This is a genomic window from Thiomonas sp. 13-64-67 (genome assembly GCF_002282795.1).
Taxonomy (GTDB): Bacteria; Pseudomonadota; Gammaproteobacteria; order Burkholderiales; family Burkholderiaceae_C; genus Thiomonas; species Thiomonas arsenitoxydans.
Window position 1 is genome coordinate 1 of the sequence record NZ_NCKP01000007.1, and the last position, 52,745, is coordinate 52,745.

At 64.0% G+C, this 52,745-nt stretch carries 60 protein-coding genes; 32 read left to right on the forward strand and 28 right to left on the reverse strand.

Annotated elements, in window-relative coordinates; translation table 11 throughout:
- The coding region (locus tag B7X30_RS02995) for a CDP-6-deoxy-delta-3,4-glucoseen reductase (protein ID WP_286728927.1) at window positions 1-815 on the reverse strand (815 nt) is incomplete at its 3' end.
- Window positions 816-839: 24 nt separating this feature from the next.
- Between B7X30_RS02995 and B7X30_RS03000 the strand changes: the two genes are divergently transcribed.
- Window positions 840-1,766 (forward strand): NAD-dependent epimerase/dehydratase family protein, encoded by a 927-nt coding sequence (locus B7X30_RS03000; RefSeq protein ID WP_286728929.1) that lies wholly within the window; start codon window positions 840-842, stop codon window positions 1,764-1,766.
- A 31-nt stretch (window positions 1,767-1,797) separates the two neighbouring features.
- On the opposite strand, the gene B7X30_RS03005 is transcribed toward B7X30_RS03000, so the two are convergent.
- Both B7X30_RS03005 and B7X30_RS03010 read right to left on the reverse strand, forming a co-directional pair.
- Window positions 1,798-2,010, reverse strand: a complete 213-nt coding sequence (locus tag B7X30_RS03005; protein WP_286728930.1) for a hypothetical protein — start codon at window positions 2,008-2,010, stop codon at window positions 1,798-1,800.
- Window positions 2,011-2,084: 74 nt separating this feature from the next.
- Window positions 2,085-4,769: an Rne/Rng family ribonuclease gene (locus B7X30_RS03010; protein ID WP_286728931.1), complete on the reverse strand. Its 2,685-nt coding sequence runs from the start codon at window positions 4,767-4,769 to the stop codon at window positions 2,085-2,087.
- Between the two features lie 753 nt (window positions 4,770-5,522).
- On the opposite strand from B7X30_RS03010, the gene B7X30_RS03015 reads away from it, so the two are divergent.
- Together B7X30_RS03015 and B7X30_RS03020 are read left to right on the forward strand one after the other, a co-directional pair.
- On the forward strand, window positions 5,523-6,512 hold the full coding sequence (locus tag B7X30_RS03015) for an RluA family pseudouridine synthase (RefSeq protein ID WP_286728932.1): 990 nt from the start codon (window positions 5,523-5,525) through the stop codon (window positions 6,510-6,512).
- A 23-nt stretch (window positions 6,513-6,535) separates the two neighbouring features.
- Window positions 6,536-7,195, forward strand: coding sequence for an HAD-IA family hydrolase (locus tag B7X30_RS03020; RefSeq protein WP_013106690.1), 660 nt, complete (start codon window positions 6,536-6,538; stop codon window positions 7,193-7,195).
- 37 nt (window positions 7,196-7,232) lie between these two features.
- Here B7X30_RS03020 and B7X30_RS03025 read toward each other — a convergent pair whose 3' ends face one another.
- On the reverse strand, window positions 7,233-7,985 hold the full coding sequence (locus B7X30_RS03025) for a hypothetical protein (RefSeq protein WP_286728933.1): 753 nt from the start codon (window positions 7,983-7,985) through the stop codon (window positions 7,233-7,235).
- A gap of 127 nt (window positions 7,986-8,112) precedes the next feature.
- Between B7X30_RS03025 and B7X30_RS03030 the strand changes: the two genes are divergently transcribed.
- Both B7X30_RS03030 and B7X30_RS03035 read left to right on the forward strand, forming a co-directional pair.
- Complete coding sequence (locus B7X30_RS03030; protein WP_286728934.1) at window positions 8,113-8,967, forward strand: DUF6502 family protein; 855 nt, start codon at window positions 8,113-8,115, stop codon at window positions 8,965-8,967.
- Window positions 8,964-10,400 carry a DUF5666 domain-containing protein gene (locus B7X30_RS03035; RefSeq protein WP_286728935.1) on the forward strand — a complete coding sequence of 479 codons (1,437 nt, stop codon included), beginning with the start codon at window positions 8,964-8,966 and terminating at the stop codon, window positions 10,398-10,400. The genes B7X30_RS03030 and B7X30_RS03035 overlap by 4 nt, the downstream gene beginning before the upstream one ends.
- Before the next feature lie 54 nt (window positions 10,401-10,454).
- Here B7X30_RS03035 and B7X30_RS03040 read toward each other — a convergent pair whose 3' ends face one another.
- Complete coding sequence (locus B7X30_RS03040; RefSeq protein WP_286728937.1) at window positions 10,455-11,234, reverse strand: hypothetical protein; 780 nt, start codon at window positions 11,232-11,234, stop codon at window positions 10,455-10,457.
- A 236-nt stretch (window positions 11,235-11,470) separates the two neighbouring features.
- On the opposite strand from B7X30_RS03040, the gene B7X30_RS03045 reads away from it, so the two are divergent.
- The gene (locus B7X30_RS03045) at window positions 11,471-12,454 is read left to right on the forward strand and encodes a S49 family peptidase (RefSeq protein WP_286728939.1); all 984 of its coding nucleotides are present in this window, start codon (window positions 11,471-11,473) and stop codon (window positions 12,452-12,454) included.
- Here B7X30_RS03045 and B7X30_RS03050 read toward each other — a convergent pair.
- The 3 genes from B7X30_RS03050 to B7X30_RS03060 are packed head-to-tail and all read right to left on the reverse strand — an operon-like array spanning window position 12,428 to window position 13,966.
- Complete coding sequence (locus B7X30_RS03050; protein WP_286728941.1) at window positions 12,428-13,063, reverse strand: Maf family protein; 636 nt, start codon at window positions 13,061-13,063, stop codon at window positions 12,428-12,430. The two genes, B7X30_RS03045 and B7X30_RS03050, sit on opposite strands and share 27 nt — an antisense overlap.
- The gene (locus B7X30_RS03055) at window positions 13,063-13,488 is read right to left on the reverse strand and encodes a DUF6691 family protein (RefSeq protein WP_041609016.1); all 426 of its coding nucleotides are present in this window, start codon (window positions 13,486-13,488) and stop codon (window positions 13,063-13,065) included. The genes B7X30_RS03050 and B7X30_RS03055 overlap by 1 nt, the downstream gene beginning before the upstream one ends.
- Before the next feature lies 1 nt (window position 13,489).
- Entirely contained in the window at window positions 13,490-13,966 is a 477-nt protein-coding gene (locus tag B7X30_RS03060) for a YeeE/YedE family protein (protein WP_286728944.1), read from the reverse strand.
- Window positions 13,967-14,129: 163 nt separating this feature from the next.
- Here B7X30_RS03060 and B7X30_RS03065 point away from each other — a divergent pair, with 163 nt between their 5' ends.
- From B7X30_RS03065 to nagZ, 22 genes are all read left to right on the forward strand, one after another.
- Entirely contained in the window at window positions 14,130-14,672 is a 543-nt protein-coding gene (locus B7X30_RS03065; protein WP_286728946.1) for a YceD family protein, read from the forward strand.
- 62 nt (window positions 14,673-14,734) lie between these two features.
- Window positions 14,735-14,917, forward strand: a complete 183-nt coding sequence (gene rpmF / locus B7X30_RS03070; RefSeq protein WP_013106680.1) for a 50S ribosomal protein L32 — start codon at window positions 14,735-14,737, stop codon at window positions 14,915-14,917.
- 99 nt (window positions 14,918-15,016) lie between these two features.
- Window positions 15,017-16,072 (forward strand): phosphate acyltransferase PlsX, encoded by a 1,056-nt coding sequence (plsX, locus tag B7X30_RS03075; protein ID WP_286728948.1) that lies wholly within the window; start codon window positions 15,017-15,019, stop codon window positions 16,070-16,072.
- Window positions 16,073-16,107: 35 nt separating this feature from the next.
- The gene (locus B7X30_RS03080) at window positions 16,108-17,085 is read left to right on the forward strand and encodes a beta-ketoacyl-ACP synthase III (RefSeq protein WP_286728950.1); all 978 of its coding nucleotides are present in this window, start codon (window positions 16,108-16,110) and stop codon (window positions 17,083-17,085) included.
- Window positions 17,086-17,115: 30 nt separating this feature from the next.
- Window positions 17,116-18,051 (forward strand): ACP S-malonyltransferase, encoded by a 936-nt coding sequence (gene fabD / locus B7X30_RS03085; RefSeq protein ID WP_286728952.1) that lies wholly within the window; start codon window positions 17,116-17,118, stop codon window positions 18,049-18,051.
- On the forward strand, window positions 18,048-18,818 hold the full coding sequence (fabG, locus tag B7X30_RS03090; RefSeq protein WP_286728954.1) for a 3-oxoacyl-ACP reductase FabG: 771 nt from the start codon (window positions 18,048-18,050) through the stop codon (window positions 18,816-18,818). Before fabD ends, fabG begins: the two co-directional genes overlap by 4 nt.
- Before the next feature lie 110 nt (window positions 18,819-18,928).
- On the forward strand, window positions 18,929-19,168 hold the full coding sequence (gene acpP, locus B7X30_RS03095; protein WP_013106675.1) for an acyl carrier protein: 240 nt from the start codon (window positions 18,929-18,931) through the stop codon (window positions 19,166-19,168).
- Between the two features lie 135 nt (window positions 19,169-19,303).
- A complete protein-coding gene (fabF, locus tag B7X30_RS03100) occupies window positions 19,304-20,539 on the forward strand; it encodes a beta-ketoacyl-ACP synthase II (protein WP_286728956.1) in 1,236 nt (411 codons plus the stop codon).
- A gap of 73 nt (window positions 20,540-20,612) precedes the next feature.
- Window positions 20,613-21,035 (forward strand): hypothetical protein, encoded by a 423-nt coding sequence (locus tag B7X30_RS03105; protein ID WP_013106673.1) that lies wholly within the window; start codon window positions 20,613-20,615, stop codon window positions 21,033-21,035.
- A gap of 6 nt (window positions 21,036-21,041) precedes the next feature.
- Window positions 21,042-21,647, forward strand: a complete 606-nt coding sequence (gene rpoE, locus B7X30_RS03110) for an RNA polymerase sigma factor RpoE (RefSeq protein ID WP_013106672.1) — start codon at window positions 21,042-21,044, stop codon at window positions 21,645-21,647.
- A gap of 31 nt (window positions 21,648-21,678) precedes the next feature.
- Complete coding sequence (locus B7X30_RS03115; protein WP_286728958.1) at window positions 21,679-22,488, forward strand: sigma-E factor negative regulatory protein; 810 nt, start codon at window positions 21,679-21,681, stop codon at window positions 22,486-22,488.
- Between the two features lie 68 nt (window positions 22,489-22,556).
- A complete protein-coding gene (locus B7X30_RS03120) occupies window positions 22,557-23,588 on the forward strand; it encodes a MucB/RseB C-terminal domain-containing protein (protein WP_286728960.1) in 1,032 nt (343 codons plus the stop codon).
- A gap of 133 nt (window positions 23,589-23,721) precedes the next feature.
- Window positions 23,722-25,188 (forward strand): DegQ family serine endoprotease, encoded by a 1,467-nt coding sequence (locus tag B7X30_RS03125; RefSeq protein ID WP_286728961.1) that lies wholly within the window; start codon window positions 23,722-23,724, stop codon window positions 25,186-25,188.
- A 195-nt stretch (window positions 25,189-25,383) separates the two neighbouring features.
- Window positions 25,384-27,192: a translation elongation factor 4 gene (lepA, locus tag B7X30_RS03130; RefSeq protein ID WP_013123912.1), complete on the forward strand. Its 1,809-nt coding sequence runs from the start codon at window positions 25,384-25,386 to the stop codon at window positions 27,190-27,192.
- Window positions 27,193-27,215: 23 nt separating this feature from the next.
- Complete coding sequence (gene lepB / locus B7X30_RS03135) at window positions 27,216-28,142, forward strand: signal peptidase I (RefSeq protein WP_286728963.1); 927 nt, start codon at window positions 27,216-27,218, stop codon at window positions 28,140-28,142.
- 33 nt (window positions 28,143-28,175) lie between these two features.
- Window positions 28,176-28,526: a DUF4845 domain-containing protein gene (locus tag B7X30_RS03140; protein ID WP_013106666.1), complete on the forward strand. Its 351-nt coding sequence runs from the start codon at window positions 28,176-28,178 to the stop codon at window positions 28,524-28,526.
- 7 nt (window positions 28,527-28,533) lie between these two features.
- Entirely contained in the window at window positions 28,534-29,364 is an 831-nt protein-coding gene (rnc, locus tag B7X30_RS03145) for a ribonuclease III (RefSeq protein WP_286728965.1), read from the forward strand.
- Window positions 29,361-30,266 carry a GTPase Era gene (gene era / locus B7X30_RS03150; RefSeq protein WP_286728966.1) on the forward strand — a complete coding sequence of 302 codons (906 nt, stop codon included), beginning with the start codon at window positions 29,361-29,363 and terminating at the stop codon, window positions 30,264-30,266. The genes rnc and era overlap by 4 nt, the downstream gene beginning before the upstream one ends.
- The gene (gene recO, locus B7X30_RS03155) at window positions 30,256-31,056 is read left to right on the forward strand and encodes a DNA repair protein RecO (protein ID WP_286728967.1); all 801 of its coding nucleotides are present in this window, start codon (window positions 30,256-30,258) and stop codon (window positions 31,054-31,056) included. The genes era and recO overlap by 11 nt, the downstream gene beginning before the upstream one ends.
- A 5-nt stretch (window positions 31,057-31,061) precedes the next feature.
- On the forward strand, window positions 31,062-31,826 hold the full coding sequence (locus B7X30_RS03160) for a pyridoxine 5'-phosphate synthase (RefSeq protein WP_286728969.1): 765 nt from the start codon (window positions 31,062-31,064) through the stop codon (window positions 31,824-31,826).
- The gene (gene acpS, locus B7X30_RS03165; RefSeq protein WP_286728971.1) at window positions 31,823-32,224 is read left to right on the forward strand and encodes a holo-ACP synthase; all 402 of its coding nucleotides are present in this window, start codon (window positions 31,823-31,825) and stop codon (window positions 32,222-32,224) included. The genes B7X30_RS03160 and acpS overlap by 4 nt, the downstream gene beginning before the upstream one ends.
- A 10-nt stretch (window positions 32,225-32,234) precedes the next feature.
- On the forward strand, window positions 32,235-33,320 hold the full coding sequence (gene nagZ / locus B7X30_RS03170) for a beta-N-acetylhexosaminidase (protein ID WP_286728972.1): 1,086 nt from the start codon (window positions 32,235-32,237) through the stop codon (window positions 33,318-33,320).
- Between the two features lie 3 nt (window positions 33,321-33,323).
- Here nagZ and B7X30_RS03175 read toward each other — a convergent pair whose 3' ends face one another.
- The 7 genes from B7X30_RS03175 to B7X30_RS03205 form a co-directional block, all read right to left on the reverse strand.
- Complete coding sequence (locus B7X30_RS03175) at window positions 33,324-34,445, reverse strand: zinc-ribbon and DUF3426 domain-containing protein (RefSeq protein ID WP_286728973.1); 1,122 nt, start codon at window positions 34,443-34,445, stop codon at window positions 33,324-33,326.
- 7 nt (window positions 34,446-34,452) lie between these two features.
- Window positions 34,453-35,349, reverse strand: coding sequence for a 50S ribosomal protein L11 methyltransferase (gene prmA, locus B7X30_RS03180; RefSeq protein WP_286729000.1), 897 nt, complete (start codon window positions 35,347-35,349; stop codon window positions 34,453-34,455).
- Between the two features lie 21 nt (window positions 35,350-35,370).
- Window positions 35,371-36,723 (reverse strand): acetyl-CoA carboxylase biotin carboxylase subunit, encoded by a 1,353-nt coding sequence (accC, locus tag B7X30_RS03185; protein ID WP_013106657.1) that lies wholly within the window; start codon window positions 36,721-36,723, stop codon window positions 35,371-35,373.
- Window positions 36,724-36,884: 161 nt separating this feature from the next.
- Entirely contained in the window at window positions 36,885-37,376 is a 492-nt protein-coding gene (accB, locus tag B7X30_RS03190; RefSeq protein WP_156054616.1) for an acetyl-CoA carboxylase biotin carboxyl carrier protein, read from the reverse strand.
- Window positions 37,377-37,416: 40 nt separating this feature from the next.
- Entirely contained in the window at window positions 37,417-37,866 is a 450-nt protein-coding gene (gene aroQ, locus B7X30_RS03195) for a type II 3-dehydroquinate dehydratase (protein ID WP_276707224.1), read from the reverse strand.
- Between the two features lie 57 nt (window positions 37,867-37,923).
- Entirely contained in the window at window positions 37,924-38,457 is a 534-nt protein-coding gene (locus B7X30_RS03200; protein ID WP_013123901.1) for a TlpA disulfide reductase family protein, read from the reverse strand.
- Window positions 38,458-38,512: 55 nt separating this feature from the next.
- Window positions 38,513-39,133: a hypothetical protein gene (locus B7X30_RS03205; RefSeq protein ID WP_286728977.1), complete on the reverse strand. Its 621-nt coding sequence runs from the start codon at window positions 39,131-39,133 to the stop codon at window positions 38,513-38,515.
- A 130-nt stretch (window positions 39,134-39,263) separates the two neighbouring features.
- On the opposite strand from B7X30_RS03205, the gene B7X30_RS03210 reads away from it, so the two are divergent.
- Both B7X30_RS03210 and B7X30_RS03215 read left to right on the forward strand, forming a co-directional pair.
- Window positions 39,264-41,108, forward strand: a complete 1,845-nt coding sequence (locus B7X30_RS03210; protein WP_407830059.1) for an ATP-binding cassette domain-containing protein — start codon at window positions 39,264-39,266, stop codon at window positions 41,106-41,108.
- 21 nt (window positions 41,109-41,129) lie between these two features.
- Entirely contained in the window at window positions 41,130-41,588 is a 459-nt protein-coding gene (locus tag B7X30_RS03215) for a PGDYG domain-containing protein (RefSeq protein WP_286728978.1), read from the forward strand.
- 100 nt (window positions 41,589-41,688) lie between these two features.
- On the opposite strand, the gene B7X30_RS03220 is transcribed toward B7X30_RS03215, so the two are convergent.
- Window positions 41,689-42,069, reverse strand: a complete 381-nt coding sequence (locus B7X30_RS03220) for a hypothetical protein (RefSeq protein ID WP_276726884.1) — start codon at window positions 42,067-42,069, stop codon at window positions 41,689-41,691.
- Window positions 42,070-42,247: 178 nt separating this feature from the next.
- A complete protein-coding gene (locus B7X30_RS03225) occupies window positions 42,248-42,688 on the reverse strand; it encodes a signal peptide prediction (protein ID WP_286728980.1) in 441 nt (146 codons plus the stop codon).
- 268 nt (window positions 42,689-42,956) lie between these two features.
- Here B7X30_RS03225 and B7X30_RS03230 point away from each other — a divergent pair, with 268 nt between their 5' ends.
- Window positions 42,957-44,243, forward strand: coding sequence for a purine-cytosine permease family protein (locus tag B7X30_RS03230; protein ID WP_286728981.1), 1,287 nt, complete (start codon window positions 42,957-42,959; stop codon window positions 44,241-44,243).
- On the opposite strand, the gene thiD is transcribed toward B7X30_RS03230, so the two are convergent.
- The 11 genes from thiD to B7X30_RS03285 form a co-directional block, all read right to left on the reverse strand.
- Complete coding sequence (gene thiD, locus B7X30_RS03235) at window positions 44,240-45,100, reverse strand: bifunctional hydroxymethylpyrimidine kinase/phosphomethylpyrimidine kinase (protein WP_286728982.1); 861 nt, start codon at window positions 45,098-45,100, stop codon at window positions 44,240-44,242. The genes B7X30_RS03230 and thiD overlap by 4 nt on opposite strands.
- Window positions 45,097-45,759, reverse strand: coding sequence for a thiamine phosphate synthase (gene thiE / locus B7X30_RS03240; RefSeq protein WP_286728983.1), 663 nt, complete (start codon window positions 45,757-45,759; stop codon window positions 45,097-45,099). The genes thiD and thiE overlap by 4 nt, the downstream gene beginning before the upstream one ends.
- Entirely contained in the window at window positions 45,752-46,579 is an 828-nt protein-coding gene (thiM, locus tag B7X30_RS03245) for a hydroxyethylthiazole kinase (protein WP_286728984.1), read from the reverse strand. The genes thiE and thiM overlap by 8 nt, the downstream gene beginning before the upstream one ends.
- Before the next feature lie 59 nt (window positions 46,580-46,638).
- Window positions 46,639-47,109 (reverse strand): 23S rRNA (pseudouridine(1915)-N(3))-methyltransferase RlmH, encoded by a 471-nt coding sequence (rlmH, locus tag B7X30_RS03250; protein ID WP_286728986.1) that lies wholly within the window; start codon window positions 47,107-47,109, stop codon window positions 46,639-46,641.
- A gap of 59 nt (window positions 47,110-47,168) precedes the next feature.
- On the reverse strand, window positions 47,169-47,942 hold the full coding sequence (rsfS, locus tag B7X30_RS03255; protein ID WP_286728988.1) for a ribosome silencing factor: 774 nt from the start codon (window positions 47,940-47,942) through the stop codon (window positions 47,169-47,171).
- A 13-nt stretch (window positions 47,943-47,955) separates the two neighbouring features.
- Window positions 47,956-48,582 (reverse strand): nicotinate-nucleotide adenylyltransferase, encoded by a 627-nt coding sequence (gene nadD / locus B7X30_RS03260; RefSeq protein ID WP_156054628.1) that lies wholly within the window; start codon window positions 48,580-48,582, stop codon window positions 47,956-47,958.
- Window positions 48,579-49,508, reverse strand: coding sequence for an oxygen-dependent coproporphyrinogen oxidase (hemF, locus tag B7X30_RS03265; protein WP_286728991.1), 930 nt, complete (start codon window positions 49,506-49,508; stop codon window positions 48,579-48,581). The genes nadD and hemF overlap by 4 nt, the downstream gene beginning before the upstream one ends.
- 388 nt (window positions 49,509-49,896) lie before the next feature.
- Complete coding sequence (locus B7X30_RS03270; RefSeq protein WP_286728993.1) at window positions 49,897-50,415, reverse strand: hypothetical protein; 519 nt, start codon at window positions 50,413-50,415, stop codon at window positions 49,897-49,899.
- Window positions 50,412-50,651, reverse strand: a complete 240-nt coding sequence (locus tag B7X30_RS03275) for a hypothetical protein (protein WP_286728994.1) — start codon at window positions 50,649-50,651, stop codon at window positions 50,412-50,414. The genes B7X30_RS03270 and B7X30_RS03275 overlap by 4 nt, the downstream gene beginning before the upstream one ends.
- A 32-nt stretch (window positions 50,652-50,683) precedes the next feature.
- Window positions 50,684-51,091 carry a hypothetical protein gene (locus B7X30_RS03280; RefSeq protein ID WP_286728996.1) on the reverse strand — a complete coding sequence of 136 codons (408 nt, stop codon included), beginning with the start codon at window positions 51,089-51,091 and terminating at the stop codon, window positions 50,684-50,686.
- Window positions 51,092-51,296: 205 nt separating this feature from the next.
- Window positions 51,297-52,502, reverse strand: a complete 1,206-nt coding sequence (locus tag B7X30_RS03285) for a DUF3987 domain-containing protein (protein WP_353681909.1) — start codon at window positions 52,500-52,502, stop codon at window positions 51,297-51,299.
- 23 nt (window positions 52,503-52,525) lie between these two features.
- Here B7X30_RS03285 and B7X30_RS03290 point away from each other — a divergent pair.
- A partial coding sequence (locus B7X30_RS03290) for a hypothetical protein (RefSeq protein ID WP_286728998.1) occupies window positions 52,526-52,745 on the forward strand: 220 nt, incomplete at its 3' end.

The following is a 52,745-nucleotide window of genomic DNA, read 5'->3' on the forward strand; positions in this document are numbered from 1 at the left end:
TCGGAGAGCACAGGAATGAAGCGCAGATGCGGCATGGCGGCGCATTGCTGTACCGCCCAGTCGTGCAGGTAGAGGTCTTGCTGCTTGCGCCCGCCCCAATACAGCGTGACTTCGCGCGGGTCAGCGTTGGTGCGCATCTGTTCCAGTATGGCCTTGATCGGTGCGAAACCTGTGCCGGAAGCCAAGAAGATCAAGGGTTTGTTTTCGGGATCGTCGCGCAGGAAAAAACTGCCGAACGGGCCTTCGATGCGCTGGATCTCTTTCTCCTTCATCGCGGTGAACACATGATCGGTGAACTTGCCGCCCGGCATGTGCCGCAGATGCAGTTCGACCTGCGGGGATTCGCTGGGCGCGCTGGCCATGGAATAGCTGCGCCGTGCGCCATCACGCAGCAGAAACTGGATGTACTGTCCGGCGCGATAGCGGAGCGGATCCGCCGCAGGCAGTTGCAACATGACCCGAACTACATCGGGGGCGAGATGCTCGATGCTGCTGACTCGCGCGGGCATTTTTTTCACCGGAAATTCGCCCACGCCAACCACTTCGTGGCTTTCGATCACCACATCGGTGAGCGCCTTGGCGCGGCAGGCGAGAATGAAGCCCTGCGCCCGTTCGGCCTCGCTCAGCGCCTTGAGCTGGTGAACGCCCAGCTCGATCTCGCCCTGGAGCAGCTTGCATTTGCAAGAGCCGCAGGCGCCGTCCTGGCAGCCGTAGGGCAGGCCGACCGATTGACGGATGGCGGCTGCGAGCAGGGTTTCTTCGGCCTCGGCGGCGTATTGGTGGCCGCTGGGCTGAACGGTGACTTGATGACTCATGTGAACAATGATTAGGTGTGAACTGTGAACGATCAATCTGGACGCGGCCGACCCCGGCTGCTCATCGTGGGCTGTGGCGACATCGGCATGCGGGTGGCGGCCTTGGCGCGCGGGCGCTACCGGCTGCTGGCGCTGACTTCCTCGCCCCAGCGGCTGGAGAGCTTGCGCTCCGCAGGCATCGTGCCCCTCGTCGGCAATCTCGATCAGCCGCAAACCCTGTGGCGGCTGGCCCAGCTTGCGCCCCAACGGGTGCTGATGCTGGCCCCGCCGGGCGATACGTCCGGCCCGCGCGATCAGCGCAGTCGCCACCTGATTTCCAGACTGAAACAGTCGGGCATGTTATCTGGCCCCGGGAAAGATACCTTGCGCGTGGTCTATGCCAGCACCTCGGGGGTGTACGGCGATTGCCAGGGCGAACTCGCGCCCGAGACGCGCCCGTGCCTACCGCAAACCGAACGCGCGCAACGCCGCTGCGATGCCGAGCGCCTCTGGCGCCGTGCCGGTGTGCAGCATCGCTGGCGCGTGGGCTTGCTGCGCATTCCCGGCATTTACGACGGTGGGTCACGTTCGCCCAAGGGCCGACTGGAGCGCGGATTGCCGGTGCTGACGCCCGCTGATGATGTTTACACCAACCACATTCACGCCGACGATCTGGCGCGGCTGTGTTTGCTGGCGCTCGAGCGCGCCGCGCCGGGGCGGGTCTATAACGTCTGCGACGACAGCGCGCTGCGCATGGGAGACTACTTCGATCTCGCCGCCGATCTCTATGGTCTGCCTCGGCCGCAGCGCGTGGCCCGTGACCAAGCACAGGCATCGGGCCTGAGCCCGATGATGCTCAGTTTCATGCGCGAGTCGAGAAGACTGGACAACACGCGCATGAAAGCCGAACTCCGCGCCCGCCTGCGCTACCCCGAGGTGTTGCTGGGGTTGCGTTCAGGCAAGGTTCGATAAGCCGACCAATTTCGCCGACCGATCCCGCCGATCAATGCGCCGGCGGATTGTTTTCCGGCAATTGCAGCGTAGGCAGCGGGCGAGCGGTTTCCACCAGAATCAGCGGGCCATCGTCGAGCTGCTTGGGCGCGGGCTTGCGTTCGCGCGGCACATGAATGGGCGCGGGTTGCGCGGCCAGTTCTTCCTGCACGCGGCGGATGGCGTCGGCATTGGACTGCACCCATTGCAGTTGCCTGCAGAGCATCGACCGGCAGGGCATAGGCGGCGGCCTGAGCGGGTGCGGGCTCGGCTGCGGGCGTCGTTGCCACAGTGGCTTTTTCAACCGCTTTGACGATCAGGGAGGACGACTCTGCTGCGGCGGGCGCAGCTTCGGTCGTGGCGAGCGGCGCTTCTTCGGAAGGCCGGGCAACGGGCTGAGGGGCAGGCCGAGCAGCCTCCACGGCAAGGTCGGCCGGGGCGTCGATCCTGAGGATCAGCGGCGTCTGATCTTCCAGCGCGGGCGCGGCGGGGGCTTCGACGGCGCCCAAAGCCAGCTGTTTCGTCCGCATCGGCATCGGCAACGGCAACGGCTTCGTTCGCTTCGGCGCTCAGATTGCCGTTTTCGTCAGCGGCGGCGCCTTCGCGGCGTCCACCACGGCGGCCACGACCGCGGCGATTGCGCGATTTGCGCTCGGTCTGCGCTTCGTCGCCCGCTCCGACGGTCAGAGCTGGGGTGGCCTCGGTATCGTCCTCGGCTTGGGTTTCAAGCGCCTGAGCATCGATCAGTTCGGCTTCGGGCGCTGCTTCAACGGGCTCACGACGCGGGCGGCGATTGCCGCCACGCCCGCTTCCGGATGAACGTTCGGCCGTGTCCGTGGCCGATTCTTCGCCGGGTGCGCGGGTTTGCTCAGGTGCGGCTTGCGCGCGCTCCTTGCGGGCCGCGGCCTCTTCTGGGTTGCGCTCGCGCTTGGGGCGCTCGCTGCGTTCGGCCTGGCCCTGTTGACCACGGGGCGGCCGGTTGCGGGGGTTGGTGGTTTCTCCTGCTGCGGCTTCGGCGGCATCGGCGGGTTGGGCGCCAGCGGCCGGATTGCCGCGCTGCCGGTTTTCGCCCTGGCCTTCGCGCTGGCGGTCACGGCCGCCGCGACGGCGGTTGCCGTTTTGGCCGGAAGCCGTGCGTGCGCCGCGGCCGCCTTGCCCATCCGCCTTGGTCAAGGCCGGGGTGGCAGGCTGCGCGGCAACCGGCGGCTCTTGCACGGCAGCGGAGGGTTGTGGTTCGGCGGAGAACAGACGCTTGACCCAGCCAAACAAACCGCCGCCAGCCGTTGCGGCAGCAGCAGGCGCGGCGGCGGGGGTTGCAACCGCCGGGGCCGGTGCGGGGGCGGGAGCCTTGTCGGCAGCCGGGGCGGGCATGACCGGGGCCGGGCCTTCCGGGGTGATGCCGCGCACCAGCGCTTCCTGACGCGGGCGCTGTTCTTTTTCGCGGCGGGTGATGGCGGTGTCTTCTTCGGCCTCGTCAGCCATTTTGTAGCTGGTGGGCAGGTTGTCCAGGCGCGGATCGTCGTGCTTGAGGCGTTCGAGCTTGTAGTTGGGCGTGTCGAGGTGCTTGTTGGGGATCAGCAGCACCGACAGACGCTGGCGCAACTCAATTTTGGTGATCTCGGCGCGCTTTTCGTTGAGCAGGAAGGAGGCGACTTCCACCGGCACTTGCACGTGCACGGCGGCCGTGCCTTCCTTCATGGCCTCTTCCTGGATGATGCGCAGGATTTGCAGGGCGCTCGATTCGGTGTCGCGGATATGCCCCGTGCCATTGCAGCGCGGGCAGGTCACGTAAGCGCCTTCCGACAGGGCCGGGCGCAGGCGTTGGCGCGAGAGTTCGAGCAGGCCGAACTTGGAAATCTTGCTCACCTGCACGCGGGCGCGGTCTTGGCGCATGGCGTCGCGCAGGCGGTCTTCGACGGCGCGCTGGTTGCGCGGCTCTTCCATGTCGATGAAGTCGACCACGATCAGGCCGCCAAGGTCGCGCAGCCGCATCTGGCGGGCGACTTCGTCGGCGGCTTCAAGGTTCGTGCGCAGAGCGGTGTCTTCGATGGCATTGCCGCGCGTAGAGCGTGCGGAGTTGACGTCCACCGCGACCAGCGCTTCGGTGTGGTCGATGACGATGGCGCCGCCGGCCGGCAGGTTGACCGTGCGCGAATAGGCGGTTTCGATCTGCTGCTCGATCTGAAAGCGCGAGAACAGCGGCAGGTCGTCGCGGTAGCGTTTGACGCGCTCGACCGTGTCGGGCATGACGTGCAGCATGAACTGCCGTGCCTGCTCGAACACGTCTTCGGTGTCGATCAGAATTTCGCCGATGTCACTGGTGAAGTAGTCGCGGATGGCGCGGATGACCAGCGAAGATTCCTGATAGATCAGGAAGGCGCCCTTTTGGGTCTCAGAAGCGTCGCGCACGGCGCTCCAGAGCTTGAGCAGGTAATTCAAGTCCCATTGCAACTCTTCCGCGCTGCGGCCGATGCCCGCGGTGCGGGCGATCAGGCTCATGCCTTCGGGATGCTGGAGCTGGTCCATCGTCTCGCGCAGTTCCTGGCGGTCTTCACCCTCGATGCGACGGCTCACGCCGCCGCCGCGCGGATTGTTGGGCATGAGTACCAGATAGCGCCCGGCCAGCGAGATGATGGTGGTCAGCGCCGCGCCCTTGTTGCCGCGCTCTTCTTTTTCCACCTGCACCAGCAGTTGCTGGCCTTCGGTGATCACGTCCTGAATGCGCGCCTGCGACGGAGACACGCCTTCCTTGAAGTACTGGCGCGAAATTTCCTTGAACGGCAAAAAACCGTGGCGCTCTTCGCCGTAATCGACGAAACAGGCTTCGAGCGAGGGCTCGACGCGGGTGACGACGGCCTTGTAGATATTGCCCTTGCGCTGCTCGCGCCCGGCCTGTTCGATATCGATGTCGAGAAGTTTCTGTCCATCGACGATGGCCACGCGCAATTCTTCCGACTGCGTGGCATTGAACAACATGCGTTTCATTTCAAGCTCCTGGCCGCTTCATGCGGCCGATACAAAGCGGGCGCCAGGGCGCCCCCATGCGTTGATCTCCGGAGCTAAAACCAGGCCGGGTTCGCCGCTGATGTGCGGCACGCCCGGCGGGCAGAATCAGACAGGACTCATGCAAAAACCTCCACCAATCGGTCTGCCTCGGAGCGCGTGGTCTTCGCGATGCCGGGCGTTTGGCCCAGGCGTGGCGATGCGCAGGCTGTTGCAGCGATCAGGCGCAACAGCGGGGGAGCAGAGGGTTCGCGGCAGGTGAGCACAAGCAGATTTCGCCAACAACAAAAGCACGCAGCGCAGAATCAGCGCTGAGGGGCGGTCGAGGGCGAAGAGTCGATTCAAGGTTTCAGATCCAGGATGGCAAAGCCGGGCGGTCGTCGCTGGCGTCAAACGCATTTGCGCGACGGCATCACTCGGGCTTTGGGTCAACGCTCATTTCGGTGAAGTCTGTCCGATCTGCCCCGACCGGAAACGGTGGTGTGGCAAAACGAGCAGTGTGAAGCTGAACCTAGAATGCCTTTCCTGTCACGGCAGATTCGCCGGTTTCGCATGCACTCGTATCGGGTGATATCAGCAACCCGGTCGCATGCAGTACCCGCACGAAAACCTGTCAGGAGGCAGTCTCTCCGCTTTTGGCACGTCGCGCAGCGGCATCATGTAAAACTGCACGCAACTTCGCGGAAATATTGCCAAAATTCGGTCTTCCAACTTCACAACTTCACGCTCGATTATATGCACACCGCGCCATCTCCCCAGGTTCGGCTCCTTCAGGTCGGCGATGCGGGCGAGGGGCAGCGGCTGGATAACTTTCTGGCGCGCCACCTCAAGGGCGTGCCGCGCAGCCATATTCATCGCATCGTGCGATCGGGCGAAGTGCGGGTCAATGGCGGTCGGGCCAGCGCAGATCAGAAACTGCAGTCGAGCGATCAGGTGCGGATTCCGCCGGTGCGGGTGGCGCAGCCCGACGCGCCGCGCGCGGCGCCTGCGCTGCAATTTCCCGTGGTGTTTGAAGATGATTTTCTGCTGGCGATCAACAAACCCGAAGGCGTGGCGGTGCATGGCGGATCGGGGGTGAGTTTCGGCGTGATCGAGGCTTTGCGCGCGGCGCGGCCCACGGCGAAGTTTCTCGAACTGGTGCACCGGCTCGACCGCGACACCTCGGGTCTGCTGCTTATCGCCAAGAAGCGCAGCGCGTTGACCACGCTGCACGCGGCACTGCGCGAACGTCACGCCGACAAACGCTATCTCGCGCTGGTTGCCGGACTCTGGACGCGTGGGGCGGTGATGATCGAGGCACCGCTGCATAAATACCTGCTCGCCAACGGTGAACGGCGCGTGCGGGTGGACGCGCAGCAGGGGCAAGAGTCGCGTACTCAGTTTCGTTCCCAAGAGCAATTTGCGCTGCCGGGCCTGGGGCCTTGGGGCGGCTTGAGCCTGATGCAGGCGCGGTTGCTGACGGGACGCACCCATCAGATCCGGGTGCATCTGGCGCACTGCGGCCATCCCATCGTCGGCGACGATAAATATGGGGATGACAGCCTCAACGCCCTGCTGGCGCGGGGGCAGGCGGGCGTGCCGCCCTTCCGGCGCATGTTTTTGCACGCCGAGTCGCTGGCGATTGCGCACCCGGCGAGCGGCGAGCGGCTGGAACTGCGCGCGCCCTTGCCCGAAAACTGCGCGCAGTGGCTTCATCATTTGCGGGCACAATTCGCGCAGTCCTGACTTCCTGAACCCTTGCCCGCACCATGCACCGACAGAACTATGACCTGATTGTGTTCGACTGGGACGGCACACTGATGGATTCCACCGCGGCCATCACCGGGGCGATCCAGCAGGCTTGCAAGGATCTGGGGCTGACGGTTCCCAGTCGCGAGGCGGCGTCGTATGTCATCGGCCTCGGGCTGGAGGATGCCCTGCGGCACGCCGCACCCGAGTTGCCGCATGCCGACTATCCCAAACTGGCTGCGGCCTACCGCAAACATTACTTCGCGCTCGATGGCGAACTGGTGCTGTTCGACGGGGTGCTGGATTTGCTGCATGAACTCAAATCGGCCGGCTACAACCTTGCGGTGGCGACCGGAAAGTCTCGCATCGGTCTGACGCGGGCGATGGACCGGCCCGAACTGCGCGGCTTGTTCGACGCCACCCGCACCGCTGATGAAACCTTTTCCAAGCCGCACCCGGCGATGCTGCACGAAATCATGGCCGAACTTGCCAGCCCGCCGCAGCGCACCGTGATGGTGGGCGACACCACGCACGATCTGCAAATGGCGCTCAACGCCGAATGCGATGCCATCGGCGTGAGCTACGGCGCGCACGATGTGGCGCGTCTGGAGTCGCTGTCCCCCGCTGGGCTGGTGCATTCCGTCGCGGAACTGCAGGAATTTCTCGCCCAGCACGGGTAAGCGCGGCAGTCAGCCACTCGCTGACTGCCGCCGCGTCTTACATCTGCGGACGCATCAAGTTCGGGATGTTGATGGCCGGGGAATTCACTACCGGCACATTGACCGTGGGAGTCTGCACCACCGGAACATTCACACTCGGAGTTGTCACTACCGGCACGTTGACCGAGGGCGTTGCCACCGCGGGGATGTTGATTTGCGGCGTTGTCACCGCGGGCACGTTGATCGACGGCGTGTTGACCGAAGGCACATTGACCGCTGGGCTATTGATCACGGGAATGGTGACCGCAGGCGAGGCAACGGCAGGCGTATTGGGGGTTTGCACTGAAGGAGTTTGCACCGAGGGTACCTGCGTGGTGACTTGCGCCCCTGCGCGCGCGCCTAGCCCTTGGCCAACGCCCGCGTCCCCTGTGCGCAGCGTGGGGGCGGCTGCTCCGGCGGCGCCCGGCTGACCTTGCGTGGCGGAACGTGTTTGCACCGTAGTGCGATGCTGCGCTTCGGTGCGAGTTTGCGCCCCGGTTTGGCCGGATGTATGACGCACCGATTCGCCGCTTGATGTGCGGGTGTGGCTCTGGGTCGTGGTGCGGGTTTCAGCACGGGTGTTTGCCGAAGTGGCGGTCTCGGTGCGAGTGGCGGGCTTGGCCTGTTGATCGGCCGTGCGCGTCGAGGTCGTCGCCGAGAGTTGACCGTCCTGAACGGCATTCACGGCGGTTTGGGCATAAGCGAGACCGATGGAGAGCGAAGTGGCTGCAACAGCGGCGGACAGAACGGCGAGGGTACGGGTCTTGGACATGATGTTCTCCTGAAAGAAGGAAGGATGATTCACGCCGTGTGGTAAATATTCCCACTGAAGCGCTTGTGTTTATAATAGTGGCAAAATTTCCCACGTCAAGCCGAATCGCTCCGTTTATCCTTTCACCATGTCCGCCGCTCTCAAATCTGCCGCCCTGTCCATCTTGCGGCCCTTCGTGCGCTATCTCATTACGCAGGGCTGGACCTATGGCGCTCTGGCCGAGTTGCTCAAATTTGTCTATGTGGGCGAAGTCATCGCGCTCGATCAGCGCGACGGCAAACCCGTACCGACCGATAGCCGTGTGAGTCTGCTCAGCGGCATCCACCGCAAGGAAGTCCGGCGTCTGCGAGAAGAATTGCAGAGCGGATCGGGTGAGATTGCCCTGCGGCATGGCGCCAATATGTCGGCGCAGGTGGTGGCGGCCTGGGTGGCTTGCGAGGCGTATCGCGACCCGCAAGGTGAACCGCTTGCCCTGCCGCTGCGCGCTGCGGGCGCCGCGGCCAGTTTTGAAAATCTGGTGCGGCTGGTGAAGGCCGACATGCGGCCGCGTACCGTGCTGGATGAACTGCTGCGCGCTGGCGTGGTGGAGCAGCAGGATGACATGGTGAGGCTGGCGCGCGGCGGCTACGTCTCCGATCTGCCCGAGGACAGGCTGGCTTTCATGGGGGCGCATATCGGCGACCATCTGCGGGCCACGGTTCACAACCTGGAAGGTCGCACGCCGACTTATCTGGAGCAATCGGTCTATTTCGACGATCTGCCGCCCATCGTGCCGGGCGAGGTGCGCGACGATCTGCGTCAGCTCGGTGAACAGGTTTTGCAGGAGGCCTACCAGCGCATCGTGCGTGCGGAAAAGACGGCTCAATCCGCGCAAGCTGACGATCTCGGTGCGCCGCAAACCAGCAAGAAGCGCCTGCGCCTCGGTGTCTATTACTACGAAGACGATATGCCCGCTTCGAACTCAGCCGGGGAGCAGCCGTGAAAGCCACGTTGAAAGCCGTCGTTCGTGCCTGGCTCCCGGGGCTGCGCTTCGTGGGCGTGGCCTGCTTAGGGTTGATGCTGGGTCTGGTGGGCTCGATTGCGGCCACGCCAGGCGGGATCGGCGGTACGGGTATCGACCCCGGCGGCATCGGCGGCACCGGCATCAGCCCTGGTGGAATCGGCGGGACGGGAATCGTGGCCATCGGCCCGGTTCAGCGTTTCGGCAGCATTTTCGTCAACGGCGGCGAATATGAACTGCCCGCGCAGACACGCTATCGCGCGGATGGTCAGCCCGCGTCCGAGAAAAGCCTGCATTTGGGCGATCTGGTGCGCGTCCATGCTGTAGAGCAGGGCGGGCGGCTGGATGCGCTGGCGGTGGACATCAGCCATGCGGTGATCGGTCGCGTGTCGCAGATCGATCAATCTCAGGGGCAACTGGTGGTGCTGGGCCAGACCGTGCAAATCCTGCCCGGCACTTTGTTGCGCACCGCTGAAGATCAGCCTTTGCCGCTATCACGCCTGAAGGTGGGCGACGAGGTGCGCATTAGCGCGCTCGATCAAGGCGCGGGGCATTGGCAGGCGATGCGGCTGACTCAGCTCTCGGTTCCGCCCGCGGGACACGGTTCGCCGTTCTTGCTGCGCGGCAAAATCGAGGCGACCAGCGCTCAACTGCAGCGGGTCAAGATCAATGGCGTCTGGCTGTCTGTGCGCAGCGGGGCGGCGCAAACCGGGCTGGCGGTCGGCGCCGAGGTCGTGGCGCGCGGCAGTCAGCAGAGCCAGGGAAATGTGATTGATTCTCTTCAGGCGATAGCGCCCTTGGCAGCACCCATCGGCACGCGTGTGGCGATGGTGGGCTTTTTGCAGGCCGGGTCGCAGGGCAGGCCAGACTGGGAATTGCAAGGCTTACAGGTCAGGGGCGCCGACGCGCTGCTGCAGGCGCAACTGCAGTCCGCCGCCCGGTCGCAGGCCGCGCCGGTGTTCATCGCCGGCACCTTGACAGCAGCGCAGACGGTGGCGGTCGAGCGCGTGATCCCGAACGTGAACGCGCTGCAATTTGCGCTGCCGCCCCTGGCGGGTGGGCAGACGCCTCCTGCAAAAGCGGGTGATAAGGGCTCGGTGACCGGCGCGACACCCCAGTTCATATCGAACGGTGCGGGGCTGAACCTGTCGAGCCCGGCCTTCGTTGCGCCGACGGTGCCTACGGTGATCCAGCCGGGGTTGACCGCACCCTCGATTCCCGCGGCGCCCGCCGTGCCGCAGGTGCCGCAAATGCCCGCCGTCAACATGCCCTCCGTGGCGCCCCCCGTGGTCGCACCGCCGCAAGTGCCCGTCGTCGTGCCGCCGACAGTGGCCCCGCCGGTTGTGAACCCACCCAGCGTGACGACGCCCGCCTTGCCCAGCGGACTGCAGATTCCCGCTGTGCCGCGTCCATGAAAAAGGCCAGCTTGCGCTGGCCTTTTTTATCAGAGGGCGAGGTGAGAACGGAGGTCAGAACACGATCTGGCCGCCTATGCCGACGCCAAAATTGGCGCTTCCGTTGCTCAGGCCCTTGTCCAGATAAACCTGGAACCCGCTGCCATTTGGGGTGAGGTTGTAATTCCACGCCGCAATCAGATCTGAGGGGGCGGACGCCCCGGCCACCATCGACTGCTGACCGGCATACATCAAGGTGAAAATATGCTGCTGGCTGGCCGCATAGCTGGCGCCAAACTGATAGATGGCGATGTTGCGCAGATTCTGTCCGGCCGGATTGCCCACGAAACGGTAGCCCAGATTGGCAAACGGAAACCAGCTTTTGCCCACGATCTGCTGCAGGCCCACCCCAAGCTCGTAGTCGTTCTTGCCCGTGCCCAGACCGTTGTCGGACGAAGCGGTGCCGAATTTGACTTTGGCGTAGGGCGTGATGGAGGGCGTGAGACCGCCGCCCTGGAAAATCTTGTAATGCCCAGCCAGCCACACGTCGCCCAGACCGCTGGCGGAACGGGTTTGCGTGGAACCGGAGCCGCCCACAACCGTGTTGCCGACGATGGTGGAACCGACGGGCAGGCCGCTTTCAGAGACGTAGGGCACCGTGAGTTTGACGCGCCAGTTGCTGTCGCCGTATTGAATGTCGGTGGCGTCGTAGCGGATGTTGATGTTGTTGTTGGTGCCGAATTTGCCCTGGAAAAAGGACAGCGTGTTGCCGACCGTGAGTGCGGGTTCGGCTTGTGCGGTGCAAACACCCCCCAGAGCAAGCAGGGTGGCGATGAGGGTGGGACGAAGGGCCATAGGGGATCTCGCGCGAGGAGGACTGAGGGAAATGGAACGGCCAGGAAAGGCCGATATGTTGAGACGTGGGAAAGTGTCACACAAAACTCAAACTTGATCCTTGTCGAATCGCAAACCGGCGTGCCGAGACCCGTCCGGCATGTTGGCGCAAGACGTGCGTGCAAGTGCGCCTGCGCCTCAATGAAGCGCTGGTATTCTGGCGACCCGTCCCGTTTTTCATTCTCCGAGCCCGAAACATGAGCGCACCCCCTCCAGATCTTCCCCCGCAACGTTCTGAGTCGTCCGCTCAACCCGGTGCGTGGGAGCGGCAGGTGTTGGAAAAACTGGTGCTCGAGGTCGTGAACGAAAAACGACGGGCGCGGCGCTGGTCGATTTTTTTCCGCTTCGTCCTGCTCGGCATCGTGGCGCTGATCTTTTTCGGCGGCATGATCGCCGAGTTCGGTAGCAGTACCGCCACCGGGCCGCATACGGCGCTGATCGAGCTCAACGGCGAGATCTCCATCGGTTCGCAGGCCAGTGCCGACAATATCAATGCGGCCTTGCAGGATGCGTTTTCCAGCCCCGACACGCGCGGCGTCATCCTGCGCATCAACAGCCCGGGCGGCAGCCCGGTGCAGGCGAGCCAGATTTTTGCCGAGATCGAGCGGCTTCGCGCCAAATACAACAAGCCGGTGTACGCCGTCTGCGAAGAGGTGTGCGCCTCCGGCGCGTACTACGTGGCGGCGGCGGCGAATGACATCTATGTGAATCCGGCCAGTCTGGTGGGCTCCATCGGCGTGTTGATGGACGGCTTCGGCTTTTCCGGCCTGATGGACAAGCTCGGCGTAACCCGTCGCTTGCTCACCGCGGGCGCCAACAAGGGGTTCATGGATCCCTTCACGCCCATGCCCGAGGACCAGAAAACCTACGCCCTGGGCATGCTGGAACAGATTCACAAACAGTTCATCGCGGCGGTGGAAAAAGGTCGCGGCGCCCGATTGAAAGTGAATGACGAGACCTTCTCCGGCCTGGTGTGGACGGGCGAGTCGGCCGTGAAACAAGGACTGGCCGACGGCTACGGCGATGTCGACCAGATCGCGCGCGACAAGATCAAAGCGCCGAATATCGTCGATTACACCGTGCAGGAAAACGTGGCCGAGCGTCTGGCCAAGCGTTTTGGCGCCTCGCTGGGCATGGGCGCGGTGCGCGAACTCTCAAACCTGGGCTGGTCGCTGCGCTGATCTGGAATTCAGCGCTCGCGCCAGCACGTCGAAACCGCTCAGGCGCAGCATGTCGCACAGGTCGATCAGGGGCAGTCCGATCAAGGCGGTCGGATCGTCGCTGCGCATGTGCTTGAGCAGCGCAGGGCCGAGCGATTCCGAGCGGGCGCTGCCCGCGCAGTCGTAGGGCGCGTCCAGCGTCAGATAGGTTTCGATTTCCGCCGGACTCAGCATGCGGAATCGCACTTCGGTGGGGCAGTTGCGCACTTGTACGCCGCCCTCTGGGTCGATGACGCAAACCGCGGTGTGGAACACGGCGTCACGCCCGCTGAGTCGCTGCAACTGAGCGACCGCAGCCGCATGGGAGCCGGGTTTGCCGAGCGCTTCGTCACCCAGCATGCACACCTGATCGGAGCCGATCACCCAGCAGCCTGGCGCAGTGCGCGCCACCGCGGCGGCCTTTTCAGCCGCCAGCCGCAGCGCCAGATCGAGCGCAGACTCATGGACTCTGCGGGTTTCGTCCACCTCGGGTGCGCGGCTAGAAAAAGGCACGCGCAGGCGTTGAAGCAACTCAGCGCGATAGCGCGAGGTCGACGCGAGAACCAGAACGGGATCAGCCGGCCCCGTCATCAATGCTTGCCAAAAAACCGGCCATGCAGCCATGCGCCAATGAGTATGCCCGCGATGCTCAGCAGCAGCGGCCAGTTGCCCACCCCCAGACCAGCAATGGCCGGGCCCGGACACACGCCGCTCAGCCCCCAGCCCACGCCAAATATCGCGGCGCCGATGAGGGTGCGCGCGTCCAGATGCGAGGGGTGTTTGCCGAACACCACGCCAAAGACCGGCCGCTTCATCAGTCGGGGCAGCAGGTGGTAGGCGATGAAGGTCACGCCGGCAGCGCCTCCCATCACCAGCAGCAGACCGAGATTCTTGAGCAGCAGAAACTGCAGAATGGCCTCGGGCTTGACCATGGTGGACAGAGCCAGACCGAAGCCGAACAAGGCCCCGGCGAACAAGGCCGAAAGCATCACTGCGAAAGGAGGAACACGTTGCATTTCAGAACCCTCCCAAGGCGCGAACCACATGGGCCGTGATGACGGCGGTACACAGGAAAATGATCACCGCGAGAATGGATGGCAACTGCCCAGACCCGACGCCGCAGATGCCGTGCCCCGAGGTGCAGCCCCCCCCCATGCGGGCGCCAAACCCGCCGACGATGCCGCCGAGGAACAACTGCCACAGCGGCACTCGCGTCACGAAGCCTTCGCCATGCCCGAGGGTGTAGGTGAACACCACTGCACCGACGATCAGACCCAGGCCGTACATCAAGCGCCAGTTACGGGTCGAAATGAATTTTTCGTGTTGAAAAAACGGATGACGCGACACCAGCGACCAAACTGCGGTGTAAGCGGTACTGACGCCGCCGATCAGGCCAGTCAGCCAGAACAGCACGCTGACGCCCAGTCCGATGAAAATGCCGCCATAAAGAAAAGGCTCCCAACCCAGGGGGAACCACTGCGCAATAGTGTTCATCAATCTCATCCTATTTTTGGTGGGTCGAAGTGATATGGATCACTTTTTTTGCATACTCCGTAGTGTAGGAGAGGGACTGCGCCCTGTCTCGGCGAGATGTTGCAGCCGGTAAACTCAGGTGATGTCCCAACACCACTCCACAACCCCTCCTGACTCCGGGTCGATGCCGCCCCGTGCGCTGACTTTGTTCGACTTCGCCCGTTCCGGCGGAGAACTGCACGGCCGGGTGTCGTTGCCTGAACTGCCCCGCCTGAGCGAATTGTTGTCGAGCACGCAAGGGCCTCCCGTGCAATGGGCGCTACAGGGTTTTCAGCGCGAACGGATCGGCATGCGCCCGCAGGCCATGGTGACTTTGCAAGTGCGTGGGGCGCTTCCTCTGATCTGCCAGCGCTGTCTGCAGGCCATGCAATATGCGGTTGACGAAACTGTCGATTTTCGGTTGGTGGCCGAAGAGCCGGAACTGACTCAGGCCGAAATCGAGGCCGAAGACGAGGCGCTGCCCGCGGTCCATCCCGTGGACGTTCTGACCCTCATCGAGGACCAACTCATCCTCGCCCTGCCCATCGTGCCCATGCACGAGGTCTGCCCGCAGCGTGATGCGCCCGAGCCGACGTCTTCACGCACCGATGAGGCGCCTGCCGAGGACCGCCAGCACCCCTTCGCTAATCTGCGCGATCTGCTGGGCGACGCAAGAAAGAAACGCTAGTGCGCTATGTCACGGGGCAACGCTATCGCATATAATGATCAGCTTTTTCACAGGGGATTGCCATGGCCGTCCAGCAAAACAAGAAATCACCTTCGAAGCGTGGCATGCACCGTGCCCACCAGTTTTTGAGCGCGCCGCCGCTGGCGGTTGAGCCGACCACGGGCGAAACGCATCTGCGCCACCACATCAGCCCGAACGGTTTTTACCGTGGGCGCAAAGTGGTCAAGACCAAATCTGACGAGTAAACGCTTGCCTTTGCGCACCCTGCGTCGCCTGCAAATGTGGGGCGATAGTTTGTCATGCGTGCCTGCGAAGGGGCCTTCGATGTTGGCGCCCGCTGTGTCATGAGTTCCACTCTGGCCGTCGATTTGATGGGCGGAGACCATGGTCCGAAAGTGACCCTGCCAGCCTGTGTGCAATTTTTGCAGGCGCATCCGGACAGCCGGCTGATTCTGGTCGGTCAGGCTGAGGCTGTCATGCCGCTGCTGGAGTCGTTGCGCCTGAAAAACGATGCGCGGATCGAATTCGTCGCGGCGAGTGAGGTGGTGACTTCCGACGACCCGGTCGAGGTTGCGCTGCGCCGCAAACGCGATTCATCCATGCGCCGTGCCATCGAGCAGGTTCGAGACGGTCGTGCGCAGGCCTGCGTATCAGCAGGCAATACCGGCGCCTTGATGGCGCTTGCGCGCTATTTGCTCAAGACCCTGCTCGACATTGAACGACCCGCCATCGCCACCTATTTGCCCAACCAGAAGGGCGAGGGAACGCTGATGCTCGATCTGGGCGCCAACGTCGATTGCGAGCCCTTGCACCTGCTGCAGTTCGCCGTTATGGGTACGGCGTATGCGGCGGCCGGTGGGCATGCGCAGCCGACGGTTGGGCTGCTCAATATCGGCGAAGAGGTGATCAAAGGCAACGACACCATCAAGCGGGCGGCCGAATTGCTGCGCGAAGCCGACGCGCTCGGGCGTCTGCGGTTTTACGGCAACGTCGAGGGCAACGATATCTTCAAGGGCACGACTGATATCGTCGTGTGCGACGGTTTTGTCGGCAATGTCGCGCTCAAGACCTCCGAAGGTCTGGCGCAAATGCTCTCTGGCATGATCCGCGAAGAGTTCACCCGCACGCCGCTGAGCAAGTTGATGGCGCTGTTCGCCATGCCAGTGCTCAAACGCTTCCGCAAGCGCGTCGATCACCGCCGTTACAACGGTGCGGCCCTGCTGGGTTTGCGCGGCCTGGTCGTCAAAAGCCACGGTTCGGCGGATGCCTTTGGCTTCGAGCAGGCGCTGCTGCGCGCGCATGAAGCGGTGCAGGGCGACGTGGTGCGCCATACCGAACGAATTCTCGAAGTGATGCACGAGTCATCACCCACCGGGGCCGCGCTTGCTCCGGCGAGTTGAATCGCCCCGCTGCACCTCTCTGAACGATCTGTTCCATGTCCTCCTATTCCCGTATTTCCGGCACCGGCAGCGCACTGCCCCCCCGCAAAATCAGCAACGACGAACTGGCGGCCGATCTGGCCCAGCGCGGCGTCGAAACCAGTGATGAATGGATCGTGGCGCGCACCGGCATCCGTTTTCGTCACTTCGCTGAAGAAGGCACGACCAGTGTCGATCTGGGCGAACAAGCGGCCCGTCGCGCCCTCGAATCGGCCGGACTGCAGGCCCATGACATTGGCCTGATCATCGTGGCCACGTCCACGCCGGACATGATTTTTCCTTCCAATGCGGCGCTCATCCAGGGCCGTCTTGGCGCCGCTGGAGGCGCGGCCTTCGACGTGCAGGCGGTATGCGCTGGGTTCGTCTACGCCCTGGCCGTGGCCGATCAGTTCGTGCGCAGTGGCATGACGCGGCATGCCCTGGTCATTGGCGCCGAGGTGTTTTCGCAGATTCTCGACTTCAATGACCGTACCACCTGCGTGCTGTTTGGCGATGGCGCTGGCGCCGTGGTGCTCAGTGCCAGCGAAGCGCCGGGGGTGCTGGCCAGCGCGCTGCATGCGGACGGCCGTCAATCGTCCATCCTGTGCACTCCGGGGCGCGTGTCGAGCGGCCAGGTTGCGGGCAGTCCTTTCCTGAAAATGGACGGACAGGCGGTATTCAAGCAAGCCGTCCACGTGCTCGAAGACGTGGCCCGCGAGGCGCTGGCCAAGGCCGAGCGCTTGCCCGCCGATGTGGATTGGATGGTGCCGCATCAGGCCAATATCCGCATCATGACGCATACCGCCAAGAAACTCGGCATTCCGCTCGACAAAATCGTCGTGACGGTCGATCAGCACGGCAACACCTCGGCCGCTTCGATTCCGCTGGCGCTCGATGTCGCCGTGCGCAGCGGGCAGATTCAGCGCGGCGACACCTTGCTGTTCGAAGCCGTCGGCGGCGGCTTGACCTGGGGCGCTGCGGTCGTCGATTACTGAGTTTTGCAGACGTTCAACTCCTGTACCACCATGACATTTGCGTTCGTTTTCCCCGGACAAGGTTCACAGTCCGTCGGCATGCTCGATAAAGTGGCCGATCATCCTGCCGTGCGCGCCACCCTGCAGGAGGCCAGCGCGGCCCTGTCGCAGGATGTGGGCGCTCTGATCGCGCAGGGCCCGGCCGAGCAACTCAATCTGACAACCAACACCCAGCCCGTCATGCTCACTGCGGGCGTGGCGCTTTATCGCCTTTGGCTGGCCGAGGGCGGGCGCAAACCCGACTTTGTCGCCGGACACAGTCTGGGCGAATACACCGCGCTGGTCGCGGCCGAAAGCCTCACGCTGACCGATGCCTTGCCCTTGGTGCGATTTCGCGCCCAGGCCATGCAGGACGCGGTTCCCGTCGGCGCCGGCGGTATGGCGGCCGTGCTGGGTCTGGACGATGCCGCCGTGCGTGTCGGCTGCGCCCAGGCGGCGCAGGAGACCGGCGAAGCGGTGGAAGCGGTCAACTTCAATTCGCCGGGCCAGGTGGTGATCGCCGGGACGCAGGCCGCCGTGGCGCGCGCCTGCGAAGTGTTGAAAGCGGCGGGGGCCAAGCGCGCTTTGCCGCTGGCGGTTTCGGCGCCGTTTCACAGCAGTCTGCTGCGGGGCGCGGCCGACCAGTTGCGCGCCTATCTGCAAGGGGTGCCGATCAAGCCGCCGCAGATCACGCTGATCAATAATGTGGACGTGGCGCATCCAACCGATCCCGATCAAATCCGCGACGCGCTGGCGCGTCAGGCGTGTCATGCCGTGCGCTGGGTCGAGTGCGTGCAGGCCATCGCGAAGGCGGGCTGCACGACGCTGGTCGAATGTGGCCCGGGTAAAGTGCTGCATGGCCTGACCCGCCGGATCGATCCCGCCCTGCAGTCTTTTGCCCTGGACGATCTGTCCGCGATTCCTTCCCTTCAAACCGCCCTGGCATGAGCAATTCCTCCCCTGACACTTCCACCGCCCATCCGATCTATGGTCAGATCGCCCTGGTCACGGGCGCATCGCGCGGCATCGGCGCGGCCATAGCGGCAGATCTGGCTGCTGCGGGCGCTCGCGTCATCGGCACGGCGACCTCGGAGTCCGGCGCAAACGCCATTACCGAGGCCCTGCGGGCCTTCGGCGGGCGAGGGGCTGTACTTGATGTGAACGACGCCGAGACAGGCGCTCGTCTGGTCGACGAGATCGTCAAAGCCGAAGGCGGGCTGCAGATTCTGGTGAACAATGCCGGCATCACTCGCGACATGCTGGCCATGCGCATGAGCGACGCCGACTGGGATGCCGTGATTTCGACCAATCTGAGCAGTGTGTTCCGTATGTCGCGCGCCGTGATGCGGCCCATGATGAAGCAGCGTTACGGCCGCATCGTCAACATCACCTCGGTCGTGGGCGCGTCGGGCAATCCGGGTCAGGCCAATTACGCCGCGGCCAAGGCCGGCGTGGCGGGCATGACCCGAGCGCTGGCGCAAGAGCTAGGCAGCCGCAACATCACGGTCAATTGCGTGGCGCCGGGGTTCATCGATACCGATATGACCCGGGCGCTGACCGAGGCGCAGACCCAGCCGATGCTGGCGCGCATTCCCCTGGGTCGTCTGGGCAAGCCTGAAGAGATCGCGCATGCGGTGTCTTTTCTGGCCTCGCCCTTGGCGGCCTACATCACCGGCGCCGTTCTGCATGTGAACGGCGGCATGTACATGCAATAACACCTGCCGAAACGCGCGACGTTGTCGCCGGGCGGGGTTATGCTCTCGGCCTGTCGCCAAGTCAGCTTCGGCGCTTGCTAAAATTTTTCATATTTCCACTGGAGGTTTCAATGAGTGACATCGAACAGCGCGTCAAGAAGATCATCGCCGAGCAACTGGGCGTTGCCGAAGACCAGGTGACCAACGAAAAATCCTTCGTGGATGATCTGGGCGCCGATTCTCTGGACACGGTCGAACTGGTCATGGCGCTGGAAGACGAATTCCACATCGAGATTCCCGACGAAGACGCCGAGAAGATCACCACCGTGCAATTGGCGGTTGACTACGCCAAGGCGCACTACAAGGCCTGATGACGGGTTCAATTGCAGCGCCGATTTGTTTGATCGGCCATGCAACTTGAGCGATCTTGTTTTGAATCCTTTTTGTTCTGACTCACATTTGCTCGCGTCCATGCTTCTGCGCTGGCGCGGCTTACCTGATTTCACATGACTCTTCGTCGACGAATTGCGATTACTGGCCTGGGCGCGGTTTCCCCGCTGGGCAACACGCTGGATGACAACTGGGCAAACCTGCTCGCTGGCAAATCCGGCATCGGACGCATCACCAAGTTCGATGCCTCGGCCTATTCCGTGCAAATCGCAGGCGAAGTCCGTGATTTCGATGTGACGCAGTACATCGCCGCCAAGGAAGCGCGGCACATGGATACCTTCATCCACTACGGCATCGCCGCGTCGATGCAGGCTGTGCGTGACAGCGGCATCGACCAAGCCGGGCTCGACCCTGAGCGGGTCGGCGTGTTAGTGGGGTCAGGCATCGGCGGTCTGCCGCTGATCGAAAACACCTACAAGGAACTGCTCGAGCGCGGCCCGCGCCGCGTCACACCGTTTTTTGTGCCGGCATCGATCATCAATATGGTGTCCGGGCATGTGTCTATCGAATACGGTTTTCAGGGCCCCAACCTGTCTGTCGTTACGGCCTGCACCACCGGTCTGCACGCCATCGGCTTGGCTGCGCGCCTCATCGAAGCCGGAGATGCTGACGTCATGGTTGCAGGCGGCGCCGAGGCCACGGTATCGCCCTTGGGCATCGGTGGTTTTGCATCTGCGCGCGCCCTGTCCACCCGCAATGACGACCCGGCCAGCGCGAGTCGTCCGTGGGACAAAGACCGCGATGGTTTTGTTCTGGGTGAAGGCGCTGGCGTCATGGTGCTGGAAGACTACGACCTCGCAGTCAAACGCGGGGCGAAGATTTACGCCGAGCTCGTCGGCTTCGGCATGAGCGGTGACGCCGGTCATATCACAGCGCCCAACACCGACGGCCCCCGCCGCAGCATGTTGCTGGCGCTGAAAAACGCCGGCGTGGCCGCCGACCAGGTTCAAATGATCAACGCCCACGGCACCTCTACCCCGCTGGGCGACAAGAACGAGTCCGACGCCATCAAGCTCGCTTTTGGCGACCATGCCTACAAGCTGGTGGTTAATTCCACCAAGTCGATGACCGGCCACCTGCTCGGTGGCGCCGGAGGAGTCGAGTCGGTCTATACCGTGCTGTCATTGCATCATCAGGTGTGCCCGCCGACTATCAATCTGCAGACACCCGATCCGGAATGCGATCTGGACTACTGCGCCAACACCGCGCGCGACATGCGCATCGACTACGCGCTGAAAAACAATTTCGGTTTTGGTGGCACCAACGGGTCGCTGCTGTTCAAGCGTGTCTGAGGGACAATTTAGCTGTCTTTTGCATCCTTCCTTTGCATTCCCCCTTTGCATTCCCCATCCTCAATAGAGCAGCATGAAGACCCTTGCACCCCTGCAGATCCGGGTCGAACATTTCGGCCGCTGGCATCTGCTGCTCGGGCTGTTCAGTGCGGCCTCCCTGCTCGCCGCCGGGTGGACGGTCTGGGTCTGGCGCGATACTGATTCGCTCAGCCTGATGGCGGCATTTGCGGCCGCCATATTCCTGGCCATTCTGTCGGCGCAGTACCCGTACTGGACCATCCGCCCATTCACGCTGTTTCACGGCGAGCGCGGGTGGAAGCTGCAGCGCGGCGACGGTCTGGAAGATGTGCTTCAGGTGCGAGGCATGGTGCTGCCAGGGCTGCTGCTGGTACTGGGCCTGACGGCTAAAGGGCGCGTGGTTCTGCCCGTGCCCAGCGATATCCAACCCGGCATTTTTCGCGAACTGCGACTGCGCTTGGGTGCACTGCCGCACTGAGTTCTGGTGGAGCAAGACACCCAGAGTGATGCCGTGCTGGTCCAGCAGGTCCAGGCGGGGCAGCAGAAGGCCTTCGATCTGCTCGTGGCCAAATACCAGCGCCGCATTTATCGCTTGGTGCTGCGCTTCATTCGCGATCCGGCCCTGGCGGAAGACGTGGCGCAAGAGACTTTTTTGCGCGCTTACCGGGCCATCGGGCAGTTTCGCGGTGAAAGTCAGTTCTATACCTGGCTCTATCGCATCGCGGTCAATACGGCCAAAAAAGCCATTTCCGACGATATTCGCGATCCGACGGTGTCCGAAGGCGATGCGTTGGGCCATGATGAAGAAACTTTTAGCCCGACCGAGCTACTAACCAACCACGAAACGCCAGAATCCATTCTGGTTTCGAAAGAAATCGTGCAAACGGTGAATGCCGCGATGGAGTCTTTGCCAGAAGATTTGCGCATGGCGATCACTCTGCGCGAGATTGAAGGTTTGAGTTACGAAGATATTGCCGAAGCCATGCAATGCCCGATAGGCACGGTGCGTTCGCGAATTTTTCGTGCCCGCGAGGCGATCGCAGAGCGTCTGCGGCCGGTGATCGAGCACAAGGGTGGCAAGCGTTGGTGAGCCTACGGTTGAGCTTTGTTGGAGACAGGAAATGAGTCAAGACATGTCGCGCGAGCAACTCTCCGCCTTGATGGATGCGGAAGGCGAGTACCGTGGGCAATCCGCGCGGACGGAGGCTACGGCAGCTTTTATCCGCCATGTGGCTTCGGACGAGGCCGCGCGACGAGACTGGCTGATTTACGCGCAGATCGGCGATGTGCTGCGTTCTGCCGATCTCACGCCCATGCCCGGCGAGGCTGACTTTTTGCGGCGCGTCAGCGCGGCCATTGCGCGCGAACCCATCGTGCTGCAGCCGCAGGCCGTGACGCAAACGGCTGCGGCGGTTGATCGATCTTCGGCATCGGCACATCGCTCTGCCGCGCATCGCCGCCCGCACTGGAGCACGCGCATGGCCGCTGGCATGGCGGCTGTGGCCGGGGTGGCGGTGATGGCCTGGGTGGCGCTGCCAGGATTGCAGAACGCCGATTCGTCAGGTGCGGCGCCGACGGTGGCGTCAGCCGGAGTTCTGGGTTCGAAGCGGCAGATACCTGTAGCCGATACCCAGATTGCTGCGCCTCTCAACCCAGTGGCCCGGGCGGGTTTGATCCAGGCCGATCTGTCGGCGCAGAGTCCACAGCGGGGCGAGGGCGGTCAAGGGGCCACCCAGCTCGTTCCCGTGTCGGAGCAAATGCCCATGGTCGAATACCTCCTGGCGCATCAGCAGATGGCTGGGGGCATGATGCCCGCCGTGCCGGCCACGCTGCAATGGGTTCGAAATCGGCCTGTCGAGCCCAGCGTCCCTGAGCCTGGTCTCCCTGAGCGGGGTCTCCATCAGACCGCGCCCGCAGCGCAATCGCACTGATGGCGGGCTTGCAGGTATTCAGCGCGCGTCGCTGGCGTCGGGCAATCTGGCTGGGGAGCCTTGTCGGATTGTCGGGTGTACTTTGGGCCTCGCCCGCCCTCGCTTGGGCCGCGCCCGCCCTCGCCGCGCAGGAGGGCCAAGCGCCAGCCGCGGCGGACCCCTTGGCCGCGGCGCAATCAGCGGATGCGCCTGCGCAGCGCAAGGGTCTGGAGCAATGGTTGCAGACCGTCAGCGCGGCCGCCCGGTCGCTGAATTACAGCGGCGTGTTCATCACCCAGCGTGGCGATGAGATCAGCACCTCCAGCCTGGTGCACTATGTTTTGCCGCAGGGGCATTTCGAGCGCATCGAGACGCTCGATGGGCAGCGCCGCATCATGGTTTCGCTCAATGATGAGGTTCGCACGAGTTGGCCCGACTATCGCCTCACGCTGATCGACAATCAGGCTGGGCAGGCCAGCTTTCCCCGTTTGCTCAAAACCACCGATGGCGAGGTCGACCGCAATTACCGCCTGGAGCGGGGCGGGCTGCAGCGTTGCGCGGGTTTCGAGTGCCGCGTCTCCACCCTGTTGCCGCGCGACGATTTGCGCTGGGGATACCGCCTGTGGTCGCTGCGCGATTCGCAGCTGCTGGTTAAGGCGCAAACGCTGGACGCGGCGGGTCATGTGATCAATCAGGTGGCGTTTACCGAACTCAAGATCAATGTGGCGCCGCGCCAGTCTTTGGTGCGCGACAGTCTGCATCAACCCCCAGGGTATGCGGTGGAGCAGATGAAGGTCGTGCCGGTGAGTCTGCAGTCGCAGGGATGGGCGCTGTCTTCCCAGGTGCCAGGTTTCAAGACGGTCGGGGTATTTCGCCGCAGTATGTCGGTGGGCAGCAAACCCTCTGAGGTATTGCAGTGGCTGCTCAGTGATGGCCTGGCTTCGGTATCCATTTTTGTGCAGTCCGCTGCCGATCTGAGCGAGCCGGTCGCGCCTGAACAGCGCGTCGGCGGCACGCTGGCGCTGTCTCGGCGCATCGGCGACTCCTGGCTGACGGTGATGGGCGCCGTGCCCGAGCGCACACTGCGTCGCATCAGCGAGGCCATCGTTCGCGTGCAATAAGCGGCTTGAGGGTTCTGCGCCGCCCGCAGCGCGGTTGCGACGTTTTCCGTATGCTGCCCGCGAGCGGATGAAATGATGGAATCAATTGCAGTGCCATGCCTGATCTCAGGCGCAATGTATCAGGGAGAAATCGGTGAAAAAAGTTTTGTTGAGCTGTTGGAGTGCGGGCCTATTGGCCTTTTCGGGTATCGCGGTTCCTGCGCAGGCGGCCGGTTCGGCGCCGCAGCAGTCTTGCGTGGCCTGCGGCCTGCCGGATTTCACCGGGCTGGTGGAGAAGGCCGGTCCGTCCGTGGTGAATATCCGAACCTACAAGAAGGTGCCCGTGGGCAGCGGCGATCAGATGGACGAGCAGACCCGCGAGCTGCTTCGGCGGTTTTTTGGGGTGCCCATTCCCGCGCCCGATAGCCCGAAGGGGGGCAAGAACGGCCCGCAGAATGAAGAGGAAGAGCGTCCCACGGGTGTGGGCTCGGGCTTCATCGTCAGCCCGGACGGCTACATCATGACCAATGCCCATGTCGTGGACGGGGCGGACGAGATCATGGTCACGTTGACCGACAAACGCGAGTTCAAGGCCAAGCTCATCGGCGCTGACAAACGCACCGACGTGGCGCTGGTGAAGATCGATGCCAAGCAAGCGCTGCCCGCTGTGCACATCGGCGATTCCTCCAAAGTCAAGGTGGGTGAGTGGGTGGTGGCCATCGGCTCGCCGTTCGGGCTCGAGAACACGGTGACGGCGGGCATCGTCAGCGCCAAGGGGCGCGATACCGGCGACTACACCCCGTTCATTCAGACTGACGTAGCGGTCAATCCGGGCAACTCCGGCGGCCCGCTGATCGATATGCGCGGCAACGTCATCGGCATCAATTCGCAGATCTACAGCCGGACCGGCGGCTTCATGGGCATCTCCTTTGCCATCCCCATCGATGAAGCCATGCGCGTGGTCGAGCAGCTCAAGAAGCAGGGCTATGTGGTGCGCGGCAAGATCGGGGTGCAGATCGACAGCGTGAGCCGCGATCTGGCCGAGTCGCTCGGACTCGGGCAGGCGCGGGGTGCTTTGGTGCGCGTGGTCGAGAAGGACGGCGCGGCGGACAAGGCTGGTGTGCAGGTGGGCGACATTGTCACCAGCTTCAACGGCAAGCCGGTGGAGCGGGCCAACGATCTGCCGCGTCTGGTGGGCGAAACCAAGCCTGACTCCACCGTACCCATGCAGGTGCTGCGTATGGGCAAGACTCTGACGCTCAACGTCAAGGTGGGCGAATGGGTGATGGACAAGAAGCCCGGCGCCAAACCGGCCGAGGAGCAAAAGCCCGAAGCCGTGAGCAAGGCCAATGCGTTGGGGGTGAAAGTCATCGACCTCAATGATGCCCAAAAGCGTCAGCTCGGCGTGAGCAGCGGTGTGCTGGTCGAGGCTGTGCGTGAGGGCGCGGCACGCGACGGTCTGCGCGTGGGGGATGTGGTGCTGGCGGTGGGCAACACCGCGGTCAGCAGTGCCACCCAGTTCAATGCCATCAGCGCGCAACTGCCCGTTGGCAAGCAGGTGGCGGTGCTGGTGCGGCGCGGCGAATCGGGTCTTTATGTCCTGATCCGGCCGCAGAACTGAGGCGATCAACAGGGCGGAACGCGGCATCAGGCCGGGTTTCGCCCCCGGGTTAGAATGACCGCCCAACAAGCATCAGCAGTTGCCAAATCGATTTGTTGGAAGGCGCGTCACGCTTGTCGCGCCTTTTTTCTTGTTCATCCCCGTGTTTCCGTCTGATCCGCAGGGCGCGAAGCGGTCGCCCCAGTGGACTATTGCATGAATCATATTCGTAATTTTTCAATTATTGCCCATATTGATCACGGCAAATCTACGCTTGCTGACCGTATTATTCAGCGGTGTGGGGGCTTGTCCGACCGGGAAATGGAAGCGCAGGTGCTCGATTCGATGGACATCGAGCGCGAGCGCGGCATCACCATCAAGGCGCAGACCGCGGCGCTGCAATACGTCGCGCGGGACGGGAAAACCTACAACCTCAATTTGATCGATACGCCGGGGCATGTCGACTTCAGTTATGAAGTCAGCCGTTCGCTCTCGGCCTGCGAAGGCGCGCTCTTAGTGGTCGATGCCAGTCAGGGGGTCGAAGCGCAGACCGTGGCGAATTGTTATACCGCGCTCGACCTGGGCGTGGAAGTGGTGCCGGTGCTCAACAAAATGGATCTGCCGCAGGCCGACCCCGAGCAGGCCAAGGCAGAAATCGAGGAAGTCATCGGCATCGACGCGGCCGATGCCATTGCCTGCAGCGCCAAGACCGGCATGGGCATCGACGACGTTCTCGAGGCCGTGATTACGCGCATGCCGCCGCCCAAGGGCGTGGTGGACGCGCCGCTGCGCGCCATGATCATCGACTCGTGGTTCGATACCTACGTCGGTGTGGTCATGCTGGTGCGGGTGGTCGATGGCAGCCTGAAAAAGGGCGAGCGTTTCAAGATGATGGCCACGCACGCGGTTTACAACGCCGAACAACTCGGGGTGTTCACGCCGAAATCGGTGTCGCGCGAGGCCTTGAACACGGGCGAGGTCGGCTTCATCATCGCGGGCATCAAGGAGTTGCAGGCCGCCAAGGTCGGCGACACCATCACCCTCGAGAAAAAGCTGCCCAACAATCTCGGTCCGGCAACCGAGGCGCTGCCCGGCTTCAAGGAAATCCAGCCGCAGGTGTTCGCCGGTCTCTACCCCACCGAGGCGAGCGAATACGACCAACTGCGCGACGCGCTGGAAAAGCTCAAGCTCAACGATGCCGCCCTGCGTTACGAGCCCGAAGTGAGCCAGGCGCTGGGTTTCGGCTTTCGCTGCGGCTTTCTGGGCCTGCTGCACATGGAGATCGTGCAGGAGCGACTGGAGCGCGAGTTCGACCAAGACCTCATCACCACCGCACCCTCGGTGGTCTATCAGGTCATGCTGGCCAATGGCGAGGTGATCGAGGTCGAAAATCCGTCCAAAATGCCCGATCAGGGGCGAATTGCCGAAATCCGCGAGCCCATCGTCACGGTGCATCTGTACATGCCGCAAGATTATGTGGGCCCGGTGATGACCCTGGCCAACCAGAAGCGGGGCATGCAGCTCAATATGGCCTATCACGGTCGCCAGGTGATGCTGACCTACGACATGCCGCTGGCCGAGATCGTGCTCGACTTTTTCGACAAGCTCAAAAGCGTGTCGCGGGGCTATGCCTCGATGGACTATGAGTTCAAGGAGTACCGCGCCGCCGATGTGGTGAAGGTCGATATGCTGATCAACGGCGACCGGGTGGACGCGCTGTCCATCATCGTGCACCGCGCTCAGAGCCAGTACCGCGGCCGTCAGGTGGCGGCCAAGATGCGCGAGATCATTCCGCGCCAGATGTACGACGTCGCCATCCAGGCGGCCATCGGAGCCAACATCATCGCGCGTGAGACAATCAAGGCCCTGCGCAAGAACGTGCTGGCCAAGTGCTACGGGGGGGACATTTCCCGCAAACGCAAACTGCTGGAAAAGCAGAAGGCGGGTAAAAAACGCATGAAGCAGATCGGCTCGGTCGAAGTGCCACAAGAAGCCTTTCTCGCAATTCTGCAAGTCGAAGACTGATCCACTCCCCAAGAATATCCCGTATGGAAACTGCGCCCAGCGTTAACTTCACCCTATTGCTGTTCATTCTTCTGGTCATCACCGGCGTGTTCTGGTTTGCCGAGCGCTGGTATTTCGCGCCGCAACGCAGGCGCGCGGCGAAGTCGGCCGTGGCGCAGTTGGAAGAGCGTCGCAGTGCTCTGCAAAAACAGGGACTGGCCGCAGACGGCGCCGTGGCCAGCGATGCCGACATCGAAGCGGCGCGCGAACGGGTGCAGCGTCAGCCCTGGTGGCTGGAGTGGACCGCCGGGCTGTTCCCGGTCATTCTGGTGGTGTTTTTGCTGCGCTCTTTTGTGGCCGAACCCTTCAAGATTCCTTCGGGCTCCATGGAGCCGACGCTGGTGCCGGGCGACCTGATTCTGGTGAACAAATTCGAGTACGGTCTGCGCCTGCCGCTGCTCGATACCCGCCTCACTCCGGGCGCGCTGCCCCAGCGCGGCGATGTGATCGTGTTCCGTTTGCCCAAAGATCCGAAAATCGATTACATCAAGCGCATCGTCGGGCTGCCGGGCGATACGGTGTCGTACGAAAACAAGCAGCTGGTGATCAACGGCAAGCCGGTACAGGAAACGCCCTTGCCCGATTATTTCGATCCCAACACCATGACGTATTACAAGCAGTACATGGAAAAGCTGGGCACGCACGATCACCGCATCATGATCAATCCGATGGCGCCGCCCTATGTCATCGGCGGGCCTGAAAGTTTTCCGCACCGCGATATGTGTCACTACAACGCCGAAGGCTTTGTCTGCAAGGTGCCGGCCGGCAACTATTTCGTCATGGGCGACAACCGCGACAACTCGCTGGATTCACGTTATTGGGGTTTTGTGCCCGAGCGCAATATCATCGGCAAAGCCTTTGTGGTGTGGATGAATTTCAGCGCACCGAAAAACATTGGGCTGATTCATTGATCGTCATTGCCAGATGGAGAAATCGGGGCCAATATGAAGCAGCATGACAAGCAGCGTGGCATCACCCTGATCGGGTTGATTTTCTGGGGCGCCATCCTCGCGTTCATCGTGGTCATTGGCGCGCAGGCGGTACCCACCGCCACGGAATATTTCGCCATTCAGAAGGCGGTCGATCAGGCGGCCAAGGCCGGGCCGACCGTGGCCGATATTCGTTCGGCCTATTCCAAAATGGCCGATGTCGATTACATCTCCTCCGTCACGGCGCAGGATCTCGACATCACCAAGGTGAATGACAAAGTGGTGATCTCCTTTGCCTACAACAAGGAAATTCACATTGCCGGGCCGGTGTACTTGCTGATCAAGTACGCCGGCCATTCCCACTGATTCCCGGGTGAGCACGGCACTAGAAACGCGGCTGGGCTACGTCTTCCGCGATCGCAAACTGTTCGAGCGGGCGCTCACGCATCGCAGCTTTGGCGCGGATCACAACGAGCGCCTGGAATTCCTGGGCGATTCGGTGCTCAACCTCTCGGCCGCCGCTTGGCTGTACCACCAGGCAGCGCGGCAAGACGAGGGGCAACTCTCCCGTCTGCGCGCGGCGCTGGTGCGGGCCGAAGCGCTGGCGGAAGTGGCCCGCGCGATCGACCTAGGGCGGTTTCTCAGGCTGGGTGAGGGCGAACTGCAGAGCGGGGGCGCCCAGCGCGAATCCATTTTGGCGGATACGGTAGAGGCGCTACTTGGCGCGATCTACCTCGAAGCCGGTTTCGACACGGCGCAAGAGGTGATGCGCCGCTTGTTCGCTCCGCTCATGGATACGCTGGACGCCGACGTCGTCCGCAAGGATGCGAAAACGCAATTGCAGGAGTTTCTGCAAGGCCAGCGTCTGCCTTTGCCCAGCTATGCCGTGCTCGACGTGCGCGGCGCGGCGCACCAGCAGCAATTCAAGGTGGAGTGCGCCGTCGAGGCACTCGGACTGAAAGTGGAGGGCGAGGGCGACAGCCGCCGCCGCGCCGAACAAGACGCTGCCACGCGCATGATCGAGCGCATTGGCCGAGGCGGCACAAAACCCGTGCGCCGCGGTAACCGGCCTGTGTTGGTGGATGAGCGCGGGCAAGTCGTTCAGCCCAGCCACGCGCCCGATGCGGCGCAGCCTGCGCTGGCGCACAATCAGCAGCGTCGCTCGCCGGTGCGACGACCGCCTAAAACTCTCAAATCGCCATGACCTCATCGCCCCCGGATTCGCCGCGTCGCTTCGGCACTGTGGCCATTGTCGGCCGTCCCAATGTGGGCAAATCCACCCTGCTCAATGCGCTGGTGCGCGCCAAGGTGAGCATCACCTCGCACAAGGCGCAGACCACGCGGCACCGCATCCTCGGGGTGACCACGCACGGAGCTTCGCAATTCGCGTTTGTCGATACGCCAGGCTTCCAGACCCAGCATATGCACGCCCTCAACCGGGCGATGAACCGCACCGTCACCGGCGCTTTGAGCGAGGTCGATCTGGTGCTCTGGGTACTTGAGGCGGGCAAGATTCTGCCGCAAGATCGCACGGTGCTTGAAGTTTTGCCCGACGACCGGCCGGTGATCGCCGTGGTCAACAAACTTGACCGCATCACCCCGCGCGAAAAGCTGCTGCCCTGGCTGGCTGAACTGGGGCAACTGCGCAAGTTTGCCGAGATTGTGCCGATGTCGGCACAAAAAAAAGCCGATGCGCCCCGGCTGCTGTCCATCATGGAGCCCTACCTGCATGAAGGTGAGTGGGGCTATGAAGAAGACGCCCTCACCGACCGCAGCGAACGCTTCCTGGCGGCGGAGATTCTGCGGGAGAAGTTGTTCCGCCTGACCGGCGACGAATTGCCCTACACCAGCACCGTGGTCATCGAGCAGTTCGCTCAGGAAGGCGATCTGCGCCGCATTTCCGCGGCCATCATCGTCGATCGGGACGGACACAAGGCCATGGTGATCGGCGCTGGGGGCGAGCGCCTCAAGCGCATCTCCACCGAAGCCCGGCAGGACATGCAGGTCTTGTTCGACGGACCGGTTTTTCTGGAGGTCTGGGTCAAGACCCGTTCGGGCTGGGCCGACGACCAGGCCGCCGTGCGGGCCTTCGGCTATGAGGACTGAGCTGAGCGTCGAACCGGCTGCCGTGCGCCCCGTGCCGCGTGCTCCCAGGCGCGGCGTCTCGGGGGAGCGCGTGCAGGAAGAGCCCATCTACGTCCTGCACAGTTACCCGTGGAAGGAAACCAGCCTGCTGCTCGACGTGTTCAGCCGCCGCCATGGCCGCTTGGCGCTGGTGGCCAAGGGCGCCAAGCGGCCGACTTCCGCGCTGCGCGCCGTGCTGCTGGGTTTTCAGCCCTGCCACGCCAGTTGGAGCGGCCGCGGCGAGGTGCGCACCCTGACCCGGGCCGAGTGGGCGGGAGGGTTGGCGCCGCTGTCGGGCCTGCCCCTGCTTTGCGGTTTTTATTTCAACGAACTGCTCGTGCGTCTGCTGGCTCGCGAAGATGCTCACGAAGGTCTGTTCGACGCCTACCACGCCGGCATTGCCGCGCTGGCGCAACGCCCCCATGCGACGGCGGGCGAATTGGAGCCGGTGCTGCGCAGCTTTGAGTTTTCGCTGTTGCGCGAGCTGGGTTTTTTGCCCGACCTGCACCTCGAAGGGGCGACCTCCGAGCCGGTGCTGCCCGATGCGTTTTACCGGGTCGACCCGGATCATGGCGTGTCGGCCTGCTCCGCTTCCGATGCCCTGGCGGTGCGCGGCGAGGTGTTGCTGGCGCTGCGCGAAGGCCCGCCGGCAGAAGGCGATGTTGTACTGGCGCGTGCCGCAAAGACGTTGATGCGCAGCCTGCTTCACTATCATCTTTCGGGACAGATGCTGCGCACCCGCCAGCTGCTTATTGATCTCCACAAGTTATGAATCCAATGGCTTGCCCCTCCGATGCTGCGCCGCTGCTCGGGGTGAATATCGACCATGTCGCCACGCTGCGCAACGCGCGCGGAGGCAGTTTTCCCGATCCCGTGCTGGCGGCGCAGCAGGCGGTCGAAGCCGGGGCGGACATCATCACCTTCCACCTGCGCGAAGACCGTCGCCACATCCGCGATGCCGATGTCGAGCGGCTCAAAGCCACCCTTTCGGCGCCGCTGAATTTCGAGTCTGCGCTCGCCCCGGAGATGCTCGACATCATCTGCCGAGTACGTCCGCAGATGGTCTGCCTGGTGCCCGAGCGTCGGCAGGAAGTGACTACCGAGGGCGGGCTGGATGTGGCGGGGCAGTTCGACCGCGTGCGCGAGGCCTGCGCTCGTCTGGCCGATTTCGGCTGCCGCGTTTCCCTGTTCATCGAGCCCAGCATCCGGCAAATCGAGACCAGCGCCCAGGCCGGTGCGCCCTGCATCGAGCTGCACACCGGCGCTTACGCCAACGCATTCGATGCCGCAGACGAAGCCGCGCGGCAACGCGAATTCGATCGCATCGTCGCGGGCCTGAAGCTGGGGCGCAGCCTGGGCCTGCAGACCAACGCGGGCCACGGCCTGAGTCTGCAGAGCACGCCCGCCATTGCCGCACTGCCCGAAGTGAGCGAGCTCCACATCGGCCATGCGCTCATCGGTCATGCGGTGTTCGTCGGGCTGAAGCAATCGGTGCGTGACTTTCAGGCGGTGATCGCGCGCGCGGTGGCAACGCATTCATGATCTACGGCATCGGCACCGATGTCTGCTCCATTGCGCGCATGGGCGCCGCGGTGCAGCGCAACGGCGACCGTTTCGCGCAACGGGTGCTCGGCGACGGCGAGCTGGCCGAGTATGAGCGCCGTATGTCCAAGGTGCGCCAGCGCGGCATTAACTACCTGGCCACGCGGTTTGCCGCCAAGGAAGCGTTCTCCAAATCCATCGGCCTGGGCATTCATAGCCCCATGCGCTGGCGCGATTGCGAGATTCTCAAACTCCCCAGCGGACAGCCGGTCATCGTGCTGCATGACGCACTCAAAGATTGGTGCGAGGCCCGTTCGCTGCGGTTTCTGGTCTCGGTGTCCGATGAGGCCGATACCGCGCTGGCCATGGTAGTAGCCGAAGTGACTCGGCCTGACTGAGGCGAAAGACATGCAACTGCTGATGCACTCCCCGTTGATTCTCGATGTGGCCGGGCTGCAACTCGGTGCCGCCGATCGCAAGCGCCTACGGAATCCTCTGGTGGGCGGGGTGGTGCTGTTTGCGCGCAACTGGGAGAGCCGCGGGCAGCTCTTGTCGCTGTGCGCGCAGATCAAGGCGGTACGCCCTGATCTGCTGATCGCGGTCGATCACGAGGGCGGGCGGGTACAGCGCTTTCGCACCGATGGCTTCACGGCACTTCCGGCGATGCGCGAGCTTGGGGCGCATTGGATGGCTGATGCCCCAGGCGCCATGCGGCGCGCGGCGGCGTGCGGTTTCGTGTTGGCCTCGGAGCTGCGGGCTTGCGGGGTGGATTTCAGCTTCACGCCCGTGCTCGATCTCGATTGGGGCGGCTCCAGCGTAATCGGTGATCGCGCGTTTCACACCGACGCTCGGGTGGTGACGGTGCTGGCGCAAAGCCTGATGCTGGGTTTGGCGCGTGCTGGGATGGCGCATTGCGCCAAGCACTTCCCCGGCCACGGCTATGTGCGTGCCGACACGCATCTGGCCGTGGCGCACGACGCGCGTACCCTCGACGCCATTCTGAGCGCCGATGCCGCGCCTTATCAATGGTTGGCGCCCGGGCTGCGCGCGGTCATGCCGGCGCATGTGATCTACCCCGAGGTGGATGCGCTGCCCGCAGGGTTCAGCTCAGTCTGGCTGCGGGACGTGCTGCGCGAGCGCATCGGTTTTACCGGCGCGATACTCAGCGACGACCTCGGCATGGCCGCGGCGCGGGCCGGGGGCCAAAGTCTCAGCCAGGCTGCGCTGCAGGGTTTGCAGGCCGGATGCGACGCCATGCTGGTGTGCAACCAGAGCGTGGTCGATAACGGGCGACCGCTCGACGTGCTGCTGCGCGAGCTTGATCAGGCGCTGGAGCGCGGGCAGTGGACGCCCGATGTCCACAGCGCCCAGCGCCGCCTCGACCTGCTGCCCACCCAGCCGCCTTTGGAATGGGACGAGCTCATGGTGAGCGACAGCTACCGGGCCGCGCTCGACGACGTTTTCAACCTGCCCAGCTCGGCGGGCCAGAAATAGCCGTCAGGGGTAGAACAACACCAGCTTGTAACCGGCCGGGGCGGCGCCTTTGACCTCGAGGTGCAGCAGCAATTGCACCTGCTGACCGGCGGCCAGGCCCTCTGTCAGGGTGCGATGAGTGGCCTGCGCTTCGGGGAGGTATTGCGCGGCCTGCACCACTTTGCGTTGCAAAGTCATGTCCTGCGCATTGGTCAGGGTCAGCTCCAGCGCAGGCCAGGCCACGGCGCGGTCGGATCGGTTGCGCAGCAGCACGCTGAGTTGCAAGCCGCTGTCGGCCGGGCTGAGCGTGGAGGAGTCGATGACCAAGGCATCGAGGTTGCGCGGAGCGGCCAATTCGCAGCCGCTGGTCATCTGGCAGAGCTGTTGCAGCCAAGGGCGGCTGACCGGGTATTGCTGCGCCAGGGTGTCGCGCCAAGTCAGCGCGGCCTGAGCGGCGAGTACCAGAAGCAACAGCAGGCTGATGAAGGCCAGCGCCGCGCGGGCAGGCGTGCTGCTCCAGAATGCCTGGCGACGAGCTTTGCGGATGAATTCCGGCTCCGCTTCCACCGGTTTTGCGGCGAGTGCGGGCGGGTTTTGCGAGAGGTCTTCGCTTACAAATTGATAGTTGAGCGCGTCGTTCAGGTTGAACTCGGACAGCGGTGCGGCGTCGGGGTCGAGAGCAGATTGGGAGGGCGGGATCTCGTCCGCCGCAAGATCGCCTTCGGGTAACAGGTCGGCGGGCGATTCAGCGGGTGCCAACGCCTGGTCAGTCTCGGCCTTTTCACCGCGCGCAGGCGCTTGTTTCGCGGGAGTCCAGGGCGCCGGGCTGTAGGCCTGCGCCGTCAGCGGCAGAAATCCCTGATAGGTCGGCTGATCGAGTGGAATGTTGTTCCAGCGCAGGCCCGCCGTCACGGGCACGGTGCTTGCCCGCGGTTCGGGCGGCGCTTCGGGTGGCGGGGTCGGTTGTGCTGGGGCCTGGGGCTCGGCGGCGGCGGGCGGCGCCGGGGTGAGATCGATCAGGTGATCGAGGGCGTTGAACGGTTCGCCGCAATGGCCGCAGCGCACCCAGCCTTCGCGCAGCAAGAGCTGGTCGCGCACCACCTTGAAGGCGGTCTGGCAGTGGGGGCAGCGGGTGGCCTGTGCCATGCGCTGTTCAGGGGTGGGCGCGGCCCGCGAGGCAGACCCAGCCATCGAGCGTCTTGTCGATCTGCAGCGCGCAATAGGGCGCGTAGGCGGCGATGAGTTCTTCGGCCTGCCGGTCGAGTATGCCACTGAGCACGAGCCAGCCGCCGGGTTTCACATGCGCGGCAATCGCGGGCGCCAGCAGTTTGAGCGGCGCAGACAGGATGTTGGCAACGACGATGTCGAATTGCGCATTAGCGACCTTTTCGGGCAGGCCGGCCTGCACGGTGACGTCATTGGCCGCGGCGTTGGCTTCGGTGGCCAGCACCGCGTCGGGATCGATGTCCACGCCGACCACGGGGCCGGCGCCGAACTTGGCCGCGGCAATGGCCAGAATGCCCGAACCACAACCGTAATCGAGCACGCTGAGTTGGCTTGGCGTTTGGCGCGCCAGCCACTCCAGGCAAAGCCGCGTGGTTGGGTGGGTGCCGGTGCCGAAGGCCAGCCCGGGGTCGAGACGGATGATGGGCGCCGCAACCTCGGGCGGCTCATGCCAGCTCGGCACGATCCACAGCGCGTCGGCAATCGACACCGGCTGGAACTGAGACTGCGTCAGCCGTACCCAGTCCTGATCTTCCACCGTGGACTGTTGCACCTCTTGCAGATCGGGCAGGATGTCTTCGGCAAGCAGGGCGGCCAGCGCAGCGTCGGCCTGGGCCTCGTCGGCGAACAGCACGCGAAGCAGCGATTGCGCCCAGGCGCCCTTGGGCGGCGGCATGCCCGGCTCGCCGTACAAGGCTTGCTCCTGTGCGGTGTCGCCGAAACGGTCTTCGACGCTCACGCTCAAAGCGCCGAGCTCCATCAGCGCATCGGAGAGGAGATCGGCCTGCTCTTCGCTGACAGGGAGGGTGACTTCGCGGTAGGTCATGGCGGATTTGTTCAAACCCTATCAGGCGGTATGCCGCGCGGCGAGGTATTCCTCGAGGTAGTGGATGCTGGTGCCGCCTTCGATGAAGCGCGCATCCACCATGAGTTCGCGGTGCAACGGGATATTGGTCTGGATGCCGTCCACCACCATTTCCGACAGGGCTATGCGCATGCGCGCGATCGCCTGCTCGCGCGTGGCGCCATGCACGATGATTTTGCCGATCATCGAGTCATAGTTGGGCGGCACGAAGTAGTTGGCATAGGCGTGCGAATCGACCCGCACACCCGGGCCGCCTGGGGTGTGCCACATGGTGATTCGGCCGGGCGACGGGGTGAACTTGTAGGGGTCTTCAGCGTTGATGCGGCACTCGATGGCATGGCCGTTGAGGTGCACGCCGCGCTGGCGCACGGTCAGCTTCTCGCCCGCGGCAATGCGGATCTGCTCGACCACGATGTCGATGCCGGTGATGAGTTCGGTAACAGGGTGCTCGACCTGCACGCGGGTATTCATCTCGATGAAGTAGAACTCGCCGTTTTCATACAGAAACTCGAAGGTGCCCGCACCGCGATAGCCGATTTTTTTGCAGGCATCCGCGCAGCGGGCGCCGATACGCTCGATCAGCCGCCGTGGAATGCCGGGAGCGGGGGCTTCTTCGAGAATCTTCTGGTGGCGGCGCTGCATCGAGCAATCGCGCTCGCCCAGCCATAGCGCGTTGCCGTGGGTGTCGGCCAGCACTTGAATTTCAATATGCCGCGGCTGGAGCAGAAACTTCTCCATATAGACCGCCGGGTTGCCGAACGCCGCGCCCGCTTCGCTGCGGGTCATGGTCACGGCGTTGAGCAGCGCGGCTTCGGTGTGCACCACGCGCATGCCGCGGCCGCCGCCACCGCCTGCGGCCTTGATGATGACGGGATAGCCGATCGAGCGGGCGATGCGGGTGATTTCGCGCGGATCGTCGGGCAGCGCCCCCTCCGAGCCTGGCACGCAGGGCACGCCAGAGCGGATCATGGCCTGCTTGGCGCTGACCTTGTCGCCCATCAGACGAATGGAATCGGGACGCGGGCCGATGAAGGCGAAGCCGGATTTCTCCACCCGCTCGGCGAAATCCGCGTTCTCCGACAGAAAGCCGTAACCGGGGTGAATCGCCTCGGCATCCGTCACTTCGGCAGCAGAAATAATGGCCGGCATGTGCAGATAACTCTGCGCCGAGGGCGCCGGGCCGATGCACACGGCCTCGTCGGCCAGCCGTACATACTTCGCTTCACGATCCGCTTCTGAATAGACCACCACGGTCTGGATGCCGAGTTCGCGGCAGGCACGCTGCACCCGGAGGGCGATTTCGCCACGGTTGGCGATAAGGATTTTTTTGAACATGCGCGTTGTCCGTTCAATGACAGGGAAGGGCGGAAGCGCCCGTTGAGCGCAGGAGCCGTGGTCAGGAGCGGGCGCTCATGTGTGCCTCGGTACTGCCTGGGTTTGCTCCCCTGGGGGAGTCAAGAAACCGGAAGCGGCCCTGCGCTCTCCTGAAAAAGCCATTACTCGATCACGAACAACGGCTGGCCGAATTCGACGGCCTGACCGTTTTCGCCCAGCACGGCCTTGATCACACCGTCTTTGTCGCACTCGATTTCGTTGAGAATTTTCATCGCTTCGATGATGCACAGCGTCTGGCCGACCTTGACCGTGTCGCCCACCTCAACGAACGGCGCCGCCCCCGGAGAAGAAGAGCGGTAGAACGTGCCGACCATCGGCGACTTCAGCACATGCCCTTGCGCCTCCGGGGCGGGAGCTGCTTCAGCGGCGGGTGCCTGGGCTTGAGCGGGCGAGGCCTGGGGCGCGGCGTATTGCATCGGGGCCTGAGACGCAAACTGCGATCCCAACTGAGCGGGCATCTGCGCGTACTGAATGATGGGCTGCGGCTGCGCCTTGACGATTCTGACCGTGCCTTCGGCTTCCGTGATCTCCAGCTCGGAGACGTTGGAATCGGAGACCAGGTCGATCAAAGTCTTGAGTTTGCGTAAATCCATGATCTGTCGTTAAGTCGCTGATAAGTGTCGCATTAGACCATCAATTTTTACGATTCCCAAGATCGACTACAGCATGGCGCAAGGCCAGGGTGTAGCCGTGAGCGCCGCAACCGCTGATGACGGCGGTGGCCAGATCGGAAAAGTAGGAGTGATGGCGGAACGGTTCGCGGCGGTACACATTGCTCAGATGCACTTCGATGAAGGGCAGGTCGGTTGCCGCGATGGCGTCACGCAGGGCAACGCTGGTGTGGGTGTAGGCCGCAGGGTTGATGATGATGTAGCGCGTGCCATCCAGGCGCGCTGCATGTAACCGATCAATCAGGTCGCCTTCGTGATTGCTCTGGAAAGTCTGCACCTCCACCCCCAGTTCGGCAGCAAGGGTTTGCAGCGACTGATTGATATCGTCCAGCGTGGTCGCGCCATAGATATGTGGTTCACGCTGCCCCAGCAGGTTGAGATTGGGGCCGTGGAGAACAAGGATGCGGGTCATGGAAGGGCGATTGAGCAGAGTGGGATGAACGAGGAGTGAACGCAACCGATGCAGGGCTTAATGCCCGGAGGGTACCGCTTCTTTCAGTTCGTCGAGAGAGGTTTTTCCCAGCTTTTGAAACACCACGTCGCCCTTGCCATCGAGCACCACGGTGAATGGCAGGCCCCCCTGCTTATTGCCCAGGCTGGTGCTCAGGGCGATGCCATTCATGCCGCCCAGCAGAATGGGGTAGCTCACCGGATGCTCTTTCAGGAAATTGCGCACCGCAGTGGGGTTGTCGAGCGCAATGCCGACCATCTCGATGCCTTTGTCTTTGTTCTGCTGATAAAACTTCGAAAAATCTGGCATTTCAGCGATGCAAGGCGGGCACCAGCTCGCCCAGAAATTGATCACCAGCGGTTTTCCGCGGTATTGCGACAGATCGATGGATTTTCCCTGCAGATCGTCGAGTTTGTCAGCGAAAAAAGACTTGACCGCATTGTTTTCAACCGCAATGGGCACGCTGCGTTCACGCTGAAACCACGCGTTGCCGAGCACCGCGGCGATGAGAAGGATGATGGCGGCAGAAATCCAGATATTGACTTTGTTCATGGGGTGGTGGTGTAGCAATCAGACTGCTCGCATTGTGCATGGCCGGGGAAAAGCTTCAGAGTCTCGGGTTTTCCCCTTCGCTGGCGGGGGCGCTCAGGAGTTGCCTGAGCGCACGCAGCGTGCCTCTGGGCGTGCGCCCTTGCGCATCAGGCAGCAGGGCGCCGCGCACGTCCTTTTCCGGGTAAAGGCTCAGATGGGCAAGCACGGCTTGACGGTCATGCGGGGGCCAGTGCAGGGTGAGTTGTTCGACACGGCCGCGCCCGGCGTAGTGCGGGGCTTCGCCGACCTGAAAAGCGATGCCGTGGTCGATGCAGTGAATTTCCACGCCCTTGCTGTCGTCGGTGAACAGCAGCACATGCAGATCGGTGTGTTCGTTGGCGGTGCCGTGCCAGACAGCCCCGGCCAGATGCGGATTGAACGCCGCAAACGCTTCCATCAGCGTCAGCGCGGCGCGGCGCAATTGCAGCAATTGCGCGGGTTGGGTGTCAGCATGAAACAGGGCGAGTTCTTCGCGCACCTGCTGCTCGATTTCATCGTTGCTGGGCAGCAGATCGTGCGCCACGCGTTCGCCCAGCAGGCGCTTGGCGGCCTTGCGCTTGGCCGTGCCGTAGTCCAGACCGTCTTCGACGATCAGCCGCGCGGCCAGCACGGCGAGTTCAGCGCGCAGGGAGTCCATCAAAGTATGGTAGCGGCGACCGACTGGCACAATGAGCGTCTTTCCTCAACAAACGCTACGCATGGCCGTCCTCTCCGTTTCAGATTTGTCGCTCGCTTTCGGCCATGTGGCCTTGCTTGATCATGCCGCCATGTCGCTGGAGGTGGGCGAGCGGGTGGGCCTGATCGGTCGCAACGGCACCGGAAAGTCATCCCTGCTGCGTATTCTGGCCGGGCTGGAGCCGCCCGACGATGGCCTGGTGCAGGTGCAGCAGGGTCTGCGCCGGGTGTATGTGCCGCAGGAGGCGGATTTTTCTGCCCAAGCTAGCGTGTTCGATGTGGTGAGCGAAGGCGTGGCCGAAGCCCGCGCCCTGCGCGACCGTTTCGAGCAGCACGCGCCCGAAGACGACCTCGACGCCCTGCAGACCCGTATCGAACTGCTCGACGGCTGGAACTGGGAGACGCGCGTCGATCAAACACTGCAGCGTCTGCAACTCGACGGCACGACGCTCGTGGGTAGTCTGTCCGGCGGGATGCAAAAGCGCGTGGCCCTGGCGCAGGCGCTGGTGGCGGCGCCCGACGTGCTGCTGCTCGACGAGCCGACCAATCACCTCGATCTCGATGCCATCGCCTGGCTGGAAGAACTGCTCACCGGCTTTCGCGGCAGCCTGATTCTCATCACCCACGACCGGGCGTTTCTCGACGATGTGGCGACCCGCATTGTCGAACTCGATCGCGGCACGTTGCGCAGTTATCCCGGCAATTTCGCCGCTTATGAGGCGCGTAAGGAGCAGGAACTGGCCGATGAGTCGGTGATGAACGCCCGCGCCGACAAGCTTCTGGCGCAGGAAGAAGTGTGGATACGCAAGGGCGTAGAAGCGCGGCGGACCCGCAGCGTGAGCCGCATCAACCGCCTGGAGGCGCTGCGCAGCCAACGCGCGGCGCGGCGCGATTCGCTCGGGCGCGTCAAACTTGAGGTGGATGGCGGTCAGTCTAGTGGCAAGATCGTGGCCGAGTTGCAAGGCGTCAACAAGGCCTATGGCGACCGAGTGCTGGTGCGCGATTTTTCCGCCACCATTCTGCGTGGCGACAAGGTCGGCCTCATTGGGCCCAACGGCGCGGGCAAAACCACGCTGCTCAAGCTCATTCTGGGCGAGATCGAACCCGATAGCGGCACCGTGCGACAGGGAACGCGCTTGCAGATCGCCTATTTCGACCAGATGCGCGCCGTGCTCAACCTTGACGCCACCCTGGCCGACACCATCAGCCCCGGCAGCGAATGGGTTGAGGTGGCCGGGCAGCGCAAGCATGTGATGAGTTATCTGGGCGATTTTTTGTTCTCGCCCGCGCGGGCCAACTCGCCGGTCAAGTCGCTTTCAGGGGGGGAACGCAATCGCCTACTGCTGGCTAGGTTGTTCGCCCGCCCGGCCAATGTGCTGGTACTCGACGAGCCGACCAACGACCTCGACATCGACACGCTGGAACTGCTGGAGCAGTTGCTGCAAGACTTTCCCGGTACCGTGTTTCTGGTCAGCCACGACCGTCGCTTTCTCGACAATGTGGTCACCAGCACGATAGTGAGCGAGGCCACGCCGGAAGACCCTGGCCGTTGGCGCGAATACGAGGGCGGCGTCTCCGACTGGCTCACCCAATCGCAGCGTGCCCGCGCCTTGCAGGCGCAGCTGAATAAATCGGCCGCAGGCGGGGCGGACAAACGCGGCGCGGCGCCCACCAAATCGGCTCAGGCACAGCCGCCCATTCCCCCCGTACCGGCCAAGCGCAAGCTGAGCTACAAGGAACAGCGGGAGCTGCAGGAACTACCCGGCCGCATAGCCGCGCTGGAGGCGGAGCAGAAATCGCTTTCCGATCAACTGGCCGACCCGGCGAGTTATACCTCTGCCACGACGCGGATCAGCGAGATGCAGGAACGTTACGCGCAGATCGACGAAGAACTGCTCCACGCCCTGGAACGCTGGGAAGTGCTCGATGGCAAGTGAGAGACGGTGAACAAATCCGCCATGACCGAAAACGAACCCAGCGCGCCGCTGTTGCAAAACGTCGATTTGCGCATCGACCCGCAGGCAGCCACCTACATCAAGCATGAGACCGTGCAGGTGCAATTCGCCGTCGATTCCGGCGAATTGTTCAGCCGCGAAGGCCCCAATCGTTACGCAGCGGGCGATGCCATCATCACCGGCGCCACGGGCGACCGCTGGAGCGTGTCGCGCGCCCGTTTCGAGGCGCGCTACCAAGCCCTCGCGCCGACGTCCATGGGACAGAATGGCGCTTACATCAACCAGCCCATTCCCGTTCTGGCGCGGCAGATGCCCACACCGTTTCGCATGGCCCGCAGCGCTGGCGGCGATCTGCTGCGCGGCAACCCCGGTGATTGGCTGCTGCAATACGCGCCGGGCGATTACGGCGTGGTGGAGCAGGGACGGTTTGCGCAGGTTTACCGGAAAGTCGCGCCTCCTTGAGCGCCCCCAGGGCTGGGCTGTGCCCAGCCCGCCCCCCGTGTGGGGGTCAGGGAAACTTGGGGCTGCCCGGCGTTTCCTTGAGAAGGCCGACTGAGCTGAATCAGGGTTTCGCTGCGCCGCCCGGCCCCATGCCGCCGCCAGGGCCCATGCCTCCGCCGCCAGGACCCATGGCGCCACCTGAGCCCATCCCTTGATGCATGCCTTGCGCCGGGGGTGCATCAGGCAGCTTGACGCCGCGCTCCTTCGCACGTTCCTGCATCAGCTTGTGATGTTCTGCCCGGATCTGTTCCCGCTGCTCTGTGGTTTTCGCCTCGCGCATTTTGAGTCGGTATTCACGACGCTCCTTCTGCGTCATCAACTGGCTACCGTAAATGGTTTCCTGCTTTTGGGTTTGAGCGTAGGCAGAAGTTGCGGTCAGCCCTCCACCTGCGAGCAGGATGCTGAGAGACAAGGCAGTCAAAAATGGCTTGGTGGCAATCATGGCACTCTCCTGAAAAAGTTTTGAGTCAAGGTTGACTCGCAGTCAGGCTAGGCGTTTGCGGAACACGCGGATTGATGCACGTCAATAATTTGAGGCGTGCAACTTCAGGGCCGATCAAGCGATTGCGCGAGCACGGAGCGCCGCCGCTGCGTTCGTTTCGGTACCCAGCGCGGCGGGCTTACTGATCATGAGGTTTCGTGAGAAATGGTCCGCCCTTCGCATAGGCTTCACGCTCGAATCGGTTGGCGAGGTAGGCATCGCGCCCGCGCAGGGTTTGCCACAGGCTCTCCAGCAAATAGGCGGGCCCGAAAAATGGGCCCCAAAGCTCGTATTGCCGCACATGCACGCGTTCGTGAGCGCGCAAGTGCTGCATGGCGGGGGCGTCGACCGCGAGGATGACATGCCCCAGAGTGAGGGCGACGAGGCGATGGCGGTTGGGCAGGCGCTGCATCCAGCGGCCCAGTTGGCCTCCCGTGCATTCCAGGGTGTGGCCGCTGCGGCGCAGCCGGGCGCCCAGCGCACAGGCAGGTAGGGCGGCGAGCAGGCCGAGCACCGAATAGGGCGCGGCCCAGAGCAGGCGTGCGGCCAAGGTCAGGCGGCGAGAGCGGATCGGGCGCATGGGTGGACAGGGTCGGCGGCATAGCTTAGCCGCGCTCTGGCGCTGTCGCGGTGCGGCTCGCAGGCGTCATCCTGCCTACAATCGACTCCGTGTCGCAATCCTGCGGCGCAACGCTGGGGGTGCGGGGCTGCGGCAGCAGGCAGCTTCGCTGAGAGAGTCCCTTTGAACCTGATTGAGGTCATCCTCGCGCAGGGAAGCAGGGTGGGCAGCGCGTGCTATGGCGCGCATGGCCCGGCCGGGTTTCTGCGCGAGCACGCAGAAATGGGCCATGGCAACACACACAACTTCAAGTGACGCGGCGCACGCGTCCAATACTTCGGTTCCCGTGGCGGAACGCATTTTCACCTTCACCGATGCCGCCGCGCTATGGTTCAGTCTGGGGGTGGGGCTGCTGGTCATGCAGGTGGGCGCGTATCTGCGGCCGGGCTTGAGCCTGCCGCAGGCGGGCGGGGCGATTGCGCTAGGGTCCTTGCTGGGCGCGGGTTTGCTGGCCTGGGTGGCGGGGATCGGCAGCCGACACGGTCTGTCGAGTTCGGCGCTGATCGGGCGCACGCTGGGGCAGCGCTTCGCCATGCTGCCGGTGGCGCTCAATGTGGTGCAACTGCTGGGCTGGACGGCGTTTGAGCTGGTGATCATGCGCGACGGCACCCGCACCATCGTCGAGCAGGTGTTCGGTACGCGCGGGGCCTGGGTGCCCGTGGTGGCGACGCTGGCCTGGGGTTCGCTGCTGCTGGTGCTGGCCAGCGGGCGGATGATCGGGCTGGTGCGGCGTTTCGTCAGCCGCGCAGCAATGCCGCTGATCGTCGCCTCGCTGCTCTGGCTGAGCTATCAGTTCGGACTCAAGGCCTGGCAGCACGGCTTTGCCGCGCTGTGGGCGCAGCAGGGCGACGGTTCGATGAGCTTGCTGGCGGCAGTGGATCTGGTGATCGCCATGCCGGTGTCGTGGCTGCCGCTGGTGGCCGACTATGCCCGCTACGGACGCCACGCCGGCGCCACGGCGCGCGGCACCTGGCTCGGCTATGCCACGGCGAACATCTGGTGTTACGCCCTGGGCGTGTTGGTCATCAGCGTGTCGCCTGCCGATATCGACATGCTCAGCACCCTGCTGCTGGCTCAGGGCGGGCTGATTGCGCTGGGTTTCATTTTGGTGGATGAGGTGGACAACGCCTACGGCGACGTGCATTCGGGTGCGGTATCGACCAACTTTCTCAACGGCCGCTGGAGCATTCGTCGTATTGGCATGACCTTGGTGCTGCTGGCCACCGCGGCGGCGCTTGCGCTGCCGATGCACGCACTTGAGCCCTTTCTGCTCACCCTCAGTTCAATTTTCGTGCCGCTGTTCGGCGTGGTGATCGCGCAGCTGGCACCGGGTTTGCCGCCGCAGAGCAACTGGCGCTGGGGGCCGATGAGCGTGTGGTTACTGGGCATCGGCGTGTTTCAGTTGGGCACGGTGTGGTGGCCGAATTGGGGCTCGGCCTTGCCCAGCCTGGCCTTCACATTGCTGGCGGCAGGTGCGCTGCGCTGGCGCGAGACGCGGGCGCCAACGGCGGTTTAGAGCGGCAGGCGCTTCGTCGCCAAAGGTGCGTGACCGTGGTTGAGCGGGCCGTGGCCGCGGCCGAGTTGCATGTCGGCCCCGGCGAGCAGCGCTTGTCGCACATAGTCCCGACCATGCGCCACGGCATCGGTCAGCGTTTCACCCAGAGCGAGATAGCACGCGATGGCCGATGACAGGCTGCAGCCCGTGCCGTGGGTGTTGCGCGTGGGGATGCGCGGCGCTTCCCAGCGCCGCACTTCTCCATCGGGCAGACGCAGCAGGTCGGTGAGCTGCGGGCCGGGCAAGTGGCCTCCCTTGAGCAGCACCGCGTGAGCGCCCAGCACATGCAGCAGATTGGCCGTGTCTTCCAGCGCGTCGGCGTTTATGGTGCCCAGCCGCAGTAGCCAGGCGGCTTCGTCGAGGTTGGGGGTGATCAGCGTGGCGAGGGGAAAGAGCTCATCAACAAGCCGGTCCACGGTGGATTCGGTGATCAGCTTGTCGCCGCTGGTGGCGACCATCACCGGGTCGAGCACCACATGAGTGAAGCGATGGCGGCGAATGGCCTCGGCCATCACCCGCACCACGCCCACATCGTGCAGCATGCCGATTTTCACCGCATCCACACCGATGTCTTCGACCACGGCGTCGATCTGCTGCGCGAGCAATTCGGGCGGCAGCGCCCGAATGGCGCGCACGCCTTGCGTGTTCTGCGCCGTGATGGCGGTGATGGCCGTCATGCCATAGCAGCCCAGCGCCGCCATGGTTTTGAGGTCGGCCTGGATGCCGGCGCCGCCGCCGCTGTCGGAGCCAGCGATGCTCAGCACGCGGGCATAGCGCGCGACGGCAGGGGTGTCTTGCAGGGGTTCGGTCGCGTTCATGAATGGACGAAGGTGGACGAGTCGGTGAGCTGGCGCAAGGCTTGCGCGGCGGCAGCGGGGTCGGGCGCGGCGCACAGCGCCCGCACCACGGCCAGGCCGTCGGCGCCTGCGGCCAGCACTTGCGCGGCATTGTTCAGATCGATGCCGCCTATGGCGATCAAAGGCAGATCGGTGAGGGCACGCATCGCCCGCAGCCCTTCGAGGCCGAGTGCGGGGGCGGTGTCTTGTTTGCTCGGGGTGGAAAACACCGGGCTGACGCCGAGGTAATCCACCGGCATGTCGGCCGCCGCGCGCACCTGCTCGGGGTTTTCGACCGACAGGCCGATGAGGGCGTGCGGCATCAACCGTCGCACGTCTTCGGGCGGCAGATCGCTCTGGCCGACATGCACGCCGTCTGCGCCCACGGCCAGCGCCACATCGAGCCGGTCGTTGATGATCAGCGGCACCCCCAGCGGTGCGAGCAGGGCCTTTAGCGCGCGGGCACGTTCGACGAAAGGCCGGGTGTCGAGCTGTTTTTCGCGCAACTGCACGCAGGTGGCTCCGCCCCTCACCGCTGCGGCGACCACGGCCTCAACGCCACGCGGGCCGCACAGGGCGGCGTCGGTGACCAGGTGCAGCCGCAGCGCGGCCAGGGGCCAGCGACGGGCGGCTTCAGTCATCGGTTTGCAGGCGCAGGCGCGCGTGGAAGGTTTCGGCGTCCAGAAGTTGCAGGCCGTCGAGCAGGGCGATTTGCAGCTGGCCGACGCCGCGGCCCTGCGCTTGCACTTGCGCGGCGGCGACTTCGCCGACCACGCCGAGATAGGCCATCGCGGCGACGGTGGCGTGAAACGCGTCGGGCTGCACGGCGCAGAAAGCACCGATCAGCGCCGTGGCTGAGCAGCCCACGCCCGTGACTCGGGTCATCCACACATGCCCGTTGGACAGGCGCACATGACGGCCATCGGGCGCGAGGATGTGGTCGGTCGCGCCACTCACGCAGACCACAGCGCCCAGGCGGGCGGCGAGCGTGCGGGCGGTCTGCACCGCGTCGTCCGACGCGGCGGCGCTGTCCACGCCGCGGGTGGCCGCCTCCACCCCGGCGACACTGAGAATCTCCGAGGCGTTGCCGCGCAGCACCGTGGGGCTGCCTGCGGCGAGCAACTCGGCAACGGCGCGGTTGCGGTAAGGCGTAGCTCCGGCGCCCACCGGGTCGAGCACCACCGGAATGCCGCGTCCGCGCGCCGTCTGCAACGCCATGACCATGGCCTCGATCCACTCCGGCGACAAAGTGCCGATATTGAGCACCAGCGCCTGAGCGATGCCGGCCATGTCGCGCACCTCTTCGCGGGCGTGCGCCATCACCGGCGCGGCGCCCAGCGCCAGCAGGGCATTGGCGTTGTAGTTCATCACCACGAAATTGGTGATGTTGTGCACCAGCGGTTGTTGCTGGCGCACGGCGAGCACATCGGCCCAGAGAGAGTCGGCGTTAGGGAACGGCATGATTTTGAGCAGCGAAGTCGAGCCCTGATTATCGCCGTGCGCGGCGCGGCGGCAGGCCGTCAGGCGCGGTGATAGGGATGGCCGCTTAGCAGGCTGTGGGCACGGTAGAGCTGTTCGGCCAGCAGCACCCGCACGAGGCCGTGGGGCAGGGTGAGATCGGAGAGCCGCAGCAAGGTGTCGGCCTTCTGTTTAAGGCGCGGGGCAAGGCCATCCGCGCCACCGATGACCAGCGCGACGTCGCGGCCCTCCTGGCGCCACTGCTGCAAGGCTTCAGCCAGCGCGGCGGTAGTGAGTCGCTGACCGCGTTCATCGAGAGTGACGAGGCGCGCGCCCGCTGGCACGGCGGCCTCGATGCGCTGCGCCTCGCGTTCCATCACCGCTTCGGCACTGATGCTGGAGCTGCGCGCCTCTGCCTTGATCTCCTTGAGCAGCAGGGGCGTTTCGGGCGGCAGGCGCTTGGCGTAGTCGGCATACGCTTCGTCCACCCAGCGCGGCATGCGCTGACCCACGGCGAGCAGCCAGAGTTTCATGCGGAGCCCGACGGCGGGTCAGCCAGCCGCGAGGTGTTCACAAAACGGCCACGAGGCGGTCAGGACGCCCGCTTTTTGGCCGCAACGCGCTTGGTCGGCGTTGGGGACGCAGCTTTCTTGGCTACGGGGCGCTTGGCCGCAGCGGCGGTGGTTTTGCGCGCGGCGGGTCGTTTGGCGGCAACCGGTGCCTCGGCGGGCTGTGCCCGCTTGCGGGCTGGAGTCACCGGGGCGGAGCGAGCGCCCGCAGCCGTGCCGACCACGCGGGTCACGCGTTTTTTCTCGGTGCCGGTTTCGCCATACGGCGAGGTGCGCACGGGGGCGGTTTTCGCCGCGGCCTTCTTGGCGGCAGGACGCTTGCGGGCGACGGTTTTGCTGGCCGCGCTCTTGCGGGCCGCGGTTTTCCGAGCTGGCGCCTTGGTGTCGTCTTCGGGCTTGTCGGGGCGGCTGTCCGGACCCTTGGCGGCCACTTTCGCGCCGACCCGTTTGGCGCCGCCGAGCTTGAGGTGAACCGGCTTGGCGCCCCACAGTTCTTCGAGCTTGTAATACGCACGGATCGCGGGCTGCATGATGTGCACTACCGCGGCGCCGCAGTCCACCAGCACCCACTCGCCGGTCTCTTCGCCTTCGGGATTGCGCACCGCGAATCCGGCGGCTTTCACGCTGTCGCGCACACTGCTGGCCAGCGCGCGCGTCTGGCGGTTGGACGTGCCGCTGGCGACGATGACCCGGTCGAACAGGCTGGTGAGTTCTTCGGTGTTGAACACCTCGATGTCCTGGGCCTTGACGTCTTCCAGAGCGTCGACGATGGTGCGTTGCAGTTTGCGGATATCCATGCTGATGAGTGCGTTATGAGTGCGTGTAAAGGCGATGTTGATCAATGTAGTGTGCCACAGCGGCAGGCGCCAGCCCGGCGAGCGATTCGCCTTGGGCGAGATGGCGGCGGATGCGCGTGGCCGAGAGATCAATCTCGGGCATGGACAGGCGGTGCAGGAGATGCCCACTGGCGGCCAGGGCTTCAAGGAGTTGAGGCGGCGCCTTGTCGTCGTAGCCCGGTCGGCGCGCGGCGGCCAGATCGACCTCGGCCACGATATCTTCCCAGCCGTTCCAGGTCGGGAGGTTGCGCAACTGATCGGCGCCCAGAATGAAGGTGAACGCCGCGTCTGGATGCGCGGCGCGCAACTCGCGCACGGTGTCGATGGTGTAGCTCGGCCCCTGACGCTTGAGCTCGATGTCGCAGGCGCGCAGGCCGGTGCGTCCGGCGATGGCGAGATTCACCATGTCCCAACGCTGTTGCGGGCTCGCCGCCAGCGGGTCGCGCTGCCAAGGCTGCCCGGCGGGGATGAACCAGACAGCGTCGAGCGCCAACTCGCTGCACGCGCTCTGCGCGAGCTGCAGGTGTGCGTTGTGAATCGGGTCGAAACTGCCGCCGAGCAAACCGATGCGCCGGGGCTTTGCCGAGGCGACGCCATTCATGCAGCGGCCCAATCCCGCGGCTTGAGAAAGGTGTCGTACAGCTGCGCCTCGGGCGAGCCCGCCTCGGGGTGCCAGTCATAGCGCCACTTCACAATAGGCGGCATCGACATGAGGATGGATTCGGTGCGCCCGCCCGACTGCAGACCGAAGTGCGTGCCGCGATCCCACACCAGATTGAACTCGACATAGCGCCCGCGGCGGTAGGCCTGGAAGTCGCGCTCGCGTTCGCCGTAGGGCAGGGCGCGACGCCGCTCGACGATGGGCACATAGGCCGGCAGGAAGGCATCGCCCACGGCGCGCATCAGGGCGAAACTCTGCTCGAAGCCGCCCTCGTTGTAATCGTCAAAAAACACACCACCGATGCCGCGCGGCTCGTTGCGATGCTTGAGAAAGAAGTATTCGTCACACCACGCCTTGAAGCGCGGATAGTGTTCATCGCCGAATGGCGCAAGCGCGGCCTGGCAGGTGCGGTGAAAGTGGCGGGCGTCGTCTTCGAAGCCGTAATAAGGCGTGAGATCCATGCCGCCGCCGAACCACGCCACCGGCGCCTGGCCTTCGGGCTCGGCCATGAGCATGCGCACATTCATATGCACCGTCGGCACATAGGGGTTGGTCGGGTGGAACACCAGCGAAATGCCCAGCGCCTCAAACGGCGCTCCCGCCAGTTCGGGCCGGTGCTGCGTGGCCGAAGGCGGCAGCTTGGGGCCGCGCACATGCGAAAAGTTGCAGCCCCCGCGCTCGAGCAGACCGCCAAACTCGATCAGACTGCTGATGCCCTCGCCCTGTAGCGGCGAGTCGGCGGGGCGCGTCCACGTATCGCGGCGAAAGGGCTGACCGTCCGCGGCTTGAAGCGCTTCGAGGATGCGGGCCTGGAGATCGAGAAGGTAAGAGCGGACCTGTTCGGTTTGCATTGCGGCGGTTTGCATGACAGTAAAGCCCGCGCCATGCGCCGGGCTCATTTCAGAAGGTCACAATTCTTTCACGATTGCCGAGCGCCCGACGCGCAAAACAAAAGCCCAGGCGCTGGCCTGGGCTTGGGCTTGGGTGTTTGGCCGAGGGGCAATCGGACTATCCGGCTAAGTGACTGAAATAAAAAGGTTTTATATTCGTGAGACAGTGTGAATGCCGTCGAAAATACCGTCTGCTAGGCGTCGCTGCCCCTGCGTCAGACCACAGAAACAGCCCAGCATCAGCAGGCGCGCAGTGTATCGGCGGGTGTTGTTCAGTGCCGACAGATCGGGCTGAAAAGTGAATGCAAGATAAGCGGCGCGTAGATCGTGCGCATCCGCCTATGGGGTTTGTTTTGAGAATCGCTCAGCGGCCTGCAAGCTGGCGCATCAGGTCGGTGGCGCTGGCGAGCAATTCCGGGTCAGGCTCCACGTCCTTTGCGATCAGCACGCGCGCATGGTCGGATAGCTCCGCGCCTACGCCTCGCAGCAGTTCGTCAGGATCAATGCCGATGTCTGCGCAGGCGTCGGAATAGGCCAGCCAATATGCCCGAATGCTGGCGCTGATCTCCGCAATGCTCTCGGTCAGGCGGTCGAATTCTTCCGGGCCGCATTCGTCGCCACTTGTCATGTGAACCAGTATGCCCAGGTGAGCGACGTAGCGGATCACTTCCGGCTCGATCAGCAGCGCGGCATGCAGCGCCATGCGCTCGGCACAGTGCAGCAGTCGCCAGAATTCCAGGTCATGCGCTCGGTACGTTGCCAGCGGTGCGGTTTGCATCAGGCGGGTGGTCTCTGGATCATCGCGGCGGGCCATTGCAGACACCACGGCGACAACACGCGCAGCCGGGCCAAGGGTCGAATACAGCTTGTCGGTCACGGTCATGGCTTGGCGGCTTTCTCGTTTTGTAGGCGTAGGGCACGCTCCAGGGCGGCGGTGCGCTGCTCCAGATCGTCAATGCGCAGCATCGTCGCCAGTTGCGTGAGGATGTACGCCAGACGGGAGGCGTCGCCTATTTCCACTTGGCCGGTGCGGGCCTGTCGGTACAGATCGGCCATCTCCCGACGCACATCGGCAGCGGTCGCCAGGCGGGGGATAGGGTGCCGGGTTCTATCGGGCATTTCAACAACTTGCAGTATTTTGGTTCGCGCAGTCATGGGGCGAAGTCTCCGCAGTCTGTGGCGTCGAAGCGCCGGGGGTAGGTGCGCGTCTGTGCCGTTTGCCATCCGACGGGATGCCTGAGCGCGCAGGTCGGGCGCGGGTGGGTGTCCAGGTGTCGGCAGTCCCAGCAGCTTTGCCGGGCTTTCTCGATAGCGGTTTGCGCAGCCTGTGCTGCGGCTGGCGCTGCATCATCGGCAGGTTCGGGGCCGGTGAATTTCGCGGGCCATGCCTGCCGGTAGCTCAGGGGCTTGCGGATCGGGTCAACGGTGGCGAGCACGGTCAGCAGCCCGTCCGGGCGTTGAACGATCCACAGCGCCGATGTGGTGGCGTCGATCAGCGCCAGCCTTTGCCAGTCGATACCGGGAAAACCGCCATGCTGCGCCAGCAGGTCGGGCAGCAATTCCCTTGCCCTACCCTCTGCGACAGTTGCGACAGTTGCGACAGTTGCGACAGTTGCGACAGGCGGGCAGCAATTCCCCTGCGCTACCCCCTGCGACAGTTGCGACAGTTGCGACAGACCGGGTGAAGAATGCGGGGGTGTCGCAGATGTCGCAGGTGTCGCAGGTGTCGCAAGGGGGGAATCACCCCAAATGCGGCGAACGATGTCAGCGGCGCGCATGGTCAACCCCTGTGGCTTTGATGTTGCCGCCGTCGAACTCCACCAGGTCGAGCGCTTCCAGGCGGTCGATAGCCTCATTGCGCCGGTCGAGCGCCCGTAAGCTGTTCGGGCCAAGGCGCGACACATCGCGCAAGCTCACCCAGCCCACACGCTCCACCAGCCAGCGATACAGCGTCAGCGCCCATACTGGCGCAGGATCGGCCTTGCCCGATAGGGCGGCTTGCCAGTTGTCCAGGCTGTGCGCCGAGAGTGCTGCACCACAGACGGCGGTCTGATCGTCGATCACGTCAGCGCCAGCAAAGCACGCCAGCACACCAGCAATGCGGCAAGCCTGCTCGGTGGCGCGCAGGGCGAAGGGCTGCACTTCGCGCAGCGCGCCCATGCGGCCCTGCTGTTCCATGTCCTCAAAAAACGCAGCCACGCGCTGGGTGGCCTGCGCGTCAAGCTCAATCACCGGCAGCCCGTCGCAATCGTCCGGCAGTGGGCGCGATAGCAGGCGTGTGCAGTCGGCCCAATACTGCCGGATAGCCGGGCTGTTTTCAGGTCGCCAGGGCTTGAATACGCGCGGTGCAAGGGGTGCGGGCCAGGCCAGCAGAAAGCGCGGCCAAAACCCGATGCCTGAAAGCACTTCATCAGCGAGCACATCGCCCAATGCGGCGGGCTGGATCAGAAGATGCGCTGACAGACGCACCCCGTAACGCTCGGTACGGCCTCCACCAGCACGCACCACGGACAGGTGCCCCCGATCCCACAGCCCGCATAGGTTCGCGGCGGTCTTGGTGCGCTGCTCTGGCGTCATGGCGTGCCCAGCGAGCACGGCCCCGGCCTCGGTCGAGAAGATGCCTTGTGCGGCGATGCCTTCGGCAAAGCTGCGGCGCATGCCTTCAATGGTCAGGTCAGCGGCGATGCGGTAGGGCGAAGGGCCGGGATGATCGGGCGGCGGGTCGCCTTTCTTGCGCTGGCTCTTGGCGTCCTCATAGGCGGCCATGTCCTGCGCATGACGCTTTCCGGCTTCGCGCTGGTGGTCATGGATCGGGCGCAGCGCCGGGCGGTCTGCGGTGTCCTTGCCGTCGCCACTGTTCGCCACGGTCAGGGCATACAGGCTCAGCGGCGCGGCGTTGCCTGCAAGTGTGCGCACGTTCGCACGTTCGCCACGCCTTGCGCTAGCAGCGATGCGGCTGCAAGCAAGGATTGCCCGGCCATAGCGGGCGAGACTTGCGCGCCTTCGGCCAAGTCGCGCGCAGCGTCGGCAAGCGGCCCCAGGGCGTCAAGCGGATAGGGGGCGTCGGTGCCATCGATCTGCGGCAGCAGCAAGGCGCGGGCGCGCTCCAGGGCTTGCTGTCATTTTCAAAAGACGACTGCACCAGTTCATTGGGTTGGCCGCCCTTTGTGCAGCGGACTTTTGACCGGGAACGGTCAGGAGTTCTATGCACGA

Coding starts and splice junctions, on each gene's coding strand:
- B7X30_RS03275 (WP_286728994.1), bottom strand. CDS start 50,651: ATGCCCGATAGAACCCGGCACCCTATCCCCCGCCTGGCGACCGCTGCC.
- B7X30_RS03055 (WP_041609016.1), bottom strand. CDS start 13,488: ATGCAACGTGTTCCTCCTTTCGCAGTGATGCTTTCGGCCTTGTTCGCC.
- rsfS (WP_286728988.1), bottom strand. CDS start 47,942: ATGGATATCCGCAAACTGCAACGCACCATCGTCGACGCTCTGGAAGAC.
- rpmF (WP_013106680.1), top strand. CDS start 14,735: ATGGCCGTCCAGCAAAACAAGAAATCACCTTCGAAGCGTGGCATGCAC.
- B7X30_RS03015 (WP_286728932.1), top strand. CDS start 5,523: ATGCACACCGCGCCATCTCCCCAGGTTCGGCTCCTTCAGGTCGGCGAT.
- B7X30_RS03040 (WP_286728937.1), bottom strand. CDS start 11,234: ATGGCCCTTCGTCCCACCCTCATCGCCACCCTGCTTGCTCTGGGGGGT.
- prmA (WP_286729000.1), bottom strand. CDS start 35,349: ATGACCTACCGCGAAGTCACCCTCCCTGTCAGCGAAGAGCAGGCCGAT.
- aroQ (WP_276707224.1), bottom strand. CDS start 37,866: ATGACCCGCATCCTTGTTCTCCACGGCCCCAATCTCAACCTGCTGGGG.
- plsX (WP_286728948.1), top strand. CDS start 15,017: ATGAGTTCCACTCTGGCCGTCGATTTGATGGGCGGAGACCATGGTCCG.
- recO (WP_286728967.1), top strand. CDS start 30,256: ATGAGGACTGAGCTGAGCGTCGAACCGGCTGCCGTGCGCCCCGTGCCG.
- B7X30_RS03050 (WP_286728941.1), bottom strand. CDS start 13,063: ATGACGGGGCCGGCTGATCCCGTTCTGGTTCTCGCGTCGACCTCGCGC.
- B7X30_RS03060 (WP_286728944.1), bottom strand. CDS start 13,966: ATGAACACTATTGCGCAGTGGTTCCCCCTGGGTTGGGAGCCTTTTCTT.
- fabG (WP_286728954.1), top strand. CDS start 18,048: ATGAGCAATTCCTCCCCTGACACTTCCACCGCCCATCCGATCTATGGT.
- thiD (WP_286728982.1), bottom strand. CDS start 45,100: ATGAACGCGACCGAACCCCTGCAAGACACCCCTGCCGTCGCGCGCTAT.
- B7X30_RS03225 (WP_286728980.1), bottom strand. CDS start 42,688: ATGCGCCCGATCCGCTCTCGCCGCCTGACCTTGGCCGCACGCCTGCTC.
- B7X30_RS03160 (WP_286728969.1), top strand. CDS start 31,062: ATGGCTTGCCCCTCCGATGCTGCGCCGCTGCTCGGGGTGAATATCGAC.
- B7X30_RS03140 (WP_013106666.1), top strand. CDS start 28,176: ATGAAGCAGCATGACAAGCAGCGTGGCATCACCCTGATCGGGTTGATT.
- nagZ (WP_286728972.1), top strand. CDS start 32,235: ATGCAACTGCTGATGCACTCCCCGTTGATTCTCGATGTGGCCGGGCTG.
- nadD (WP_156054628.1), bottom strand. CDS start 48,582: ATGAATGGCGTCGCCTCGGCAAAGCCCCGGCGCATCGGTTTGCTCGGC.
- acpS (WP_286728971.1), top strand. CDS start 31,823: ATGATCTACGGCATCGGCACCGATGTCTGCTCCATTGCGCGCATGGGC.
- B7X30_RS03215 (WP_286728978.1), top strand. CDS start 41,130: ATGACCGAAAACGAACCCAGCGCGCCGCTGTTGCAAAACGTCGATTTG.
- fabF (WP_286728956.1), top strand. CDS start 19,304: ATGACTCTTCGTCGACGAATTGCGATTACTGGCCTGGGCGCGGTTTCC.
- B7X30_RS03025 (WP_286728933.1), bottom strand. CDS start 7,985: ATGTCCAAGACCCGTACCCTCGCCGTTCTGTCCGCCGCTGTTGCAGCC.
- B7X30_RS03220 (WP_276726884.1), bottom strand. CDS start 42,069: ATGATTGCCACCAAGCCATTTTTGACTGCCTTGTCTCTCAGCATCCTG.
- hemF (WP_286728991.1), bottom strand. CDS start 49,508: ATGCAAACCGCCGCAATGCAAACCGAACAGGTCCGCTCTTACCTTCTC.
- B7X30_RS03230 (WP_286728981.1), top strand. CDS start 42,957: ATGGCAACACACACAACTTCAAGTGACGCGGCGCACGCGTCCAATACT.
- B7X30_RS03030 (WP_286728934.1), top strand. CDS start 8,113: ATGTCCGCCGCTCTCAAATCTGCCGCCCTGTCCATCTTGCGGCCCTTC.
- B7X30_RS03080 (WP_286728950.1), top strand. CDS start 16,108: ATGTCCTCCTATTCCCGTATTTCCGGCACCGGCAGCGCACTGCCCCCC.
- thiE (WP_286728983.1), bottom strand. CDS start 45,759: ATGACTGAAGCCGCCCGTCGCTGGCCCCTGGCCGCGCTGCGGCTGCAC.
- B7X30_RS03115 (WP_286728958.1), top strand. CDS start 21,679: ATGAGTCAAGACATGTCGCGCGAGCAACTCTCCGCCTTGATGGATGCG.
- lepA (WP_013123912.1), top strand. CDS start 25,384: ATGAATCATATTCGTAATTTTTCAATTATTGCCCATATTGATCACGGC.
- acpP (WP_013106675.1), top strand. CDS start 18,929: ATGAGTGACATCGAACAGCGCGTCAAGAAGATCATCGCCGAGCAACTG.
- lepB (WP_286728963.1), top strand. CDS start 27,216: ATGGAAACTGCGCCCAGCGTTAACTTCACCCTATTGCTGTTCATTCTT.
- B7X30_RS03175 (WP_286728973.1), bottom strand. CDS start 34,445: ATGGCACAGGCCACCCGCTGCCCCCACTGCCAGACCGCCTTCAAGGTG.
- accC (WP_013106657.1), bottom strand. CDS start 36,723: ATGTTCAAAAAAATCCTTATCGCCAACCGTGGCGAAATCGCCCTCCGG.
- B7X30_RS03065 (WP_286728946.1), top strand. CDS start 14,130: ATGCCGCCCCGTGCGCTGACTTTGTTCGACTTCGCCCGTTCCGGCGGA.
- B7X30_RS03010 (WP_286728931.1), bottom strand. CDS start 4,769: ATGAAACGCATGTTGTTCAATGCCACGCAGTCGGAAGAATTGCGCGTG.
- B7X30_RS03020 (WP_013106690.1), top strand. CDS start 6,536: ATGCACCGACAGAACTATGACCTGATTGTGTTCGACTGGGACGGCACA.
- B7X30_RS03210 (WP_407830059.1), top strand. CDS start 39,264: ATGTCGCTGGAGGTGGGCGAGCGGGTGGGCCTGATCGGTCGCAACGGC.
- B7X30_RS03045 (WP_286728939.1), top strand. CDS start 11,471: ATGAGCGCACCCCCTCCAGATCTTCCCCCGCAACGTTCTGAGTCGTCC.
- B7X30_RS03005 (WP_286728930.1), bottom strand. CDS start 2,010: ATGCTCTGCAGGCAACTGCAATGGGTGCAGTCCAATGCCGACGCCATC.
- B7X30_RS03205 (WP_286728977.1), bottom strand. CDS start 39,133: ATGGACTCCCTGCGCGCTGAACTCGCCGTGCTGGCCGCGCGGCTGATC.
- thiM (WP_286728984.1), bottom strand. CDS start 46,579: ATGCCGTTCCCTAACGCCGACTCTCTCTGGGCCGATGTGCTCGCCGTG.
- fabD (WP_286728952.1), top strand. CDS start 17,116: ATGACATTTGCGTTCGTTTTCCCCGGACAAGGTTCACAGTCCGTCGGC.
- B7X30_RS03105 (WP_013106673.1), top strand. CDS start 20,613: ATGAAGACCCTTGCACCCCTGCAGATCCGGGTCGAACATTTCGGCCGC.
- B7X30_RS03270 (WP_286728993.1), bottom strand. CDS start 50,415: ATGACCGTGACCGACAAGCTGTATTCGACCCTTGGCCCGGCTGCGCGT.
- B7X30_RS03200 (WP_013123901.1), bottom strand. CDS start 38,457: ATGAACAAAGTCAATATCTGGATTTCTGCCGCCATCATCCTTCTCATC.
- rlmH (WP_286728986.1), bottom strand. CDS start 47,109: ATGAAACTCTGGCTGCTCGCCGTGGGTCAGCGCATGCCGCGCTGGGTG.
- era (WP_286728966.1), top strand. CDS start 29,361: ATGACCTCATCGCCCCCGGATTCGCCGCGTCGCTTCGGCACTGTGGCC.
- accB (WP_156054616.1), bottom strand. CDS start 37,376: ATGGATTTACGCAAACTCAAGACTTTGATCGACCTGGTCTCCGATTCC.